This is a genomic window from Succinimonas amylolytica DSM 2873 (assembly GCF_000378405.1).
GTDB lineage: Bacteria > Pseudomonadota > Gammaproteobacteria > Enterobacterales > Succinivibrionaceae > Succinimonas > Succinimonas amylolytica.
In genome coordinates, this window is the sequence record NZ_KB899636.1 from 3,089 (window position 1) to 60,759 (window position 57,671).

At 49.0% G+C, this 57,671-nt stretch carries 46 protein-coding genes and 3 tRNA genes (1 of these 49 cut by a window edge); 26 read left to right on the forward strand and 23 right to left on the reverse strand.

Going from position 1 to position 57,671, the window contains the following annotated elements; genetic code table 11:
- Positions 1 to 327: 327 nt before the first annotated feature.
- The 3 genes from F557_RS0100015 to F557_RS0100025 form a co-directional block, all read right to left on the reverse strand.
- Entirely contained in the window at positions 328 to 996 is a 669-nt protein-coding gene (locus F557_RS0100015) for a hypothetical protein (RefSeq protein WP_019000221.1), read from the reverse strand.
- A 148-nt stretch (positions 997 to 1,144) separates the two neighbouring features.
- Positions 1,145 to 3,256: a transposase gene (locus tag F557_RS0100020; RefSeq protein WP_019000222.1), complete on the reverse strand. Its 2,112-nt coding sequence runs from the start codon at positions 3,254 to 3,256 to the stop codon at positions 1,145 to 1,147.
- Between the two features lie 437 nt (positions 3,257 to 3,693).
- Positions 3,694 to 4,140, reverse strand: a complete 447-nt coding sequence (locus tag F557_RS0100025; RefSeq protein ID WP_157617707.1) for a DUF412 family protein — start codon at positions 4,138 to 4,140, stop codon at positions 3,694 to 3,696.
- A 531-nt stretch (positions 4,141 to 4,671) separates the two neighbouring features.
- Here F557_RS0100025 and pta point away from each other — a divergent pair.
- Positions 4,672 to 6,750, forward strand: coding sequence for a phosphate acetyltransferase (gene pta / locus F557_RS0100040; protein WP_019000225.1), 2,079 nt, complete (start codon positions 4,672 to 4,674; stop codon positions 6,748 to 6,750).
- Positions 6,751 to 6,918: 168 nt separating this feature from the next.
- Positions 6,919 to 7,854: an NAD-dependent epimerase/dehydratase family protein gene (locus F557_RS0100045; RefSeq protein ID WP_019000226.1), complete on the forward strand. Its 936-nt coding sequence runs from the start codon at positions 6,919 to 6,921 to the stop codon at positions 7,852 to 7,854.
- 13 nt (positions 7,855 to 7,867) lie between these two features.
- On the opposite strand, the gene tsaA is transcribed toward F557_RS0100045, so the two are convergent.
- On the reverse strand, positions 7,868 to 8,575 hold the full coding sequence (tsaA, locus tag F557_RS0100050) for a tRNA (N6-threonylcarbamoyladenosine(37)-N6)-methyltransferase TrmO (RefSeq protein WP_019000227.1): 708 nt from the start codon (positions 8,573 to 8,575) through the stop codon (positions 7,868 to 7,870).
- A gap of 5 nt (positions 8,576 to 8,580) precedes the next feature.
- Positions 8,581 to 8,958 (reverse strand): Rcs stress response system protein RcsF, encoded by a 378-nt coding sequence (gene rcsF / locus F557_RS0100055; RefSeq protein ID WP_019000228.1) that lies wholly within the window; start codon positions 8,956 to 8,958, stop codon positions 8,581 to 8,583.
- Between the two features lie 575 nt (positions 8,959 to 9,533).
- On the opposite strand from rcsF, the gene F557_RS20820 reads away from it, so the two are divergent.
- Complete coding sequence (locus tag F557_RS20820; RefSeq protein WP_157617708.1) at positions 9,534 to 10,028, forward strand: type II toxin-antitoxin system HicB family antitoxin; 495 nt, start codon at positions 9,534 to 9,536, stop codon at positions 10,026 to 10,028.
- Between the two features lie 50 nt (positions 10,029 to 10,078).
- Here F557_RS20820 and F557_RS0100065 read toward each other — a convergent pair.
- Positions 10,079 to 10,152 (reverse strand) — tRNA-Gly (locus F557_RS0100065).
- 191 nt (positions 10,153 to 10,343) lie between these two features.
- Between F557_RS0100065 and gltX the strand changes: the two genes are divergently transcribed.
- The 4 genes from gltX (at position 10,344) to F557_RS0100085 (ending at position 14,281) form a co-directional block, all read left to right on the forward strand.
- On the forward strand, positions 10,344 to 11,759 hold the full coding sequence (gene gltX, locus F557_RS0100070; protein WP_019000230.1) for a glutamate--tRNA ligase: 1,416 nt from the start codon (positions 10,344 to 10,346) through the stop codon (positions 11,757 to 11,759).
- A 208-nt stretch (positions 11,760 to 11,967) separates the two neighbouring features.
- A tRNA-Ala gene (locus F557_RS0100075) sits at positions 11,968 to 12,043 on the forward strand.
- A 289-nt stretch (positions 12,044 to 12,332) separates the two neighbouring features.
- Positions 12,333 to 13,640, forward strand: a complete 1,308-nt coding sequence (gene tolC, locus F557_RS0100080; RefSeq protein WP_019000231.1) for an outer membrane channel protein TolC — start codon at positions 12,333 to 12,335, stop codon at positions 13,638 to 13,640.
- Between the two features lie 203 nt (positions 13,641 to 13,843).
- Positions 13,844 to 14,281: a hypothetical protein gene (locus tag F557_RS0100085; RefSeq protein ID WP_019000232.1), complete on the forward strand. Its 438-nt coding sequence runs from the start codon at positions 13,844 to 13,846 to the stop codon at positions 14,279 to 14,281.
- Between the two features lie 177 nt (positions 14,282 to 14,458).
- Here the strand turns inward: F557_RS0100085 and hldE are convergent, their stop codons facing one another.
- Positions 14,459 to 15,892 carry a bifunctional D-glycero-beta-D-manno-heptose-7-phosphate kinase/D-glycero-beta-D-manno-heptose 1-phosphate adenylyltransferase HldE gene (gene hldE / locus F557_RS0100095; protein ID WP_019000234.1) on the reverse strand — a complete coding sequence of 478 codons (1,434 nt, stop codon included), beginning with the start codon at positions 15,890 to 15,892 and terminating at the stop codon, positions 14,459 to 14,461.
- 411 nt (positions 15,893 to 16,303) lie between these two features.
- Between hldE and F557_RS0100100 the strand changes: the two genes are divergently transcribed.
- A complete protein-coding gene (locus F557_RS0100100) occupies positions 16,304 to 17,722 on the forward strand; it encodes a sugar porter family MFS transporter (protein WP_019000235.1) in 1,419 nt (472 codons plus the stop codon).
- A 75-nt stretch (positions 17,723 to 17,797) separates the two neighbouring features.
- On the opposite strand, the gene flhB is transcribed toward F557_RS0100100, so the two are convergent.
- From flhB to F557_RS0100125, 5 genes are all read right to left on the reverse strand, one after another.
- Entirely contained in the window at positions 17,798 to 18,928 is a 1,131-nt protein-coding gene (gene flhB / locus F557_RS0100105; RefSeq protein WP_019000236.1) for a flagellar biosynthesis protein FlhB, read from the reverse strand.
- A 13-nt stretch (positions 18,929 to 18,941) separates the two neighbouring features.
- Positions 18,942 to 20,846, reverse strand: coding sequence for a DNA topoisomerase IV subunit B (parE, locus tag F557_RS0100110; protein WP_019000237.1), 1,905 nt, complete (start codon positions 20,844 to 20,846; stop codon positions 18,942 to 18,944).
- Positions 20,847 to 21,010: 164 nt separating this feature from the next.
- Positions 21,011 to 21,598, reverse strand: a complete 588-nt coding sequence (locus F557_RS0100115; RefSeq protein WP_019000238.1) for a YqiA/YcfP family alpha/beta fold hydrolase — start codon at positions 21,596 to 21,598, stop codon at positions 21,011 to 21,013.
- 42 nt (positions 21,599 to 21,640) lie between these two features.
- On the reverse strand, positions 21,641 to 22,480 hold the full coding sequence (cpdA, locus tag F557_RS0100120) for a 3',5'-cyclic-AMP phosphodiesterase (RefSeq protein ID WP_019000239.1): 840 nt from the start codon (positions 22,478 to 22,480) through the stop codon (positions 21,641 to 21,643).
- 179 nt (positions 22,481 to 22,659) lie between these two features.
- On the reverse strand, positions 22,660 to 23,292 hold the full coding sequence (locus tag F557_RS0100125; RefSeq protein WP_019000240.1) for an NUDIX domain-containing protein: 633 nt from the start codon (positions 23,290 to 23,292) through the stop codon (positions 22,660 to 22,662).
- A gap of 288 nt (positions 23,293 to 23,580) precedes the next feature.
- Between F557_RS0100125 and F557_RS0100130 the strand changes: the two genes are divergently transcribed.
- From F557_RS0100130 to F557_RS0100140, 3 genes are all read left to right on the forward strand, one after another.
- Positions 23,581 to 23,802, forward strand: a complete 222-nt coding sequence (locus F557_RS0100130; protein WP_019000241.1) for a hypothetical protein — start codon at positions 23,581 to 23,583, stop codon at positions 23,800 to 23,802.
- Positions 23,803 to 24,038: 236 nt separating this feature from the next.
- Positions 24,039 to 25,385: a dihydroorotase gene (locus tag F557_RS0100135; RefSeq protein ID WP_019000242.1), complete on the forward strand. Its 1,347-nt coding sequence runs from the start codon at positions 24,039 to 24,041 to the stop codon at positions 25,383 to 25,385.
- A 277-nt stretch (positions 25,386 to 25,662) separates the two neighbouring features.
- Positions 25,663 to 26,400 carry a response regulator gene (locus F557_RS0100140; protein ID WP_019000243.1) on the forward strand — a complete coding sequence of 246 codons (738 nt, stop codon included), beginning with the start codon at positions 25,663 to 25,665 and terminating at the stop codon, positions 26,398 to 26,400.
- Between the two features lie 176 nt (positions 26,401 to 26,576).
- Here F557_RS0100140 and F557_RS0100145 read toward each other — a convergent pair whose 3' ends face one another.
- The 4 genes from F557_RS0100145 to mnmL all read right to left on the reverse strand — a co-directional run bounded on the left by F557_RS0100145 (position 26,577) and on the right by mnmL (position 31,563).
- Positions 26,577 to 26,936 carry an Hpt domain-containing protein gene (locus tag F557_RS0100145; protein ID WP_019000244.1) on the reverse strand — a complete coding sequence of 120 codons (360 nt, stop codon included), beginning with the start codon at positions 26,934 to 26,936 and terminating at the stop codon, positions 26,577 to 26,579.
- Between the two features lie 15 nt (positions 26,937 to 26,951).
- Positions 26,952 to 28,853 carry an ATP-binding protein gene (locus tag F557_RS0100150; RefSeq protein ID WP_019000245.1) on the reverse strand — a complete coding sequence of 634 codons (1,902 nt, stop codon included), beginning with the start codon at positions 28,851 to 28,853 and terminating at the stop codon, positions 26,952 to 26,954.
- 302 nt (positions 28,854 to 29,155) lie between these two features.
- On the reverse strand, positions 29,156 to 30,472 hold the full coding sequence (gene glgC, locus F557_RS0100160; RefSeq protein WP_019000247.1) for a glucose-1-phosphate adenylyltransferase: 1,317 nt from the start codon (positions 30,470 to 30,472) through the stop codon (positions 29,156 to 29,158).
- A gap of 170 nt (positions 30,473 to 30,642) precedes the next feature.
- Complete coding sequence (mnmL, locus tag F557_RS0100165; protein ID WP_019000248.1) at positions 30,643 to 31,563, reverse strand: tRNA modification radical SAM protein MnmL/YtqA; 921 nt, start codon at positions 31,561 to 31,563, stop codon at positions 30,643 to 30,645.
- Between the two features lie 376 nt (positions 31,564 to 31,939).
- On the opposite strand from mnmL, the gene F557_RS0100170 reads away from it, so the two are divergent.
- Genes F557_RS0100170 through smrA form a run of 4 tightly spaced genes read left to right on the forward strand, consistent with a single transcriptional unit; the run spans position 31,940 to position 35,274 of the window.
- Entirely contained in the window at positions 31,940 to 32,644 is a 705-nt protein-coding gene (locus tag F557_RS0100170) for a 5'-methylthioadenosine/adenosylhomocysteine nucleosidase (protein WP_019000249.1), read from the forward strand.
- Positions 32,641 to 33,633: a cobalamin biosynthesis protein gene (locus F557_RS0100175; RefSeq protein ID WP_019000250.1), complete on the forward strand. Its 993-nt coding sequence runs from the start codon at positions 32,641 to 32,643 to the stop codon at positions 33,631 to 33,633. Before F557_RS0100170 ends, F557_RS0100175 begins: the two co-directional genes overlap by 4 nt.
- Positions 33,608 to 34,480 (forward strand): helical backbone metal receptor, encoded by an 873-nt coding sequence (locus F557_RS0100180; RefSeq protein ID WP_084761303.1) that lies wholly within the window; start codon positions 33,608 to 33,610, stop codon positions 34,478 to 34,480. The genes F557_RS0100175 and F557_RS0100180 overlap by 26 nt, the downstream gene beginning before the upstream one ends.
- A gap of 26 nt (positions 34,481 to 34,506) precedes the next feature.
- The gene (gene smrA, locus F557_RS0100185; RefSeq protein ID WP_169335139.1) at positions 34,507 to 35,274 is read left to right on the forward strand and encodes a DNA endonuclease SmrA; all 768 of its coding nucleotides are present in this window, start codon (positions 34,507 to 34,509) and stop codon (positions 35,272 to 35,274) included.
- Positions 35,275 to 35,387: 113 nt separating this feature from the next.
- Here the strand turns inward: smrA and F557_RS0100190 are convergent, their stop codons facing one another.
- Positions 35,388 to 35,897, reverse strand: a complete 510-nt coding sequence (locus F557_RS0100190) for a VC2046/SO_2500 family protein (protein ID WP_019000253.1) — start codon at positions 35,895 to 35,897, stop codon at positions 35,388 to 35,390.
- 278 nt (positions 35,898 to 36,175) lie between these two features.
- On the opposite strand from F557_RS0100190, the gene F557_RS0100195 reads away from it, so the two are divergent.
- The 3 genes from F557_RS0100195 (at position 36,176) to F557_RS0100205 (ending at position 40,408) form a co-directional block, all read left to right on the forward strand.
- Positions 36,176 to 36,260 (forward strand) — tRNA-Tyr (locus tag F557_RS0100195).
- 325 nt (positions 36,261 to 36,585) lie between these two features.
- A complete protein-coding gene (locus F557_RS0100200; protein WP_019000254.1) occupies positions 36,586 to 38,331 on the forward strand; it encodes a response regulator in 1,746 nt (581 codons plus the stop codon).
- A gap of 340 nt (positions 38,332 to 38,671) precedes the next feature.
- Complete coding sequence (locus F557_RS0100205) at positions 38,672 to 40,408, forward strand: response regulator (protein WP_019000255.1); 1,737 nt, start codon at positions 38,672 to 38,674, stop codon at positions 40,406 to 40,408.
- Positions 40,409 to 40,485: 77 nt separating this feature from the next.
- Here F557_RS0100205 and asd read toward each other — a convergent pair whose 3' ends face one another.
- Positions 40,486 to 41,595, reverse strand: a complete 1,110-nt coding sequence (gene asd, locus F557_RS0100210) for an aspartate-semialdehyde dehydrogenase (protein WP_026297639.1) — start codon at positions 41,593 to 41,595, stop codon at positions 40,486 to 40,488.
- A 280-nt stretch (positions 41,596 to 41,875) separates the two neighbouring features.
- Positions 41,876 to 42,316, reverse strand: coding sequence for a hypothetical protein (locus tag F557_RS0100220; RefSeq protein ID WP_019000258.1), 441 nt, complete (start codon positions 42,314 to 42,316; stop codon positions 41,876 to 41,878).
- Positions 42,317 to 43,148: 832 nt separating this feature from the next.
- On the opposite strand from F557_RS0100220, the gene pflB reads away from it, so the two are divergent.
- The 4 genes from pflB (at position 43,149) to F557_RS0100245 (ending at position 48,117) form a co-directional block, all read left to right on the forward strand.
- Positions 43,149 to 45,455, forward strand: a complete 2,307-nt coding sequence (gene pflB / locus F557_RS0100230; protein ID WP_019000260.1) for a formate C-acetyltransferase — start codon at positions 43,149 to 43,151, stop codon at positions 45,453 to 45,455.
- Positions 45,456 to 45,696: 241 nt separating this feature from the next.
- Positions 45,697 to 46,272 carry a lipoprotein insertase outer membrane protein LolB gene (lolB, locus tag F557_RS0100235; protein WP_019000261.1) on the forward strand — a complete coding sequence of 192 codons (576 nt, stop codon included), beginning with the start codon at positions 45,697 to 45,699 and terminating at the stop codon, positions 46,270 to 46,272.
- Entirely contained in the window at positions 46,260 to 47,117 is an 858-nt protein-coding gene (gene ispE, locus F557_RS0100240; protein ID WP_019000262.1) for a 4-(cytidine 5'-diphospho)-2-C-methyl-D-erythritol kinase, read from the forward strand. The genes lolB and ispE overlap by 13 nt, the downstream gene beginning before the upstream one ends.
- A 52-nt stretch (positions 47,118 to 47,169) precedes the next feature.
- Positions 47,170 to 48,117: a ribose-phosphate pyrophosphokinase gene (locus tag F557_RS0100245; protein ID WP_026297640.1), complete on the forward strand. Its 948-nt coding sequence runs from the start codon at positions 47,170 to 47,172 to the stop codon at positions 48,115 to 48,117.
- Between the two features lie 192 nt (positions 48,118 to 48,309).
- Here F557_RS0100245 and mpl read toward each other — a convergent pair whose 3' ends face one another.
- From mpl to nqrM, 3 genes are all read right to left on the reverse strand, one after another.
- Positions 48,310 to 49,659 (reverse strand): UDP-N-acetylmuramate:L-alanyl-gamma-D-glutamyl-meso-diaminopimelate ligase, encoded by a 1,350-nt coding sequence (gene mpl / locus F557_RS0100250; RefSeq protein WP_019000264.1) that lies wholly within the window; start codon positions 49,657 to 49,659, stop codon positions 48,310 to 48,312.
- 220 nt (positions 49,660 to 49,879) lie between these two features.
- A complete protein-coding gene (locus F557_RS0100255) occupies positions 49,880 to 50,953 on the reverse strand; it encodes an FAD:protein FMN transferase ApbE (RefSeq protein WP_019000265.1) in 1,074 nt (357 codons plus the stop codon).
- A 126-nt stretch (positions 50,954 to 51,079) separates the two neighbouring features.
- Positions 51,080 to 51,313, reverse strand: coding sequence for a (Na+)-NQR maturation NqrM (nqrM, locus tag F557_RS0100260; protein ID WP_019000266.1), 234 nt, complete (start codon positions 51,311 to 51,313; stop codon positions 51,080 to 51,082).
- Between the two features lie 305 nt (positions 51,314 to 51,618).
- Between nqrM and F557_RS0100270 the strand changes: the two genes are divergently transcribed.
- Both F557_RS0100270 and F557_RS0100280 read left to right on the forward strand, forming a co-directional pair.
- The gene (locus F557_RS0100270) at positions 51,619 to 53,340 is read left to right on the forward strand and encodes a proline--tRNA ligase (RefSeq protein WP_019000268.1); all 1,722 of its coding nucleotides are present in this window, start codon (positions 51,619 to 51,621) and stop codon (positions 53,338 to 53,340) included.
- Positions 53,341 to 53,605: 265 nt separating this feature from the next.
- A complete protein-coding gene (locus F557_RS0100280; RefSeq protein ID WP_019000270.1) occupies positions 53,606 to 54,385 on the forward strand; it encodes a hypothetical protein in 780 nt (259 codons plus the stop codon).
- 145 nt (positions 54,386 to 54,530) lie between these two features.
- Here the strand turns inward: F557_RS0100280 and bioA are convergent, their stop codons facing one another.
- The gene (gene bioA / locus F557_RS0100285) at positions 54,531 to 55,835 is read right to left on the reverse strand and encodes an adenosylmethionine--8-amino-7-oxononanoate transaminase (RefSeq protein ID WP_019000271.1); all 1,305 of its coding nucleotides are present in this window, start codon (positions 55,833 to 55,835) and stop codon (positions 54,531 to 54,533) included.
- 206 nt (positions 55,836 to 56,041) lie between these two features.
- Here bioA and bioB point away from each other — a divergent pair, with 206 nt between their 5' ends.
- Together bioB and F557_RS18230 are read left to right on the forward strand one after the other, a co-directional pair.
- Positions 56,042 to 57,091, forward strand: a complete 1,050-nt coding sequence (gene bioB / locus F557_RS0100290; RefSeq protein WP_019000272.1) for a biotin synthase BioB — start codon at positions 56,042 to 56,044, stop codon at positions 57,089 to 57,091.
- Positions 57,088 to 57,671 carry the 5' portion of an aminotransferase class I/II-fold pyridoxal phosphate-dependent enzyme gene (locus F557_RS18230; protein ID WP_019000273.1) on the forward strand. Its footprint extends 652 nt past the window's final position, so 584 of the gene's 1,236 nt are visible here — the first part of the coding sequence; its start codon is at positions 57,088 to 57,090; the stop codon falls past the right edge of the window. The genes bioB and F557_RS18230 overlap by 4 nt, the downstream gene beginning before the upstream one ends.

Below are 57,671 nucleotides of genomic sequence, written 5' to 3' on the forward strand. Positions count from 1 at the left end.
TTAACACGCTTGCAGCCGACTCTTTGTCTGACAGCGTACTTATCTTTATTTACTCCGTAAACAATAACAACAGTATTTTTAGGTCTTTCTACATCAAGAATATCTCTAGGTATTGGCATATCAAACTCCGCAAACATATAGTCTAATTATAAGCTATAATTAGACTATACTCAAGAAAAATTTCACAATTTTGTCGATATTTTTTAATTTTTTTAGAGAGAAAACGGGATTTATGTCTATCTGAAAACTGAGGTAGTTATGTTGTTGATTGGTATATTGAGTAAATAATGAGATATTGAGACAAGATGTGCTCAATATTTGCACATCTTATATAGTATTACTAATTGGGAAATTTCTATTTAATGGGAGTCCAGCTGTAAAACCAAATGTTGCTCCAATGGTCCATGTGGTTCCGAATAAAGGGATTGAACCATTATGTTTATTGAGTTCCCCCCCAAATGACTCACCTTCTTCTGCTAATTCAGATAAGTGTGAAATTCTGCTTTGAGAAAAATACCCTCCGTTTTTTTTATCAGCAAAAGTTAACTCCATAGATTCCAGTACTAAAAATATTAAATTTTGTTTTTTTTGTGGAAAAGTTATAGACACAGATTTGGGATCTACATAATGATATTCTATAAACGTATTATCAATTATCAAATTTTTTATGTATTGATATAAGTCTAATTTTATAAATGCATATCCTAATGATAAAATTGTCCATGTGGATAAACAAAGTAAAGCGCGATTGTAAGATTTTAAGAAATACCAAATCAAACTAACAATAGAAACAATGGTAATCAGAGGTATACAAAAATTAACAATCGGTGAAGTAGTTTGATCAAATGTAAGATCACCTATAGGGGCCTGAATATGAAAAAGTATTTCTTCAGGCCGGGCATTAGGAAAAACAATAAACGTGTAAAACAAACAAGAACAAATTGCGGCCAAAAACAGTATAATTAATATTTTAAAAAATATAAATATCAATTTCATTTTTTAAGTTTCTCAAAAGGTTTTGAACTAAAGCTATGTACCAGCCACTCATCCTAAGATCAAAAGAAATTTGTGCATACAGCAACAACCACATGTGACTATGTGATTATTTAGGTGCACGACACCCCAATATCATCGATTCACAGAATTATGGCTGTTGTTCCAAAGACTTAATATTCTGTTCGTACTCAGCCAGTGCTTCACTCTTCGCCTTTTCTAGACTCTCTTTGGCCAGAGCCAGAGTTTCTTCGCAGGCTTTTTTGGCGGTGTCAATCATATCGGTTATCTTTGCCATTACACTGTCACAATCCTTGGTGTCGCATTCTTCACGTTTATAGCTCTTTCGCAGTTTTCCAAGCTTTTCTTTTGCTGTTTTCAGAGCATTATCACGAGCTTCAAGAGCCTTTTCTTTGGCTTTGAGATATTTCTTCTCCGCTCTTGCCACAGCCTTATCCTTCCTGTCTTCAGCGCGTTTCCTCAGAATGTCATTTTTTCCCTTTTCCTGAGCGGCGAGCTTTTCTTCAGGAGACAAAGGGGCGGTGTTATTTGCGGTATTACGTTTTGTGCGAAGCGTTACCGGAATTCGGCTCATGGGGATGCCTTCCAGTATCTCCCGGCGCAGGTCTTCTATTTCGAGATGGCCGGGAATGGAATATCCAAGTTTTTCAAGAGCTTCCCGCACATCAACATTCGGAGTTTTCAGTACCAGCAGGGTATCTGACCGGAAGCATTCCCAGCTGTCAAGGCAGACATTCAGCCCGGACATGGTCATATGGGCAGGCGCAACTCTCTTTCTGTAGGCACGGTATATTGTGGTTTCGATAATGTCATGAAAGATCTTGCCTGTCACTGTCTGCTTGTTCCATTTTGCCATAGGAAGTATTTTAAGATAAGCCTTTGCATCCCGGAAAAAGCTTTCTATGTGAGCTCGGCTGCGATAATCGATCAGCGCGTCTCTTGGAGTCTGCTCTTTGTTGCCGATCAGTATGAAGAATCCGTTTTTTACCTGATACCACTCCTTTTGAGATCTTGTTAAGCCGCACCATTCATCATAATTATCCTCCCTCCAGTTTCGAATCAGAGCCTCAGCCTGTGTTTTGTCGACATAAACGTAGGCAAATTCAGGCTGCTCAAACAGATTTACTTCAATGCGCCGCCCAAAAAATGTATGGTACTCATAGTCAAAAACGTAATCAACATTGTCGATATCAGGTTTGCAGGTTACATAGAGTTCATCGTGGGGATAACCGTTGGCAGCCGGCATTCTTACCAGAACAGATCTCTCATGGAGATTGCCGTTTTCATCCTCTGCCATGGAGTTATTCCGGTTAAATGCTTCAAACAGCTCCTTGCGGGCATATCCGGCATCGAGAGCAAACATGAATATGGTAACGCCCAGGGGTGCTTTAACATCGGCGCTGATGGACTGGAGAGTGCTCTTATCCAGAACATTGGCCGGTATTATTTCGAACCACATCGGAATATTTGTCTGAATATCAAGAACCAGCACAAGTCTTGACTGCATCTCCGCTCCTCCGGTTCCGTGATTGCTCAGGGCATTAAACGGGTTGTTCTCAGCTTCGCCGGGCAGGGGTGTGGAATCAACATAACATCCGCGGCCAAATTCCGGATTTTCCTTTCTCATTTCCGTCAGAAGCGTTTGGAAAAAGCGCACCTTGATGGTGTCATCGGACATCTTCTGATAATACAGAGAATCACAGTTCAGCGTGCTGTAACTGACATCAGAAAGAATGCAGGAAAGCACATCCCGCTTCAAAAAATCTCCGCATTTGATGGCGGCTCCGTTTCTGAGACAATCGTGAGCAACATGCGCCAGAACCTTCTGGTAAAGGCTGTTATTCTCGCCAAATGATTTGCGAAGCACTGACATGAAAGGTGTCTTGGATAGTTCGGAAAAGAAAAGGTAGGTGTTTCCGAAGTTGGTATGGATACTGGGTTCCTCTATGTGAAACTTTGTGCCGGCAAGCCTTTCATCAGACGGAGACACATCTGTGAAACGATCCAGGCTTAAATCATAGTGCACCAGCCCTCGTTTAGGAGAGTTAAAAATCCCCTTCATCCTGTCGTCCGGATCAATCCAGAGCACCTTGCCGAGACGTTCCACTACAACCCTTTTGGAGTGATTGCCTTTGTGATTGCCTTTCGGATTGGGCTTGTAGGCATTTTTAACCAAAGAGGCAGATCCAGAGATAATAACATTATCATCATTTCTCACAATATTACGATAATTGATTATCATGCCACCCCCCTAAAATCAGAAAAATCTACCGTTCGTTGAATGCTCATTTGAGCATTCAACAGTGTACAGCAAGAATAAATAAAGCGCAACAGAATTTTGCATTAAAATTTTATTATTTTTGTGAGAGAAGTACTTGACAAAATTAAAAGAATCAAACACGACTGAATAAATAATTTGCACGACGGCATTTTCGGCAATCACGAGAGTGGTGTGTGTAAAAGCCTTTACAGCTAAAGGTTTGCAGAGATTATGTGATTAATGGAGATGTTTTTATTATAAAAACATTGTAGGGAGCAGTAATATTATGAAAGAGTGTCGATCAAGGTAATGTCACTTTTATAATTGAAGAGAGGTTGCCTACATGTCAGCTGCACACATTCTCTCCTGAGATGGTATGTGTACCCAAAACTTTTTCGATCTTCGGTTTAAACGGCTCCTTAGATATCATCCAGAAACGGCTTAGGATTTGTTCCAGCATTATCAAGGGCCTTTCTGAGAGCCCGGGCCAGGAGAAGCACGTCCGGGGCGGAGTCCGGAATATCCCCTGCCGATCTGCAGATTCTGGCATACCAGGCAATCTCCCGGGAATTGAGCTTCCTTAACGAGCGTTTTCCCAGTGTACGGATTCCCCAGAGCGGAGCCAGAAACCCCAGCATCAGCATGAACACTGCAGAAGGCCAGAGATACGGCGGAAAACTTACTGCCGAAAAGCGGAGGAAGCAGAAATACCACACAATGAAAAAGCACAGCACTGGAGGCATCCATTTTGAGGCATATACCACCATGGAGGCAATCAGCCCCTCCCGGTACATGGCATTAATCACCTTAATATCCCGCGGCCAGATTCGTACCATTTCCTTACCGCGTCTGAATAGTTCCGACAATATTTTCCTCTCCGGCACACTGCTGTCATCCGAAAATTCGAATTGAGCATTTCTGATAACGTATTTGAACACAAAAATCGCGTCTTTCTATCTTACTCCAAAAATCGCTAAAACATCATATCCTGCCGTACTCCTGAAAAAATCCCCCCGCCAAAACCGCGGCATTTTTTCTGCCGGAAATCTCTCCCCCCCTCTCTCAGGAAATACCGAAATTTACCGTTTTTTTAACAGACAGGCAGCCCTGAAACCGGAAAGAGCTCAAAAATGAAGCTGTCTCTTATTTTTCATAATCAGAAAATTGCTCCCCTTTATGATATGGGCTATACTCTCTATTTAAGTTCTTAACTCACGGTGAGCAGTTTAAAAGCCTTGATTTATAAGGCTCTGCACTCATCAGATATGCAGGAAGAATATCCTGTTTCACCGTACAGGGGAATTCTTCTGACTTTTTGAAAAGCAGCGGAAAGCCAGTACAAACCGTATCTCCATATCCCGTATTCAAAAGAGGAAAAGCCTGTGGCACGTACAATTATGCTCTACCCGGTCAACAGCGAGGCCGGTGCAACTTCTGTAAGTTTAGGTCTTATCAAAGCCATGCAGGATGCCGGCGCAAAGGTAACGTTCATTAAACCGGTAGCCCAGCCAAAAACTTCGGATGTGGGTTCTGAAGCCAGCACCGCAACCATCAGAACCAGTACCGGACTCAGTCTTCCGGAGCCCATCAAGGCTTCCTGTATGGAAAGCATGATTTCCAGCAACAAGGAAGATGTTCTTCTCGAGGACATTATCGGGAAGTTCGAAACACACCGTGCAGAATCCCAGGCCGATATCATCCTGGTGGAAGGTCTGGCTCCTCAGGAAAGACATCCCTATGCCGTATCCCTGAATGCTAAAATCGCCAGCGGCATCGATGCCGATATCATTCTCCTGGCCAAGCCTCAGGGAGATGTGGAGCATCTTAAAAACACCATCAAAATCACTCTCAACAGCCTTTCCGAGATTCAGAGATCCCGGGTTATCGGAGTTGTTTTCAACAAAATCACCTCCGAGGCTGATCTCAAAGGGCTGGAGCTTACAGGTGTAACCAAAGCCCTGGCCGTAATTCCCCTGAACCGCAAGCTTAACGTCACCCGTCCCAGCGATCTGGCCAAATACCTCAGCGCTCATTTTATTAACGTTAAAATCCTGAATACCGGCGATATCAGAAACAGAAGACTGTCTGATGCCGTCTTCTGCGACTGCCAGGCAGAAAACGTAGTTGAGCTTCTTGAAGAGGATGCTCTGGTAGTAGTATCCAGCGACCGCACCGACGTTATCAAAGAGGTTGAAAAGGAAGCCTCCAAGGGAACTAAGCTCGGCGCACTCATTCTTACCGGTACCGCTCCCATCTCCGCTGATGCCGAAGCTGCCCTGGAAAGCATTTACAAAACCGGCCTCACTGTTATCCGTACAGAAAACCAGGCCTGGCAGACCGCTATTGACCTCAAGGATTTCAATAACGAAATTGGCATCCCTTCTGATGACGAGGATCGGGTGCATGCCATCTCCGACTTTATCGGCAGCTGCTTCAGCAAGGAGCTGATCAGGGAACTTGTACAGGATAATCCTCACGAAAGGCTCTACAGTCCGGCAGCATTCCGCTATAAGCTCACCGAAACCGCCAAGGCCGACAAAAAGAGAATCGTTCTCCCTGAAGGTGACGAACCCCGTACCGTAAAGGCAGCAGCCATCTGCGCCGAAAGAGGTATCGCCACTCCGGTGCTTCTGGGTAATCCCGATGAAATCAGAAAGGTTGCCGCAGAAAACGGCGTTACCCTGGGAGCAGGAGTTGAGATTATTGATGTGGAACAGAGCCGCAGCAAATATGTGGATCGCCTGGTAGCTCTCAGGCAGGCCAAGGGAATGACTCCTGAAAAGGCTATTAAGGAACTTCAGGACAATGTAATGCTCGGCACCATGATGATTGACAACAATGAAGCCGACGGACTGGTATCCGGCGCTGTCCATACCACCGCCAACACCATTCGTCCGGCTTTCCAGATCATCAAGACCGCGCCGGGAGCCAAGCAGGTATCCTCAATCTTCTTCATGCTGCTTCCGGATCAGGTTCTGGTCTACGGCGACTGTGCCGTTAACCCCAACCCTACCGCAGAGGAACTGGCTGGCATCGCCATTCAGTCTGCTGATACCGCCAAGGCATTCGGCATTGAGCCTCGGGTAGCCATGATTTCCTACTCCACCGGCAGCTCCGGCAAAGGCCCCGATGTTGATCTGGTAAAGACAGCCACCGCTGCTGTAAAAGCTCAGCGACCTGACCTTTCGGTTGACGGCCCTCTGCAGTACGATGCCGCCGTGGAAATGAGCGTAGCCCGCACCAAGGCCCCGGATTCTCCCGTTGCCGGCAAAGCCAACGTTTTCATATTCCCGAACCTGAGCTGCGGCAATCCTCTTTACAAGGCTGTACAGCGCACCGCCGGACTAATATCCATCGGTCCCATGCTGCAGGGATTGAAGCGTCCGGTTAACGACCTGTCTCGCGGCGCCCTTGTGGACGATATTGTATACACCATTGCCATTACGGCAATCCAGGCACAGCAGCAAAAGGCCTGACGTCTGACCTGACAGTCTCCCCCGAAATCGTTTCATCATGCTGCCGGGGGAAAACAGGGGCGGTTTTCGCAAGGAAGCCGCCCTTTTTGCAGCTTAGACGGATAATAAAACAAATCTCTCCCGGAGATTTAAATTTTCCACTCCCGGAGGGACACACAGGAAGATAGCATGAACATTCTCATTACCGGCGGCACCGGCTTTATCGGACGGCATCTCATATCCGATTTTTTATCACGGAGTCCGGATATTGACTTCACCGTACTCACCCGTAAAAAAGCTAAGCAGGTATCCTGGTTATTTCCGGGGATTCCTCCCGGGAAACTGCAAATCATCAATGATACCGGAGAACTTCATGACAGACATCCGGATATCATGATCCACCTGGCCGGAGCTCCGGTCTTCAGCATGCTCCCCTTTTTTGAAAACACTGCGGAACTGACAAACTCCCGAACGGGATACACCGCAAAACTATTAACCCGCCTGGCCGCAGCCGGAATACTGCCCGACACCATAATCATGGCCGGCAGCACGGGAATATATCCGCCGAATCAGATCCCCTGTCCGGAAGAAACCCCGTCAGGAAATTCCTTTCCGGCCATGCTCGCAAAAAACTGGGAAAATGCCGCCGCCGGAACCTTGGAAGAGCTTCGGCAATCCGGAATCATTTCCAAAATCCCCAGGCTGGTTACCATGAGATTCAGTACCGTTATGGGAAAAAGCGGCGGTTTTCTGAAACCTTTTCTGATAGCCAAAGGACAGCCGGTTATCATCCCCGGAAATGGAAATAACATGCTCTCCTGGATAAGCATCCCCGACACCATGGAAATCGCCTGGAATCTTGTCCGGGTATGGCGGAATTTTTCCGGAAGCATAAATTTAGCAGTTCCGGTTCCTCTGAGTCTTAACGAAATCTGCCACGATATTGCGGAGCTCAATCGGGCAATATGTACCGTTCATCTCCCGGAAACACCACTGAAAATAGTGAAACCGAAGACCGCAGCATTTCTGCTGCTCTCAAATACCGCCAGACCGGATGCCCTGACCAGGCTGGGATATTGCTTTCGTTATGAAAATTTCAGGGAATACCTGAAAACCATCATCTGAATGCCGAAATACTCTATAGCCGGTCAGCCGCCACCACCACTGCCCGGTTTCCGGAGACCCGCCATCTTATATTGTAGTTATAAAGCTGCACCCCGTAGCACCGGTCGTCATCAGATATTTCGTGCCGATAGGCCGGACGGGGATCCTGTCCCAGAACCTCTTCGATAAGTTCCCGGAACTCCGGAATTCCAGAAGCCAGAACGGTCTCCTCTGCCGCTTCCTCAAAAACTACCTCCATATTTGCCGGGGGCTCCTCTGCAAAACCGGAACGGGCTTCGGGAACGCTGTCCGTAAATCTGATATAGGGCTTCACATCAAGAACCGGAGTTCCTGATACCAGATCGGCTCCGGATATTCTGAGATAAGTTCCCTGATCATCCTCGGAAACCTCCAGGAGCTCTACTACCGAAAGTCCTATTCTGTTGGGCCTAAACGGAGATCTGGAGGCAAAAACCCCCACCGAACGGTTACCACCCAGCCGTGGCGGGCGCACTCTGGGCTGAAAATCCCGAAATTCCGGAACCATGCTGAAATTAAAGAGCACCCAGAGATGACTGAAGCCTTCAATTCCGGTAAAGGCATCCCGCACATTGTATGGCGGATAAAAACGAATTCTGAAACTGCCGTGTCTGACCAGAGCGCTTTGCCGGGGAACGGCAAACTTCTCGGCAAAAGGAGACTCAATCCACCCGACAGGAGCAATATTCAGATTCAGATTCATAGCCGTCAGTCTTCCTTTACATAAACGGCACGAGCATAGCAGGAAACACTGGTAAGGCATACCGGAGTGTTTTCGAGAGCCACGCAGGAGGTATAGACAATGCCGTTGGCTTTTCTCATATGTGCTTTTTCACGGGCATCCAGCCGGGCATCTCTCTCTGTAGCTTCTGGTTCATCTGCAGAAAGCTGACAAGACATCCCCTCAACAGTGCCAAGACTTTCATAATTAAGCTCCCGGAGCTCACTGTTCTTGTAGACCTTGATATTGGCTTTGGAAAAATAATCCTCAGCCTTTTCGGGACTAAGGTTCGTTTCAAAGGAAAAATAACTGCATCCTGTCATTGCCAGACCGGCAATAACGCCAAAAATATAAACAATTCTCATCTCTACCCCAAAATATAAGGCCAGCCTCGGACAGCAACCGCATTCCGGTCTGATGAGTATACATCACCGGCTGGTTATCAGTGAAGAGAATACAACACTTTCCTCAGAGTTACTGTTTATGAGCTGTATATGCAAAGTCCGCTAAATCATTCATTCCCCAAAGCTGGTGGCTATTTTAAAGGCTTCGTGGTATCTGATTTCAGTAGAACTCTGTGTTTACCCCGAAATCAGAACTCCTGAATTTATGGTCTTTGATTTCCCCTATATAATCACCAGTAAAATAATACTGTATGTAAATTTTACTTTATTTGCAAATAATTTTCTTTATAATGATAAAGAAACTAACAATGTTTTTGACAGCAAGAAAATATCAAAATGCAGTACATGAAAACAAAGTCAGACCTGCCAAAGACACAAGGCATGATTAACCGGAATTCAAGAACGGATGCATATTTACCATAATCCTGCACTATGAAATGACGAAAAACCAGCCACAGGAACTGTCAGATAATCCGGGATGTGGTCAGAGCAATCGTCGGAAACAGCCGGTTTTCCAGATAAGGTTATACAAAAATATGGACATTAACGACTATCTTAAGTATTCAGCCAGTATTAGAAAAGGGGATCGTTTTTTCATTATCAGCATTGATGGCAACGGATGGGAAGGGGCTTTAAGTCAGGGACGGGATATGGAAGAAGCCCGCATGATGGCCAAGGAAGCTATATATGACTATATTGAAGGTCTTGTAGAGTTTAAAAAAAGAGTCCCCGTTCCGACCGTAATTGACGACGGGAGCCGGTTTATTATTGATGTCGGCTATGATACAGCTTTGAAGATTATGCTCAGAAACACCATGATTGATATGATGGTAAGGCCTGCTGAACTTGCCAGAAGACTCAAAGTCAGCAATCAGAGGCTTAACAGCATCCTAAGCTTCAGAAAAACTACCGGGCTTAATGCTCTGGCAGACTGCTTCAATGCTCTTGGAAAACCGCTAAGCATTACTCTCTGGGATCAGAGGCAAATCAACTCCAATCTGTCTGAAATTACAAAAAAGGAATATTTTTAGCAGACTAAAGGCTTAAACGCAAAGAATCAGGAGAAACTGAAAAAAGAAAGTGGAGCGAGAGACGGGAATCGAACCCGCGTATAAAGCTTGGGAAGCTTTCATTCTGCCATTGAATTACTCTCGCAAAGACGTGCGTATGATACTTGATTAAAAACTGCGGCGCAAGGATTTTTTCATTTTTTTACGTACAGCCATCCATTCCACAACAGTTCATTAGTGATTCTGTATTTAAAGAATGCCTTTCACAGTGTTAAAATGACATGCTGTCAATTATCGTGATCAATTCACATCCACACACTTACGGAATTTTAAGAAATGGAAGTTAGAACCCGTTTTGCTCCAAGTCCTACCGGATATCTCCATGTCGGCGGCGCCAGAACCGCTCTCTACTCCTGGCTGTATGCCCACCACCACCACGGCAAATTCGTTCTCAGAATCGAAGACACCGACCGCGAACGTTCAACACAGCCGGCAATTGATGCCATTATCGAATCTATGAAATGGACCGGACTTACATGGGATGAGGGTCCTTTCTATCAGACCAAGCGCTTTGATCGCTATAATCAGGTTATTGACGAGCTTCTCGAAAAGGGCCTGGCCTACAAATGCTACTGTAACAAGGAGCGTTTGGACAAGGTGCGCGAGGAGCAGCTTGCAAATAATGAAAAGCCCCGTTATGACGGACACTGCCGCGAAGACCATTCCGAGCACACTCCCGACGAACCGTACTGCATCCGCTTCAAAAATCCCCGCGAAGGCAAGGTAAAATTCCATGATCTTATTCGCGGCGATATTGAATTTGACAACGCCGAGCTTGACGATCTGGTAATCCGCCGCACAGACGGCACTCCCACCTATAATTTCTGCGTCGTAATCGACGACTGGGATATGAAAATCACCCATGTTATCAGAGGGGAGGATCATATAAACAACACCCCGCGACAGATCAACATCTACAAGGCTCTCGGTGCTCCGGTTCCCGAATTCGCCCATGTATCTATGATTCTCGGTGATGACGGTGCCAAGCTTTCCAAAAGACATGGCGCGGTAAGCGTCATGCAATACCGCGACGACGGTTTTATGCCTGAAGCTCTTATCAACTATCTGGTACGGCTGGGCTGGGGACACGGAGATCAGGAAATTTTCTCCCTGGAGGAAATGATTAACCTGTTTGCTCTGGAAAATGTCTCAAAAAGCGCTTCGGCATTCAGCTCCGACAAGCTGAAATGGATGAACCAGCACTATATAAAGACCCTGCCTCCGGAAAGAGTTGCCGAGGAGCTGGTATGGCAGATGGAGCATCTCGGAATCAACTACAGCCAGGGCCCCAGTCTGACAGAAATCGTCAAGGCCCAGGCCGAAAGATGCAAGACTCTGAAGGAAATGGCTGAAAATTCCGTTTATTTCTATCAGGACTACACCGAATACGAACCCAAGGCCGCCAAAAAATGGTTTAAGGAAAACAGTGCTGAAGCTCTGGAGCGCTCCCTGGCAAAACTGGAGGCCGTAAGCGACTGGAAAGCCGAAAATATCGAGGAAGCTTTCAAAACTGTGGCCACTGACATGAATGTGGGACTTGGCAAGGTGGGGATGCCTCTCAGACTCGCAGTTACCGGCCGCGGCGTATCTCCGGAAATGGGCATCACCATGGAGCTCGTGGGCCGCGAAAAGACCTTTGAGAGAATCAGAAGAACTATCGCCTATCTCCGTAGCGGCGCCACGCAAAACTGATTCCGGAGTCTTTCCCCCGGAAACTCCTCCTCAAACACGGGAAAACAGCACCCTTTGTTTTCCCGTTTTTGTTTCGATAAAGATGAGGATATTTCTTGAAAAACGTCGAAAACCACCCCGAACCTAAACACTGCAAAGCCAAAATTTAAAAAATTTAAAAAAAATATTTGACACGGAATATCCGTTCATGTATCATAAGCGGCGTTGAGGGGTTATAGCTCAGTTGGGAGAGCGCTTGCATGGCATGCAAGAGGTCCGCGGTTCGATCCCGCGTAGCTCCACCATGAAATCCGATTCCGGTTCATGATCTTGGTTTTCTTCCGTTTTTAAAGCACTTATTCTTGTTCCTTTAATTGCACTTAATTGTTTTTTCATCACATATAGCTGTATTTCCAGATCAGGCAAAATTTGGCAATCAGTACCGTCACAATAGCGTAAATGAATGTAATTACCAGTGCTCCTGTGAGCAAGATTTAACAAACTCGAGTTTTTAAACAATCTCTGTACGCCATCAAATTCAGTTTGCGGATATAATAACCGCTGTTTTCTATAACTATGCCTACGAGGATTACTATGCGTCTCAATTTTTTTGCCGCGATACTGTTCTGTTCTGCAGCTTCCTGTGCCCTCGGAGATAATCTCATCGATGTTTACAACCTTGCTCAGACCAAAGATCCGGTTATTCTTAAGGCCAAAGCTCAGAGAGATGCTGCCTATGCTGCCATAAATGAAGCTGATGCTGCCAATCTGCCCCAGATCAATCTGTCAGGCAGCGCCTCATATACCAAGACAAATAAAAACGATGTCGGCACCGCATTCGTGGCAGGAGGGGCGATATCCCTGCAACAGGCCATCTGGAGACATTCAAATTTCATCCAGAGCAGCATTGCCCAGAAGACCGCCACCCAGATGGACCTTGCATACAACAATTCCAAACAGAATCTGATTCAGCGGGTGGCTGCCGCATATTTCAATGTGCTGAATGCCATGGATACTCTTGAATACGCCCTGGCGAATCAGAAGGCGCTGAAACGCCAGCTTGACGAATCAAACCAGAGATTCAAGGTCGGTCTTATTGCCAACACCGATGTGCAGGAAGCTCAGGCCGCCTATGACCAGTCTGCAGCAGCAGTAATAATTGCCGAAAACGATGTGGCAAACAGCTTCGAAAATCTGAGACAGATTACCGGCACCTCTCATAAAGAACTGGCGAAGCTGGATATCTCCAGATTTTCCGCACCAGGAGTAAACCGCAATGCTGATTTCTGGCTTAATGTCGCCGAGGAAAACAATCTCAGTCTGCAATTCCAGATGATAGCGAAGGAAATTGCCAAGGAACAGATATCACTGGCCCAGACCGGACACGAGCCGACTCTCGATCTCGTCGGTTCCCTGAACTCAGAATATACTGATTACAAGGAAAACTCGATTGCCCGCCAGGACGGTACCATTAATTCCGGCACTATTGGCCTGCAGTTCAACATGCCGCTGTATTCTGGCGGTGCAGTATCAAGCCGGGTGGAGCAGGCCAAAGCCAATTACATTGCAGCATCCGAGGAACTGGAAAACACTCACAGAACTGTGCAAAACAACCTTTACAGCAACTATAACAACATTACTGCCGCAGTCGGCACAGTAAAGGCCTACCAGCAGGGAGTTGTTTCGGCAGAGAGTGCCCTTAAGGCCACAGAAGCCGGCTACCAGGTGGGAACCCGTACCATCGTGGATGTCCTTGATGCCACCAAGAATCTCTACAATGCCAAAAGCAACCTGGCAAACGCCCGCTACAACTACATCATGAGCTGGGTGAACCTCAGATACACTGCGGGACTGCTGTCCGAGGAGGATATCAACATCATCAATGCCGGTCTCATGCGCTAGACAGAACCAGAAAACGGCATTTTAAGAAGACTGAACGCCGAAAATCGGAAAAAACGCCCGACGGATTATGAAAATCCGGACGGCGTTTTTTGCTATAACGAGTCCGGGCATATCGCTACTTCACAAAATTAACTCAAAAAATACCCTTCTCAGGCAATAACCTTTAATATAGCAACATACACAGACATAGGAGGAAACAGCAAATGGGCTTTTTTGACAAGATCAAAAGCGCAATCGGCGGCGGAGCCACCGAAGAAAAAGGGCTTATCAAAGTTACCGAAGAAGATCATAAGAATGCCATTATCAAGGAGCGTTCCGACCTGTGCAAAAAGATTTCTGATATTCCCGAGGATGAAATTGTAAAGCGCGACGGAAAGATCGATATCAATTTCAAGGGCTGGCAGATCTGCAATGTGGAAGAGCGGCAGAACAAGGATGACCGCCGTCTCGGATACCTGAAGCTTTTCAAGACCAAGAACGACAAGTTCGTATGTCAGCGCATGACCATGATCGACAGTGAGGAAAAGCACTATTACGCCGCTACTGTGGAAGATTTCCCCGCCATCAGAAACTTTTTCGGAGAAGATCGGCTGGCTCTGGCACTTTATGACATGCTGGATCGGGTATCCAAGTCCTGGTAGGAAAGCCTGTCCATTACGTTTCGGATATCACAAAACTCCCGTTGTTTTCAGCGGGAGTTTTCTTTCTGAAAAATTTATCTGAAAACAGGTTAAAAAACTCCCGGCAGGGAGTTCTTCTGGCCCCGCCCATGCTTCTTCTGAACGGGGGCAAAGCAGGACTGCAAACTCCGGCTATTATCAGTTAGTCTGCCGAATTCTGTTTATTATGGCGGTAGTGGAGCATCCTGGCTTAAAGGGAAGTATTCTGACCTCACCGCCATTAGCAATCACCTCGGCGCCTCCCGCCACATCCTCCGGCCGGTAATCTCCGCCCTTAACCAGCACATCAGGAAGCACATCAGATATCAGCTCCCGGGGAGTATCCTCTCCGAATGGAACCACCCAGTCCACTGCCTCCAGTGCTGCCAGCACCTCCATTCTGTTTTCCAGCGTGTTCACCGGACGGGATGGGCCTTTGAGTCTTCCTACTGATTCGTCGGTATTTACCGCAACAATCAGGCGGTCTCCCAGTTTTTTGGCCTCCTTGAGATAGGCTACATGACCGGCATGGATAATGTCAAAGCAACCGTTAGTCATCACTACCTTCTCACCGTGTGCCCGGGCCAGTCCCACCAGTTCCAGAAGCCGCTCCTTGGTAACCAGTCCCTCAATATGCTCTGAGGATTGTTCGTTCAGGGCATTTTTAAGCTCCTCAATACTGACAGTGGAGGTACCTATCTTGCCCACAACCACTCCGGCAGCCTTATTGGCCAAGGCACAGGCTTCAGGGAGCGAAGTTCCGGCAGCCAGACAGGCAGCCACCGTGGCTATCACCGTGTCTCCGGCACCAGTAACATCGTAGACCTCCTTGGCTGCAGTGGGAATAGTCAGCGGGGCGGCATCACGCCTGATCAGAGTCATGCCCTTTTCGGATCTGGTAATGAGCAGCGCCCCCAGGTCATACTGGTTTACCAGCTTAAATCCCTTGTCATAAAGATCCTGTTCGTTTTCCGCATGTCCGGCCACCGCTTCGAATTCCTTGGTATTCGGAGTAATGAGATAGGCTCCGCGATACCTCTCGAAATCGGTACCTTTGGGATCGATAAGCACCTTTGCTCCGGCCTCTCTGGCAATTTCAATCATCTTGCGAACCGATTCCAGGGCACCCTTGTCGTAGTCTGAAAAAATCACTACCGGATGCCCGGCAATTTCATCTCTTACACGGGAAAGAATCGGAGCCTGATCCGCACCCTGAAAGCCCTTTTCAAAATCCAGTCTCAAAAGCTGCTGCCCCACACTGAGAACCCGCATTTTTGTAATAGTCGGCAAGGTTCCGGAAACCACAAAGGAGGTACGGACTTTTGAATTTTCCAGTCTGTTTTTTAAAAGCCGTCCGTTTTCGTCATTTCCGACACATCCCACCAGAGTACATCCGGCTCCCAGAGAAGAGATATTGAGAGCCACATTGGCAGCACCTCCCGGACGATCCTCACGATCCACAATCCGAACTACCGGAACCGGAGCTTCGGGGGATATTCTGGTAGCCGGCCCCTTCCAGTATCGATCAACCATCACATCACCCACCACCAGAACGGAGGCTTTGCTAAAAAGAGGCAGCTTTAACTCACTCATAAATATTCAACCCGTAATCAAGCCCTACAACAATGATTCCGGCTATGGAATCACCTTTCTGCCATTATAGCCGAAAACGTTTTTGTATCTTTTAAATCCATAGCACTTTCACAACTGAAAAAGCCATGAAAGCCTTGCCCCTTCATAAAAACGGCAGCCGGCGGGATAAACACCTGATCCTGCAAAAATCACCTCCCGAAGAAACTGCTGTTTTCTGATATTTTCTGTAACAATTATGTAATCATCACGTAATTATGAAACACAGCTTTAGTTTTCATGACAAGTCTCATATAATCCATACATAAACTGTAACCTTTGGCAGTAACGGCAGTTTTGAACTCTGAATGTGTTTTTTCAGCGCAGAATACACCCCAACAATTCAACGAAGGATCTTTTTACAGGTAGTACAAAATGACTAATAGCAACTCCAAAACGGTATTTTTCGTGTGCTTTATGGCAGCACTGGCCGGCCTGCTGTTTGGCATAGACATCGGCGTCATTGCCCAGGCCAAGGATTTTATCAAGCAGGATCTTGGCGTCAGTGACAACGTCATATCATGGGTGGTAGGCTCCATGATGGGCGGGGCCACTGCCGGCGCCCTGGTATCAGGAAAGCTTACCAGACAGCTCGGCAGAAAATATTCACTTGTTATCAGCGCCACATGCTTTGTTCTGGGAGCTCTCGGATGTGCCCTGGCCTGGAACGGAACAGTACTTATAATTGCCAGAATCATCGTCGGAATCTCCATCGGGGTAGCCTCATTCACTGCTCCGCTTTACCTCTCGGAGGTCGCTCCCAAATCAATTCGTGGCACCATGATCACCATGTATCAGCTGCTTATCACCATCGGAATTCTGACCTCCTTTGTGGTCAACACCCTGATCAGGAATAACACCTTTACCGGCGCCGAAGGGCAGATTGCAGCGAATTTTCTGATACCGGATATCTCATTAAGCTGGAGAGCCATGCTGGGCGTCACCCTGATTCCGTCTCTGATTTTCCTGGCCGGAGTCTTCTTTCTTCCAAAATCTCCCCGCTGGCTGATTTCAAAGGGGAAAACCGAAGAGGCAAAGAAAATACTTCTGAAAATCCGTGCGTCCGAGGATGAAGCCGCCAGTGAAGCCCAGGAAATAATCAACACCGTATCTTCTCATACCGGAAGAAGCGGCTTTGCCATGTTCCGGGAAAAGCTCAATTTCAGAAAAACAGTCTATCTGGGCATCACTCTGCAGCTTCTGCAGCAGCTGTGCGGCATTAACATCATCATGTATTTCGGACCGGAGCTCATCAAGGCTGCCGGCTATACCTCCGAATTCGCCGCCAATGTCGGCACCATCGCCATCGGTCTTACCAATGTACTGGCAACCTTCATTGCCATCGCCTACATCGATAAATGGGGCCGGAAACCGATTCTCATAGCCGGTTATTCCATTATGGCCGTAGCTATGACGGGAGTTGCCGCCTTCATGCATTTCAATTACAGCATGGCAGCCATCATTTCGGTACTGGTATTCATCATCGCCTTCGCCTTCTCCGCAGGCCCTGTAGTATGGGTCCTCTGCTCCGAAATCCAGCCTCTTGAGGGGCGTGATTTCGGTATCACCTGTTCCACCGGTGCCAACTGGCTCTCCAATATGGCCATAGCGGCCACCTTCCTGCCGCTGCTGTCGCTGCTGGGAGCCGCTGCCACAATGCTCCTTTACGCCGTATGCTCAGTTCTGGCCATATTCCTTATCATCATGTATGTACCGGAAACCAAAGGCGTATCTCTGGAACACCTAGAGAAAAATCTTATGAACGGGGTTAAGCTGCGGGATCTGGGCAAATAGCAGCACAAGACCAGTGAATCCGATTCGGGCCCTGCCACAAAACGCCGGGCCCGTTTTTTTATGCCCGTTAAAATATCAGTGTCTTAAATCCTCAGGTATAGGCAAGTCTTCCGCAAGCTTGCGGGGACGCTGCCCCTTCCCTTTTCTGAAGTTCTGCATCTGATAAACATAGGCCAATACCTGTGCCACTGCGGCAAAAAGTCCCCGCGGAATCTCCTCATCAAAATCCGTAGTGTAATATAACGAACGGGCTAAAGGAGGCGCCGGCACAATCATCACGCTGTTTTCCCGGGCAATCTCCTTGATCTTTTCTGCAATTTCATCTACGCCCTTGGCCACAAGCACCGGGGCTCTTGACCCCTCCCGGTCGTACTTCAGAGCTACCGCATAATGAGTCGGGTTGGTAACCACCACATCAGCTTCCGGGACCTTCTTCATCATCTTGCGGTTTATTATCTGAAACATCATCTGCCGGAGATGGGCCTTCACTTCAGGATTACCTTCCTGATTCTTGAATTCCTCCTTGACTTCCTGCTTGGTCATCTTCAGCTCTTCCTTGTGATGCCAGAGCTGGTAAGGAGCGTCCAGAAGTGCCACAGGGATCATGGCGCATACAATAAAAAGCATAGTCCAGAACATAAGGCTGACAGCCTCCCGAACCGCATAGGAGATTTCCATGGTGGAGAAATTCAGAATGTGCTCCAGGCGACCGTGAATCAGAAAATAGCAGAATGAGGAAATAAGAAGAATCTTCAGGACTGACTTTACCAGCTCTACCACACTGTTTGAGCTGAACACTCTTTTGATGCCATTCAGGGGATTAAGCTTGCTGAATTTCGGAGCCATGGCCTCTGCTGAAAAATTCACCCCGCCCACGGCAATACTGCCAATAACGGCACAGACAAAAACAATGGCAAACATGGCAATTATGGGCAGAGCCAGCGAGGAAACATTTTCCAGGAGCTTCTTTTCCATAACAGCAACGTCAAAAAGCTCTGCTTTCCTGAGCACAAAACAGCGATGAATCACTTCCAATAGTGCACGGTAAAGCATCCCGGAAATCAGCCACAGGCCAACCACCCCCGACAGAAGCACAAAAAAAGTTCCCATCTCCCGGGAACGGGCAATCTGCCCCTTCTTGCGGGATTCCTCGATTCGTCGTTCGGTTGGTTGTTCGGTTTTCTCCTGCCCGTCGGCTTCAGCCATATTTTCTCCTCAGCTAATCGCTGATATCTGCCAGGTTTCCCTTAACCTCCAGCCATTCCCGGCGATCCTGAGCCCGATCCTTTGAAAGAAGCTTGTCCATAAGCGCCTTTACCTCTTCAAGGTTGTCATCACTCAAGGTCAGTCTGACAAGCCTTCTGGTAGCCGGAGCCATGGTGGTCTCCTTCAGCTGATCCTCGTTCATTTCGCCCAGCCCCTTAAAACGGGTTACCTCAATACGCCCCTTTTTCCTTTTCTCCAGCTTTACCAGCATGCTGTCCCGTTCCTGATCATCAAGAGCGTAGAATTTTTCATTTCCCACGTCAATACGGTATAACGGCGGCATAGCAACATAAAGATGCCCTTCTTCCACCGCCTTGCGGAAATGTTTCATAAACAGGGCACAGATCAGCGTCCCTATATGAAGTCCGTCAGAATCGGCATCTGCCAGGATGCACACCTTTCCGTATCGGAGTCCGGACAGGTCATCGCTTCCGGGATCCAGTCCCACCGCTACCGCAATGTCCTGAATTGCCTGGGAACTGAAAAGCTCATCACTGTCCTTTTCCCAGGTGTTTAAAATTTTCCCCCGGAGGGGCAGCACTGCCTGATATTCCCTGTCCCGGGCAATATTGGCAGATCCTCCTGCTGAATCCCCTTCCACCAGAAAAAGCTCACTCCTTGAGGGATCTGTGGTAGTGCAGTCCTTGAGCTTTCCGGGAAGTGCCGGTCCCGCAGCCGCCTTTTTACGAGTAACGGAACGGGAGGTTTTCTGCCGCTGCTGAGCTGAGCGGATACACATCTCGCTGATAGCCCTGGCTTCCTCGGTATTGGCATTAAGCCACAGGGAGAAGCTGTCCCTGACCACGTTGCTGACCAGCTGGGCACAGTCCCGAGAGGTCAGTCTCTCCTTGGTCTGACCGGAAAACTGCGGCTCCTGAATTTTTACGGACAGTACATAGGAACAGCGGCTCCAGACATCATCCGGCGTCAGACTGAGCCCCCGCGGCAGAAGATTCTGAATATTGCAGAAATCTCTGATGGCGTCTGTGAAAGCCTGTCTCATGCCGTTAACATGAGTTCCGCCCAGCGGGGTGGGAATCAGATTCACATATGATTCCGAAACCGAATCCTCTCCGTCATCACACCAGACCGCAGCCCAGGACACTTCCGAATCCGGGTTATTTACCTGAGATGCATAAGGCGTACCGGGAACAGTTTCCCGTCCGGACATTTCATTTGCGAGGTAGCCGGAAAGATCTCCCTTGAAGGACCATTGCTCCTTCTCCCCCGTAATTTCATTCCTGAAGACAATAGTAAGCCCCGGGCAAAGCACCGCCTTGGCCTTCAGCAGGGACTTCAGCGAATGGCAGCTGAAATGAGGGCTGTCAAAGTATTTCGGATCCGGCCAGAAATGAATCATGGTTCCGGTGTTGCGCTGTCCGACCGTGCCTTCCACATGGAGATCCTGGGTTTTTTCGCCATTATGATATTCAATGGCATATAACCGCCCGTCACGGCGCACCTCGGCCCGGAGCTTTTTAGAAAGAGCATTGACCACGCTAACTCCCACACCGTGCAACCCTCCGGAATAGGTGTAGTTCTTGGCCGAAAACTTACCGCCGGCATGAAGCCGTCCCAGAATCAGTTCAATACCAGGAACATTCTCCTGGGTATTGAGATCTACCGGCATCCCCCGTCCGTTATCCGTCACCGACAAAGATTCGTCAGCATGGAGAACTACCTCGATTTTGTCGGCATACCCGGCCAGAGCTTCATCGACACTGTTATCAATAACCTCCATGCCCAGATGATTCGGCCTTGTGGTATCCGTATACATTCCGGCTCTTCTTTTTACCGGCTCCAGCCCCTCAAGAACCTCGATGGAATCGCCGTTATAAACATCATTTTCCTGAACCATGCCAACACCAGAACAACAAAACAGACATAAAAACGAAAAAAAAGATGCCGACACCCCCAGGCACCGACATCAAAAACTAACCATAGCATATAACTGCCAATAATATCGCGCCCATTATAGATCAGACACGCGACGGTGTGCGTAAAAAAGCCTTAAAGCCCCTGTTATTTCAGCAAAAATCTGATAATCTCGGGAAGACAGAGCTCAAAGGACTGGAACCGATGATTGCCGCCATCCTCGATATGCACCAGAGCGGCATTTCCGAGATAGCCTGCAGCCTCTGCGGCATTCAGAACCTCATCACCACGTTCCAGATACAGTGCCAGTCTTTCCGGAACCGGCCTGATAAGATCCGCCATCCTTTTCACCTCCGCAATGGAGGCGTCATTAATCTCGAACTTTACTCCGGTATAAGGATTGGTGTGCTCCCCCTTCAGAGCCGGCATCAGTTTCCAGGGAAAAACACAGGGATTTATCAGAGCAGCTCTAAGATTGTACTTTCCAGACATTCCTATGGAATAAAAGCCCCCCATAGAGCTCCCGATCAGCGCTACCCGCCGATCCTCAGCTATAAGCCGGGAAATCAGGGAATCCACCGCCTCATAGGCCTCTCGGGGAGTATTGGGAAAATTTTCGGTAGCAAAATCGACCTGGGGATAATTCTGGCTGAGAAACTTTTCAGTCAGCAAAGCCTTTTCAGCTTTGGCTCCAGATAAAAAACCATGTATATAAACAACCGTATCCTTTGGCATATTCCACCTCTGTCGTTAATTAAAGGAGCTTTTTTTGAAAACTCAGTAGCCGCCCACCGTGAAATCGGGAAGAAACTCCCCCCCTGTCAGTCTGAAAACCGATGTTGAAATCCCGCCGTCAGGAGTAAATCTGAGATAGCGCCATCCCGGACCCAGAGTATCCAGAGTAAATCTGTCGCACAGCGGGGCAAACTGAATGCTGGTTGACGGCGACGAAATATAGCGCACCCCGTCGCTTATAAAATCATGCTCCTGATGCACATGGCCGCACAGAACCAGCCGTACCATTGGATAGTGCGATATCAGCCTTGCCAGATCGTCCCGGTTCTTCAGCACATGTGCATCCAGCCAGAGGCATTTCACCTCAAAGGGATTATGGTGCAGACAAACCACAGTATAAAGATCCGGATGCATCTCAAGACAGCCCCTGAGATACTCCAGCTGCTCCGGAACAATCCATCCCATGGGATTGTTGTAAACCTGGGTATTGAGAAGAACGAACTGCCACTTGCCAATAATTATGTTTCTGGCGACACTGATTCCCAGACCGGCCATCTCCCGGTACATCAGAGGACCGTCATCATGATTTCCGGGAAGCCAGAACAGCGGTTCCGGAAAAACACTCATGATGTCGCGAAAGGCCATGTAGGATTCCAAAGAATAATCCTGAGACAGATCTCCCGTGGTTACAATGAAATCAAAGGGAATACCCTGATCACGCACGGCAGCAACCACAGCCTCAAGACTGTTCCGGGTATCTATTCCGACAAGAGTGCTCCCCGCCTTCCCGAAAAGATGGGTATCCGTAATCTGCAAAACTGAAAAAGCCCCGTCTTCGCGGGCTGGCTTCAGTGACACTCTGTCAATGGTATAATGATGCATTTTATTAAAACAGAACCAATCCGGACATGTTATCTGTTACCGGGGACGGACAAATATAGTACCTGACAATAGAACAAACCTGCTGATTGTACTTAATAATTCACCAGGGGTTTGCATACTGCCCCACATTTTCGGGAAGAACCCCCGGCAAATATCAGATTCGTGACCAGTGCACTGTTTTACTGCTTAAGGCTTTTTAAAACACTGCTCTTATGCAGCGCCAGATACTGTAGCCCGACAATGGCGATGGAATTCCGGATTCTGCCGGTATCAATCAGGGCCAGAGCATCCTCAAAGGGAACGGACAAAACCCTGATATCCTCAGATTCCGACATAAGCCCATGATATCCGGCAGCCCGGGAGGAATCCACCAGTCCCACGTAAAGGAAAATCTTCTCCGTAGAACCTCCCGGAGTAGTCAGGAAGTCCAGAGCATGCACAGCCTTTTCAAGAGATATCCCAGTCTCCTCGACCATCTCTCTCATAACGGTATTCTCCGGAGTCTCCCCGGCATCAATTATTCCGGCCGGAAGCTCCAGAAGCCACGGCGATTCAGAATCTCGCGCCGCCCCCAGACGGAACTGCTCGATAAGAACTACTGCATCCCGGACTGGATCATATGGAACCACAGCTGCCGCATCCCCGCGCTCAAAAATCTCCCGGGTAATGACAGCGCTTTCCGTACCGTCAAATTTTCGATATCTGGCCTTATAGGCATCGATGGCAAAATACCCCTGAAACACCCGCTCTCGGGAAAGAATCTCAAAATCTTTTCGTTCGAAGGATGCTCCGTACTGTTTCAAATCATTCATAGCCGCCCCTTATCCGCTGTCATAACCGAACGTTCTCCGGAGAAATACGAAGAACAGCAACCATCCAGCGCCATGTCAAATTCTCCGTGATTATAGCACAGCCAAAAACCACCGAATCTGTCCACTGTGCCACTTCTGCCGAAATGACTTCAAAACGAAACTTAAACCGGTACTACATTTTTAGCATAAAATGCCATATTGATAACATATTTAACTGTATCAAATATAATTCATTTTTGAATGCAAATAGTTTGTTATATAATATATCAAAACCTGCAAGGAGCATCTATGAATCCCACAGAACTCAAAAAACATCTGGAAATTATTCAGACACTCATTGAGAACGGAAATTATCAGCACCTCACCACCGAACTCAGCATCGACAATCATCAGTTTCGGTATCATGTTTCATACGACGACAGAAGCGCATGCTACGAAGTAAAAGTGAGCTTCTGTGACGGCGGTACTGGTTTTATCGAAACGGTTCTTGAACTCGAGCTGGTACCATAATCATCGTGAATGACATAAAGTGAGAGAACCGCCAGTTCCCCTTCCGGCACCAAGTCAGGCCGCAGTCCCGCCCTGAAATCATATCCCGGATCCCTCGTAGTGTGCTAGAATCAGAGAGGGATTCCGGACGTGCGGAAAACAGCGGAAACACTTACCCCGCTAGCTCCGGCCATGTTCCTGTCATTATCAAAACCCCCTGTTCCTGACCACTGCAACCAGAATTTGAATACTAAAAAATGAACTCCGTATTATTGAAAAATGCCACCATGATAAATGAAGGCGCCACCCTTAAGGGAGACCTCCTTATCCGGGACGGCCGTATCGATCACATCGCCGCAGAAATCTCCGCGGATCAGGCCTCCGAAATTATCGACTGCGAAAACCTGACCGTCATTCCAGGATGCATTGACGATCAGGTTCATTTCAGAGAACCCGGCAACACCTGGAAGGCGGACATAGCCTCAGAAGCCAGAGCGGCGGTTCTGGGCGGGGTAACTTCCTTCATGGATATGCCAAACAACACGCCCCCGGCTACCACAAGAGAGGATATCGCCCGTAAAAAGGACATTGCCAGAAGATCCTCCCTGGCCAATTTCGGCTTCTATCTGGGGGCCACCCCCGACAATCTGGAGGAAATAAAGTCCCTGGATCCCCGGGATGTCTGCGGGGTGAAGGTATTCATGGGCTCCTCCACCGGGACTCTTCTGGTGGATGACGCGGACATCCTCAGAAGCATTTTCAGGTCCGCCGAGGTTCCGGTTGCCACGCACTGCGAGGATAATGAAATTATCAAAAACAACAGCAGAATCTTTCAGGAAAAGTACGGCGATGAAATGGATGCCTCCATACATCCCCTGATCCGCAGCCGGGAGGCCTGTCTGAAATCCTCTGCCCTGGCAGTGGATCTGGCCCGGGAAACCGGAGCCCGTCTTCACGTACTTCATCTTTCTACCGCCGAGGAGCTTTCGCTGTTCGAACCCTGGGCAGCACTTCCGGTTCCCCGGAGACAGGTTACCTGCGAGGTATGCGCTCATCACCTCTTCTTTAACGATACCTGGTACCAGAGGCTGGGGAACCGCCTGAAATGCAACCCGGCCGTAAAAACCGAGAAGGATCGCCAGGCTCTCCTTAAGGGAGTGCGCACCGGACTTATAACCTGCATTGCCACAGATCACGCCCCCCATACAGCAGAGGAAAAGAATGCTCCCTACAGCAAGGCCCCCGGAGGACTGCCTCTTATACAGTTTGCCCTGCCGGCACTCCTGGAACTGGTAAAACGAAACGAGCTTCAGATTGAGGACGTGGTCACCGGCTACTGCCATAATCCGGCAATCCGGTTCAATATCTCCCGGAGAGGCTTTATCAGAGAAGGCTACTGGGCGGATCTGACAGTTATCGACACCACAGCACCCAAGCGCGTTACCCCCAGTATCATCGCCTCTAAATGCGGCTGGTCTCCGTTTACGGGGATAACATTCGCGAACTCCGTAGTACACACCTTCGTAAACGGCAACCACATTGTGGATAACGGAGTCCTAAAGAACATCAACTGTTTCGGAACTCCGCTGCGTTTTGACAGGTAGCAGTTTCCGCTCTCACCAGCAGCAAAATTCTGTGAAGGCTACACAGGGGCGGATAATGTCCGCCCCGGAATCAGAAACCTGTCTCTGAACTCCTCCGAAAAATAACGAAATGACGGTCATTTTTTAATTCAATGCACAATAAACAAATTATTTACATTGTATTCCGCTCTCATTTTGAAATAAGGAATTGATTTCTGTTAAAATACCTTAACGGGATTTTAACTGGTACGACTCTGTAGACAGATCCATAACAACAAGTCATAGGATTCACTTCATCATGACAGCACCAACAGTTTTAATAGTAGACGATGAACCTGTAGCATGCAAGGTGGCGACTTCTATTTTCCAGGCCGAAGGCTACGAAACGCTTGTTGCCGGAGACGGTGATCAGATGAATAAAATTCTCCGTCAGAATCAGGTGGATCTCATCCTGCTGGATATTAATCTTCCCGGCAAAAACGGGCTTATTCTGGCCAGGGAGCTCCGGGAGAAGCGGGATATCGCATTGATTTTTGTTACCGGCAGAGACAATGAAATTGACAGAATTCTGGGACTGGAAATCGGTGCTGACGATTATGTCACCAAGCCTTTCAATCCCCGTGAACTGACTATCCGGGCCCGCAATCTGATAAACCGCACACGGAACAAGCAGCCCACGGCCCCCGCACCGGCCGAACAGAGTTCTTTTGTTCCCACTCCAAACGCCCGCTATGAATTCGCCGGCTGGAATCTGGACGCCAACAGCCATGAACTGCTTTCACCGTCAGGCCAGGTTGCCAGACTTCCAAAAGCAGAATTCAGGATGCTGCAGTACTTTTGCGAGCATTCCAAGCTTCTGGTAACCAGATCCGATCTTATGCTTTTTATGATGGGACGGGAGCTTAAGGAGCACGACCGCACCGTGGATGTAACCATAAGGAAGCTCCGGAAACATCTGGAAGAGGGTGAAGCGTACAATTTTATCGAGACTATTCACGGCGAAGGCTACCGTTTCGGAGTAGATGTAGAGTTCTGAACTTCTGTTCTCAGAAACATTTTTCCGTTTCGCTCCTTCATAGGAACATTCTGCCGTGCAGCATAATAATCTGACGAGTAGTCTCCGCCGGACATTGCTAAAACAAGGAGCCAGACTCCTGTTTTCAAATACGGCATGATATCCGAAAATTCAAATTCAGATACCATCCAACAGGATTACGCAGAGACCGGCAGAGACTTCAGATACTGCCCCAAAGTCGCTTCGTCTTCAGATACCATTTCGTTAAAAACAGCAATTTCAGCGTCAAAACCATACTGCCCACGAATTTTCAAAAGCTCCAGCTCCATCTTTTTGGCATTGTCAGCCAAACGGGAAAGCCCGATGGAACTTGCCGCTCCCTTGATTTTATGAAGCTCCTTCCCGGCATCCTCATATTCACCTTTTTCAAAATAGTCCCGGCAGTTTCCGATATACTCATTCACCTGGGTTCTGAAAAGACGAAGTGCGGCAATAAACGGATCCGGCCCGGTAATGCCCACAGTTTCATCGATATACTTCTTGTTAATGTTGTCCATATTTAACCGCTCTTGCTATTTATTTTCACGATATCTGTTAACCGCCTCCGCCAGCTTCGAAGCCGACAGAGGTTTTGATAAAACTCCGACAATCCCGTGGCTGGCATAAACATCCGGATCCCTCATGACATTGGCGGTCAGAGCTAGCATGGGAACCGTACTCCCGTAATCATTTATGAGGTGATCCGCCACATCAAGACCCGACATATCCGGAAGCTGCATATCCAAAAGCACCAGATCCGGCCTGCTCTTGCTAAAAAGCTCCAGAGCCTCGGTTCCGGTTTTGGCGGCAGTTACCCGGTTGCCCAGCTTCTCCAGGAGAGTCTTGCATACCAGAATATTCAGATCCACATCCTCCACCAGCAGGATATCCAGAGCGGTAAGCACTTCACTGACCGCATGCCCGGAGGAAAGACACTCCCTCTTCCGGACTTCAAAATCGAAATGCACGGTGAATGCTGTGCCCCGTCCCAGCTCACTCTCCAGCTCAATGACTCCGCCCAGAGCATGGGTGAGCTCGCGGGTTACATAAAGACCAATGCCGGTACCGGTAGACTGTTTGGTTCCCGGAACCTGATAGTAAAGAGCGAATATTTTCTCCTGTTCTTCAGGAGCTATCCCAATACCGGTATCTGCTATCTTAAAAGATACTCCCAATGTCCCGTCATCATTAGCTCCCTGGGAAACGGATATAGAAATGCTGCCCTGCTTCGTAAACTTAATGCCGTTGGCAATCAGGTTCCATAGTATCTGCCTTAGCCTGGTCTGATCAGAAACTACCAGATCGGGACTTTCTCCGGCTACCTTAAAACTGAAGCTGAGATTCTTCTGCTCAGTCATAAGACGGGACAGAGTTTCCAGATCCTCCAGAAAGCTTTTCCAGTCAAAAGGCTCCCGAACAATACCGAAGGTCTGTCTTTCAAACTTATTAAGATCAATAACGTCATTAAAAATATTGCCCAGGGTTACAGCACTGACATTTATCGCCTTGAGATTTCTTTCGTCTTCATCCCGGAAATGACCGGATTGCAAAAGAATATCACTCAGTCCGACAATTCCGTTAAGAGGAGTTCGGAGCTCATGGCTCAGCGTGGAAATAAAATTGCTCTTCTCCCGGGAGGTTCTTTCCAGAACATCCTGCTCATTCTTAAGCTTGGTAATGTCATGACCGTAAATCATGGTGCCGATAAGCTGCCCCTTGGGATTAATGGCCGGTCTTTTTCGAATCTGGTAGATAACACCATGAATGGTGCGTTCATACATCAAATCCTTTTTGGTCTTAATAACCTCGTCATCACCGTAGCAGAAATACTCATTAAGATCCGCATCCTTGGAAAGCAGATTTTTGAGCTCCGACTGGTTTTCCACGTGCAGGAGGTGCAGCAGATTGTCGCTGCAGCCCTTGATTTCTCCATTGAAGCTCCGGTACAGAATAATGTCCGGGGTAAGATCAAAAATCGCTGAAAAAAACACCAGCTGCTCGTCCAGAAGACTCTGAGCTTCCTGCCGGAGCGAAATCTCGTTATAAAAGGATCCCTGAAGCTTTTCATGCTCCCGAAACAGAGTATTGTTCTTTTCACGCTGATTGATCATCGCGATATAGGTTTTTGTAAGGGATGTTTTTAGCTGAGTTTCCTGCTTCTGCAGCTCCTCAACCTTGCTGCGGGCTCTCTCGACCTCCGAAAAGTATTTATTCAGCAGTAAAGCCAGAAGAGGAGTAATGATCGCCCCGTAGGCCAGGGGTTTCAGAACATCTTCGAATTTCAGATCGTTTTCGATGTAAAGTGTTACCACACAGTTTATAACGGTAATTACCAGGGTTACCGAAAAACCGAACAGCATGGTGATGCAGATAAGCGAGTGCTCATACAGCCCCATCTTCAGTCCGTTTCTGCCTAGTCTTTTGCGACTGCTCATAATGTAATGCCTGAATTCATACCGGTTATATCATAAAAAACGGAAACTCCCGGTGCAGTCTTTCCCGTACCGCCATCAGAGTACAGCATGGAAAATTCCGGACCTGCCACCGGGTTCCGCCCTGTCTTAAAGGATCTGTCATGGAGATGCCCGTACTCCAGATACCACCACATGCGGCCAGGAAGACACCTCTGCAAATCAGAATCCTGCCCAGGTCTGGTCACAATCCCTTCATATATCACAGGCTGCTTATACCCCTTCACTGAAAAGAGGCACCACCTCAGCCCGTTTCCTGTATCGCCTCATACCTTGCTGCAATACTCCTCAAACCCCTCAAAAAGCTCTGGTTCATTTTTCCTGAGCAATGCCAGCATAGCCCTGGTAATCAGTGTTACCCCGCCTTCGGAGCGATAAAACCTGGTACCGTCAAGCTCGGCATTTTCGCCCACCACCAGATTTCGGGGCAATTCACAGTGCCGATCCAGAATCACTCTGGTGAGGCGGCAGCCCCGGTGAATTATGCAGTCCGGAAAAGCCACCACCTCATTAATGAAGCAGAAGGAATGCACCCGGACATTATAAAAAAGCACCGATGACCAGATAGAGGAACCGCTGAGAATAACCCCTGCGGATATTACGGAGTTTCTCACAATAGATGAGGCTCCGTTCAGATCCTGCACATACTTGGCCGAAGGCAGATGCACCTGAGAGGTCCATATGGGCCAGTCCTGGTCATAAATGTCCAGATCCGGAGTAACGGAGGCCAGATCCATATTGGCCGCCCAGAAGGAATCCACAGTTCCCACATCACGCCAGTAAATCTGCTTTTTAGCCCGGTTTGTGACACAGGATTTGGCAAAATCATGCGCATGAGCCAGCCCCAGCTTTACCATCCGGGGAATAATATCCCGGCCGAAATCATGCTGGGAATCATCCATAAGCTCATCCTCTTCCAGCATCTGATACAGCACCCGGGCATCAAACACATAGATCCCCATGGAAATAAGTGTCATCTCCGGATTACCAATCATACCGCCGGGATTCTTCGGCTTTTCCTGAAAGGATACAATGGTACCTTCCTTGTCGGTCTCCATGACCCCGTAAGCGCTGGCCTCTTTTCTGGGCACCTGAATGCAGGCCACAGTGAGGGGCTTGCCGCTGGAAATATGATCCAAAAGCAGCTTTGCATAATCCATCTTGTAAATATGATCCCCGGCCAGAATCAGAATGTATTTCTGCTGGTGATCCTTGATTATGTCAACATTCTGGTATACCGCATCGGCCGTGCCGCGGTACCAGTGCACCTCGTCCATACGCTGCTGTGCCGGAAGAAGATCCAGATATTCATTAAACTGGTTTCTGAGAAAAGACCACCCCATCTGGAGATGTCTCAGAAGACTGTGGGATTTGTACTGAGTAACCACTCCGATACGGCGAATGCCCGAATTTATGCAGTTCGACAGCACAAAATCTATTATGCGGTACTTGCCGCCGAAATAAACAGCCGGCTTGGTTCTGGTATTGGTAAGCTGATGCAGCCGGCTGCCACGTCCCCCGGCAAGAATAAGAGCCATGGTTCTGTTAGTGGCCTCACGCGCTCTCAAAACCTCTTTTTCCATAATAATCCCGCCTCGTGTTATTCTCGAATTATTACCTGCCGAAATATCATTCACGCAGATATACAGATTATCACTTAACCGTTCTTTTAACATTGCGGGATTATTCAAAGTGCGAACTAGCCTATGGAAAATCAACAGTCTGGGATTTTTGCGAAAGCAAACATCCGGAATCAGGCATAGCGCACCCGGCTTCCCTGACCGCCCTCCCGCGCCAGAATTCCAGTAATGGCGTTTATCACGGGCCAGCGCTTGGAGGCCCATTCCGGAGCCACCAGCATGCTTCCCGCGGCGGAAGCCCCTACCCGTTCGTAAAGAACATTTTCAGGGGTATGCTGAATCATGAGGGCTGCGATTCCGGCATATTCTTCCAGAGACAGCACTGTTATCTCCCCTCTCGCATATTCCCGCTCCATCTGACTTCCCCGGACTATATGAAGCTGGTGCAGCTTCAGAGCATCAGTACCAATATCCAGAACCCGGCCCAGAGTGGTCAGACTGTGCATAAGCCCCTCCCCAGGCAATCCGACAATAAGATGAGTGCACACTCTGATCCCCCGGTTCCGGGCCCGGATCGCCGTAATCCGGTAGTCCTCAAAAGTATGATGACGATTAATTCTTTCCAGTGTGGTGTCAAAGGAGCTCTGAAGCCCGAGCTCCAGCCAGACGTCATACCCCTGTTTCCCGTAGCTTTCCAGCAGATCCAGAATGCTGTCGGAAACACAGTCCGGTCTGGTTCCCACACAGAGTCCGATAACCCGGGGAGAGGCCAGAGCCTCATCATAGCATCTTTTTAAAACCGTGAATTCCGCATAGGTGCTGGTATAGGCCTGAAAATAGGCCAGAAAAATCCTAGCGCGGGGATTCCGGTTTTCAAAAAGCTGTTCCCGGAGTGTCCCGGTTCCGTTATTTCCGGCAAAGGATGCCACACTGCAAAAAGTGCAGCCGCCCCTTCCCAGAGTGCCATCCCGGTTAGGACAGGTAAAGTTCCCGGAAAGAGAAATCTTGTAGACATTTTCCCCGTATTTCTCACGCAGACTGTCGCCGAAGGTGTGAACGTACCGGTTCAGAGAAAGATTTTCAGAGTTGTTCATGTGCTCCTCCGCGGTAATTCTACAGCCTTGCGGGAATTAAATGAACCAGTAGCGGAACAAAGAAAACGGAACTGCCGAAACTATGATTCCGGTTGAGGAATTACGAAGTGTCATCGAAGCAGAAGCAATGCATTAACACCACTGCACACTAAACTTCCGCATTTAAAGAAACGAGACCGGTTTCCGGACACCGGCAGTTAGCACAAGGAGCAATTTTATGCAGTTTCACCCTGTTACTGTTTAGCGCCCACTCTTTAGCAACGGATAATTATGCTGTTAAAGCACATCAAAAACGCCTCTGACATGATCATCATGAACATGACCGCAATGTGTTAAAATTGCGGCGTTTTGTTCTGATATTAAGGAAACACACAGCATGAAATACGGAATTATCGGCGCCATGCCGGAAGAGGTAGCCGCACTCAGGGAAAAAATCACCTCCCCGGACACCGTCACCTTCGGCAGTCATGAATACATCTCCGGAACTCTGGGCGGAAAGGACATTGTCCTGACCTGCTCCGGTATCGGCAAGGTTTCCGCAGGATCCGCGGCCGCCGTGCTTCTCAGTTTCTTTAACTGCGACATCATCATTAACACCGGAGTCGGCGGCGGTCTTAACCCGGCACTGAAGACGCTGGACATGGTTATCTCTTCTGGTGCCGCACAGCACGATTTTGATCTGACAATATTCAATTATCAAAAGGGCCAGGTTCCCGGTTTTCCCAGAATCATTCCCGCCGACAGTATTATTACCGCAAAGGCCATGTCCATAGCCAGGGAGACAGGTGCCGCATACGGTTTTGCGGTATATTCCGGAGTCATTGTCAGCGGGGATCAGTTTATCGCCGGAAAGGACGGCAGAAAAAACATCGACGAAAACTTTCCTGAAGCCTGGGTTACCGAAATGGAAGGGGCTGCCATCGCCCAGGTTGCCGCGGAATTTCGGAAACCATTTCTGATAATCAGATCAATTTCGGACAAGGCTAACGGCGAAGCTGACATGACCTTTAACGAAATGCTCCCGCTGGCCGCCCGCAACAGTCAGGAAGTGCTTATCAGAATCCTTGAGAACGGCCTATGATCACTGAAATATTCGGAACGGAAATAACCCCGCTGCCGCTGGACACCAGAACCGGGTTTCTGTTTCTGGCTCTGCTCATCGAATGGTTTATGCCCTTTCCTTTTTTTGTAAGACTTAACAGACTGGTTCCGGGACTGGCAGCACTGGGCCGGAGGGTCAACCGGCAGGGCAGCAGCACAGGACAGCAGAAGCTGGCCGGAGTACTCCTGCCGCTCCTGATTCTGCTCCCTGTTTTTGCCTTTATCATCGCCTTCAAGGAAATTCTGAACGGCGTAGATTATGCACATGGCATCATTGATTTTTTCCTCCTTCTTCTGATTCTGGAATCACGTCCGGAAAGAGCCATGGTAAAAGCAGTGGCCCGAAACATTAATAGCGGCCGGAAAAAGGAAGCCCGGGAAATCCTGGGCCGTTTCACGCTGAGAGTAACCTCCCGGCTGAGTCCCATGGGCATGTACAAGGCTGCGGCCGAATCAGCCGCCCTGAGACTTATTAACAGCTTTTATGTTCCGGCCTTTGCCTATCTCGTGCTGGGAATATACGGAGCCCTGGCGGTAAAGCTGATTATTGTCATGAGCATGGCCTTTAATCTGAAGCTGCCGGTAAATCAGTATTTCGGTCGGCTATGCTATTTTGCAGAACAGCTGTGCTTTCTTCTGCCGGCACTCTGGCTGATCCCTTTTATCATCATGCTTCCTGGAGGAGCTCCTGCGGATCCCCGGGCTCTGGCGGCAGCAATTCAGAGCTGGCCCTCAAAAACCACGGCCATGGCCCTGGCGCTTCTGGCCTCCAAGGAAAACATCAGACTCGGAGGTCCCCGCTATTATATGCTGGGTCTCTATCGTTTCCCGGAAATCGGCGGCACTGAGGAGCCGACTGAAAAAACAGTAAAGGACATGATAGGCGATACGGGCAAGGCGGTATGGTTTGCCCTCATGACCCTGATTATCGCCGGAATTGGCTATGAGTACTATGCGTTCTATCATTAGAACTTTGCTTCTTCTGATTGCCGCATTCAGCATTCAGGAAACCTTAGCCCGTGATTCCGGAAGCTGTCCTTCCGGATTTCCGCGGGTGGTATCACTCTCCCCCGACAGCACGGAAATTCTGGCCGAATTCATTCCCCCGGCATGCTTTATCGGGGTGGATGCCAACAGCAACTATCCTTCAGAAATCGCCGCCGTTCCCCGTATCGGAGATTTTTACAGTGTCAATCTGGAATATCTGCACAGTCTGGATTTCGATATCATTTCCGCAGGCAACTCCTTTAACGGAATATTTCTGGAAAAGCTTAAAAAAAGCTATCCGGACATCCTGATACTGAAGCTTGACACCCTGAACAGCGTGCTTTCCAGCATTGAGAACGCGGGGATGCGTCTCGGCATGGAAAACCGCGCTCAGAGCCGTTCTGAAGAGCTCCGGAAGATTATTCAGGACACGGAGGCCCGTTTCAGAAATTCCTCCCGAATCAGAGTACTGCCCGTAATCTGGCAGAAACCTCTTATTGCAGCTGCCGCCGGAACCTACATAAATGAGCTCATGAGCCTCTGCGGCGCAGAAAACATCATTACCGGAACCCCGGTGAAATATCCCGAGGTAGGCATCGAAGATCTGATAGCCGGAAATGCCGATATAGTCATCAATTTCGCCGGAGCAGGCATGCACATACCTCCGGGCCTTAACATTAAGGAATATACCTTTCCCGATCAGGATCTGGTAATGCGATCCACCCCCAGATCCATTACCGAGGGCCTTACAGAACTCTGTCGCATTATCGAAACCGCCAGAACGGAAAAGGAAAACAAGATCAGCCGGCCTCGGGAAAGCGGCCGGTGACAGCAAATATGCGAGGTACCGAAAATATGGCCAAAACCTTTAGTCTCACCGATTTAAAAAAAGTAACCTCCGCCCTGAAGCAGGAGGAACTTAAAAAGGAAGCCGAACTAAAAAGGCAGGAAATCGCCCGTAACCGGCAGAAGCTAAAAGAGCAGGAACAGCTTGAAAAAGCCCGGAAACGCCTGGAGGAATTTGAAAGCGGCCTTTTGAAGTCCGAAACCGCCCCGGAGGAGATCTCCTTTGAAGCGCAGATGAAAGGGGTAAAAAAATTAACCCAGGACAAAATTCCCACCACCACGAAAATAATGGATCGGGACGCCGCCCTGAAGCTCCGCGAAATGGCCGAAGACGAGAAGAAAGAGGATGACATGTCCTTCTTCTCCACCGCCGGAATGATCTTTGTGGAACCGGCCGGAATGATCAGCTACCGCACTCCGGGACTGCAGTACGGGGTATTCAGAAAACTCAAGGCAGGGGAATACAGTCCGGAAACCTGGGTGGATCTGCATAATCACACTGTGGAGAACGCCTATAAGGATGTCAGAAAAACCATCGTCAGGGCTATCCGTAAAAACATGCGATGCATTCTGATAATTCACGGCAAGGGAGAATTCTCAGAACCGAAAGCCCTTCTTAAGAGCTATGTGGCTCACTGGCTGCGCCGCATGCCGGAGGTACTGGGATATCACACCGCCATGCCATACCACGGCGGCGCCGGTTCTACATACGTGCTGCTTAAAAAGGGCATTGAAGCCCGACAGGAAACCCGGGAAGAAATCGCCGCCCGAAGATAGCAGAATCCGGAAAGCACCGGCACGTAGAGGCATTCGAAGTACAGCACGCAGTAACAGCCATAGACGCATAGACGGGGGGCAAAAAAAGAACCCGGGGAAACACGGGCCTTCTTTCAGAGTTTATCAAGGATGCTTCGGGATTCCGTTACGGCATCTACTATCGCCAGAGTACGGAGATCATAGGGAACCCGCGCGACAGCGGTTCCCGCAAGAGCGCTGTCGGCTTTGGCCTGTGCCAGGGGAGACATATTGGAACGCACGTCATGACCTATGCTGTCTTCTTTCAGCGCAAGAGGCTCGCCTCTTGCGGCAAGAAGGAGCTGAACTGCCGATGCCGCCCCGCTTGCAACACACTCGCCAATGTGATCCTCCATACTGAAGTCCTGCGCCTCGGCGTAGAAGCTTCTTTCGGGAAGGAGGGAAAACACCTTTCTGAGATCGTCGGCAGCGGGTTTGGTCTTCACAGGATCAACAACTGACGCATCATCTGTAACATCCTCTGAAATCATGGCCAGCATCAGTGCGAAGTCTGCGCGGTTTCCGGAAGAAACAGCCTCATTAAGACGAGTTCCCAGCTGAAGTTCGTCTACAAGATAGTTGTTTCTGATTTCCAGATCCAGCATAACATGCTCCTCAATATCTGCTTCACATACCTTATCGGCATCCGGAGATGGTTCTTTAGACTACGTCAGACAATTTTGGGAGCAGGTTCACAGATTCCTCCCCAAAAAAATTACCCGTAGCAGATGCAAGATACCCTTGTTATACTCCCGAAATACCAAACATCCGGGAAAAATGTCAAAAATGGTCAATAACTAACCATTTTTAACCGGTTTCGCGCAAAAATCGCAAAAAATCTTTATTTTTAAAATTTTTCTGCTATCATGTGCCTCGTCTTCACGGAGGGGTTCCAGAGCGGTCAAATGGAACAGACTGTAAATCTGTCGCCTATGGCTTCGATGGTTCGAATCCATCCCCCTCCACCAAATATCTTCTTTCTCTGTTCTGCTTCTTTTTAGGCTTTTTTCCACTCTACTCTTTCTACGGATTTTTTTTCTCAGCGCCTTGCCTTTTTCGGTGCCTGCAGCATTTTCATGACATCCCGGGCTTCCGGATAAAATTTTATGACAAAGGCTGTTAAATTCGTTTAACGCTATTGAAATTCTCCGTCATTGGCATACACTGAGACCGGGCTATTGTCTTTACAGCTCTCTCTTTCAGTAATTCCATTTGTACCAGGAATCAGAATTGTGAAGTGAAACAGGACCTGCAATCCTTAACGCTTTTCATAAAACTTCTCCGGACAAAATAATGAACGCCAAAAACAATACAGATGCCAAAAATAATGAAGAGGAACAGCAGGAAGAATCCTTTTCCTCCCAGAAGTACAGTAATCTGCGGGTAATCATCGCAGACGAACAGCATCATTTCGCCTCCATCCTGAAGACACTGCTGCAATCCATGGGGTTCACCCGCATAACACTGGCGGTGAACGGGGATGATGCCCTGAAAAGATGCACCAGCAGCAAATACGACATCTATCTCTTTGACTACAACTTCACTAGCGGGATTTCCGGACTGGATCTGGTAAAAAAGCTGCGCCGGGAACACCTGGCTCCCTGCATGTCCCTGATGTTCATTGTCACCGGAGACTCTTCCCGGTCTAAGGTTCTGTGCGCCATAGAACATGAGCCTGACGATTATGTTATAAAGCCCTTTTCTCAGAAGCAGTTTGCCAGACGGCTGAAAAACGCCATGACCAAAAAGATCGCCCTCCGGGAGGTCTACACCTGTCTCCATCATGATGACAGAGCAGGAGCCATTCAGGCACTGGAAAAGGCCCTGAACAATGAAACCCCCTATGATATCTACTGCCGCTGTCTTCTGGCCGAGCTCTATGGGCAAGACGGTCAGCTGGATCTGGCTCAAACGGTAGTTCAGGACGGCATGGCATATTCAGATTCGGACTATCTCAAGTTTGCCATGGGTAAAATCCTATACAGAATGAGTCTTTACGAAGAATCGATCAACATCATCAAAGACGTGCTGACCCGCCAGCCCCTGATGACGGATGCCATTGAGTATGTCACCAGAAACTACGTTTCCATGGGACAGAATGATCTGGCCATTCAGAACATAAAACACGCGGTGGAGCTTTCTCCTTTATCGGAAAAGCTTCTGAACACCCAGGTAACCACAGCCCTTAACGCCGGAGATTTTATGACCGCCAGGGATGGTGTAGCCTCCCTTCTGAACATCAAAAGGAACTCTCCGGACGACATGAATAATCTTTTGGAAAGCTATGTGGAATGCGAATTCCTGTTTGTGGAACAGTCGCGCGATCCCTTCCATATTTCAAATATGGAAAAAGTCATGGGAAACATGGTAGGACGCTATCTTAACTTCACGAACAGACAGACATTTCCGGTAGAAACCTTCAAAACCGTCTGCGATTCCCGGGTGGCACTGATCCGCGGCGATATCCGGAAAAGCAAAAAGAAAATCTACCAGGCCCTGGAACTTCTGAATAAATCGGAAAACCCCTCCGACAGCATCAGAAAGGGAATGTATCTCGGTTTCATGGCCCTGGGGGAATATGAAATGGCCGAACATATCTCCCAGCAGATAAACACGGATGACTCCCGGAACAGTTCCGAGGACATTTACACCAATATTCTCAATGTCTGCATAGCCCAGAAAAATTCGGAACAGTCAGATCGCAAAAGCAAATACCAGGAGCTCAACTCCCAGGGAATCGGAAAATACAAGGACGGCAAGCTTGACGAAGCCCTGAACCTTTTCAAGGAGGCTATTCGCAAAGTACCTGGAAATTCCAACGCCATCCTGAACAAAATCCAGGTACTAATAGACATGGCGGAAATTCAGCTGAAAGACAGTCTGGCAAATGCAAAAAAAATGGCACAGGGGCTGGTACAGGAATGCTCCTCGGATTTATCGCTTCTTGACGGAATCCCGCTATCGGACGTGCTTTCCGAAAGGGTTCAACTTTTGCGGGAGGATTTCTCCATAATCCAGAAAAAAATTTCCGGGAAATAAAAGCGGTGGTCTGACATTATTTTCAGACCTTATTATTGCCAGACCGGATCCCTTTCACGGCAGGTGTATCCCGATAACGGAAAGAAGTACGGGTACAGGCAAACATGACAGAGTCCGTTAATTTTTCCTTATATCGTTGAGTTTAGCGGATAATGACATAAACTATGCTGTGCATATTGCTGAATAAACAGCATTATGCAGTTCAGACTCCAGAAGTTTGCTATATTCCGGCTTTTAGCGGAGAGTCCGGTATTTCCGCTTCCCGAGAGTCCCGAAACCGGGGCCGGCAACACTGATAGCAGCCGTCAGAACAGTTTTAATAAAAAGCTCCGGGGAATAAATGAACGCCTCCAACGCCTCAAATACAGATGTCAAAGATGAAGAGCAGCAGGAACAGACGTTTGCAGCTCTGAAATACAATGATTTCAGGGTTATCATAGCTGATGATCAGCACACCTTTGCCTCTCTCATGAGAACTATTTTGCAGTCTCTCGGCTTTTCCAGCATTACTGTGGCACTGAACGGAGACGATGCCCTTAAAATCTGCTCCCACAGCAAATTTGACATTTATCTGTTTGATTATTCCTTCAATAGCGGCATCTCCGGACTGGAGCTGGTGAAAAAACTCCGTACGGAACATCTGGCCCCCTGCATGTCACTTATGTTCATCATCACGGGAGACCCTTCCCGTTCCAAGGTTCTCTGCGCAGTGGAGCACGAACCGGACGATTACATAATAAAACCGTTTTCCCAGCAGCAGTTTGCTGAAAGAATAAAAAAGGCCATCACCAAGAAAATCGCCCTGCAGGATGTTTACAAATGCATGCATAATGATGATATCTGCGGGGCTGTAAAGGCCCTGGAAAAGGCCATTTCCGATGGTACCCCCTATGATGTCTACTGCCGCTGTCTTCTGGCTGATTTCTACGTAAAGACAGATCAGATGAATCTGGCCCAGGCAGTAATTCAAGAAGGGATGATTGCGTCAAACTCAGACTATCTGAAATTCGCCATGGGAAAAATTCTCTACAAGATGAAACGGCACGAGGAATCCGTGGAAATCATCAAGGATGTTCTGACCCGCCGTCCGCTTATGACGGATGCCATTGAATATGTCACCAAAAACTATGTTTCCATGGGCATGCACAGCGAGGCCATTCAGAACATCAGGCACGCCGTGGAATTGTCTCCCCTGTCGGAAAAGCTGCTTTCAGTTCAGGTCACCACCGCTCTCTCTGCCGGCGATTACATGACTGCCAGGGACGGAGTAACCTCCCTGCTGAATATCAAGAAGAATTCTCCGGACGATGTGGATAATCTCCTGGAAAGCTTCGTGGAATGCGAATTCATGTTTGTAGAAAAGTCCCGAGATCCCTTCCACATTTCCACCATGGAAAAGGTTATGGGAAACATTATCAGCCGCTATCTCGATCGTACAAACAAACAGATGTTCTCCCCGGAGGCCTTTAAGACGGTATGCGATGCCCGGGTAGCCCTGATCCGCGGAGAAATAAACAAGGGCAAAAAGAAACTCTATCAGGTGCTGACACAAATCAATGACGATACCAAGGAGATCTCGGGAAGCATCAAAATGGGGGTATATTCCGGTCTCATATCCCTGGGAGAGTACGAGGTAGCGGATCAGGTCGCAAAAACTATGAATAGACCGGAGGCAAATGACATTTCCGGGCTCATTCTCGGTTCCTGCATCGCTCAGAACAATACGGAAGAGACCGAACGCCGCACCAAATACCAGGAGCTGAACTCTCAGGGGATCAGCAAATATACCGAAGGCAATCTGGAGGAGGCTCTGAGTCTCTTTAAGGAAGCCATTCGCAAGGTACCGGGAAACTCCAATGCCCTCCTGAACAAAATCCAGGTACTGATAGACATGACGGAATTTCAGCTAAAAAAAGGTATTCCGGATGCCAAAAAAAAGGCCCGCAGTCTTGTTATGGAATGTTCCTCGGATCTGGATCTTCTGGACGGCATTCGTCTTTCAGATGTTCAGGCGGAACGTGCCCAGCAGCTGCGAAAGGATTTTTTCACACTTCAGAAAAAAGCCACCGGAAAATAAAAAAATCCGGAGCATGAACTCCGGATCCTTTCTCATCGTCTCGTCTTTCTTCCCTTGCGGGAAGATTTCAGCAGAAATCAGGCAATGAACTTAAGCATGCGACGCAGCGGTTCAGCAGCACCCCAAAGGAGCTGATCGCCTACAGAGAATGCTGACAGGAAGCCCTTGCCGAAATTGGTGGTACGGATACGCCCCACAGGAACATTAAGGGTTCCGGTAACAGCAGCCGGAGAAAGTTCCTTAATGGTTACTTCCTTATCATTGGGAACCACCCGAGCCCACTGATTGTGAGCGGCAATCATTTCTTCAGCATCCTTAACGGTGATATCCTTCTTCAGCTTGATAAGGAAGGACTGGCTGTGGCAGCGAAGCGCACTGATTCTCACGCAGTTGCCGTCAACCGGAATGGTAGCCGGAGCCAGCCCCAGGATCTTATTGGTCTCAGCCATGCCCTTCCATTCCTCACGGCTCTGACCGTTAGGAAGCTGTACATCAATCCACGGAATAACGGAACCGGCCAGCGGAACCAGAAATTCCTTTGTCGGGAATTCCGGAGCACGCATCACGTCTCTGACAGTCTTTTCGATTTCAAGAATTGCAGAAGCAGGATCCTTCAGCTTATCGGCTACCGCATCATGGAGCACTCCCATCTGGGAAAGAAGCTCGCGCATGTTCTTGGCACCGGCGCCGGAGGCAGCCTGATAGGTTGAGGACTGAATCCATTCCACGCAGTCGTTCTTGAACAGACCGCCCAGTCCCATCAGCATCAGGCTTACAGTGCAGTTACCGCCAATAAATGTTTTAAGTCCGCGGTTAAGGGCATCATCAATAACGCTTCTGTTAACGGGATCGAGGATGATGATGGCATTATCTTCCATTCTCAGGGTAGACGCCGCATCAACCCAGTAACCGCTCCAGCCGGCAGCCTGAAGCTTCGGATAGATATCCTTGGTATAGGCACCGCCCTGGCAGGTAACAATGATGTCCATGGCCTTGAGGGCTTCAAGATCGTTTGCGTCCAAAAGAACACCAGCGTCCTTTCCGCCGAATGACGGAGCCTGCTGACCAGCCTGGGAGGTGCTGAAAAATACAGGATCAATACCTGCGAAATCGCCTTCCTCTTCCATGCGGTTCATAAGAACGGAACCCACCATGCCACGCCAGCCGACAAAACCAACTTTCTTCATAATAGCAATATCCACAAAAATGAAAAACTAACAGCTTTTCAACACCGGCTACGGATACTACTTTTCCGGAAGGCTGAAAAAACTGTGACGAAAATCTCTGATGGAATTATAGCGGATCTCGTCATGGTCTGTGATGTTTTTGTGCCATGCCGGCAAAAAACACCCGAAATGGTGCAATTCAGAAACCCTGGCAACCTTTCCTGCCCTGTTCCGGGGAATCTACCATTAAAAACAGCAAAAAATATTCTCAGAACGACCCCAAAGAGTGCATATCCGGCCATCATTTTTCGCAGGAAAGACGGAACTGTCGTTTTCTGTCTGTTCCGGCCAGTGCCAGGTTCACCGTTATGGTGCCCCCAGCTCTGAAAATCTTCTTTACGGCAGCGTTGCTGCAAAGACTGTTATCCATTTTCATGGCATTAAAAAGCTCCTCCGGGGTTTTGCCGTTATCTGCAGGATCTTCCGGCTTAAGTCCCCGGGGATCCGCCACAATATCGAAAACCACCTGATAGCTCTCGTCAAATGTCAGGGCTTCCACCGATATAAAACCGTCCGCACTCCGGGCCGGAAGCTGATCTCTGATGGCCGCCAGCTCATCCGCAAGATTTCCCGAAATTGCGGGAAGCACCATGGTACGGAAAATATAGTAAAGAACAAAACCTACCAATGCCGCAGCAATATACCCGGCATAGAACATAATTTTCTGTTTGCTTATCTTCATATTAAAGCACCGATTGTCATATGGCGCAGGGGAGGCCAGAGGCCGGAGTACGTTCAGAGAATCCGGATCCTGAAAAGAGGAATGATTCTGTATTCCGGAAAATACTGTGCATTATGCCATCAGTATCCGCATTATTATGCAAAATTTTTTATCACGGCATATCTGACAGATTTGTCCTGTTCCTGGCTTCCCGCTTCACAAAATGAAATTTGGAAGTTTCAAGGTATCAAAATTTCATAATCCCCGCAAAAACTGAAATTGCGAAACCCGGGGAATTCACAATGTCAAAACAGGATAAAAGGCCTGATTTTTCAGCATTCCGGTGATTTTTGCCCCAAAAATTCCCGAAAACTGAAGAAAACGGGCGAAAAATATCAAAAAGGTGACGGTATCCACATTTTATACGATAAAAAACAGCGTCTTTTTGATAGAAAGTTTTCTATCATCAGTAAAATAAACCGCTATTTTGATATAAATTGTAAAAAACTTTCATTAAAAAACTGTATTTTATGTGATGTAGTTCACAATTTTTACAAATTGTGCCGGATATAATATAAAACATGAAGTTTCCAATGCGGCGACTGCAGTTTTAGCACTGAATTGTTAAAAGACTGTAAACACTGTATCATAGTGAAACCAATCAATACATCAGCTTCGGCTGGTCAGTTCCGGGACAATTCAGAACATTAGGAATCTACCGGAATGCGAATCACGACCACCGCATACCGAAAACGGTAACGACGGAGTCGCGCGGTAACAGCAGTAACAAATGTCGCGCCGGCCTCACAAAGGCATCAGGCGTTTTATCTACCTAAACCAACAGAGGTAAAAAATGGCAGAACTCAATGAGCTTCAGAAGCAGGCATGGGCCGGATTTGCAGCAGGTGCCTGGCAGGATTCTATCGATACCCGTGATTTCATTCAGAAGAATTACACTCCTTATGAAGGGGATGATTCCTTCCTTGAAGGTCCTACCGAAGCTACAACCACCCTGTGGAATCAGGTAATGGAAGGTATCAAGGTCGAAAACAAGACTCATGCTCCTCTTGATTTTGATCCTGACACTCCTTCTACCATTACTTCCCACAAGCCCGGTTACATTAACAAGGATCTTGAGCAGATTGTAGGACTCCAGACCGATGCTCCTCTCAAGAGAGCCATCATGCCTTTCGGCGGCATTCGCATGATCCAGACTTCATGCGAAACCTACGGCAAGCCTTTCAATAAGGACGTAGAGAAGATTTTCACTGAATACAGAAAGACCCACAACCAGGGCGTGTTTGACGTTTACACCAAGGGAATCAGAGACTGCCGCAAGAGCAAGGTATTAACCGGGCTTCCTGATGCCTACGGCCGCGGCCGCATCATCGGCGACTATCGCCGTGTTGCCCTCTACGGCATTGACGCTCTCATGGCAGACAAGGCCAGACAGTTCGATTCCTACCAGGCTCAGCTCGAAAATCCTAAGGATGAGAGAGAGCTTGAAGACACCATCCGCTCCCGCGAGGAAATTAAGGAACAGTGGAAGGCTCTGGGTGAACTGAAGCAGATGGCTGCCTCCTACGGCTGCGATATCTCCGCCCCTGCCAAAACTGCCAAGGAAGCCATGCAGGCCACCTATTTCGGCTATCTGGCCGCTGTGAAGTCTCAGAACGGTGCCGCAATGTCCTACGGCCGTACCGCCACCTTCCACGACATCTACATTGAGCGTGACATCAAAAACGGCGTACTGACCGAGAAGCAGGCTCAGGAGCTGGTTGATCACATGATCATGAAGCTCCGCATGGTGCGTTTCCTCCGTACACCGGAATATGATTCTCTGTTCTCCGGAGATCCTATCTGGGCTACCGAATCCCTCGGCGGCATGGGCCTTGACGGCAGAACTCTGGTAACCAAGACCTGCTTCCGTTACCTCCAGACCCTTTACAACATGGGCACCTCTCCGGAGCCTAACATGACCATTCTCTGGTCCGAGAAGCTCCCTGATGCCTGGAAGAAATTCACCACCAAGGTTTCTATCGACACCTCTTCCATTCAGTATGAAAATGATGACCTCATGCGTCCGGATTTCAACAGCGATGACTATGCCATTGCCTGCTGTGTGTCCCCGATGGTTATCGGCAAGAGAATGCAGTTCTTCGGCGCCCGTGCCAACCTGGCCAAGACTCTCCTGTACTCCATCAACGGCGGTAAGGACGAGCTCATTGTCAAAGATGGCAAGCACATGCAGGTAGGCCCCAAGACCGATATTCCTTCCGGCGAATACCTGGAATTCGACGACGTAATGCAGCGCGTTGACAAGTTCATGGACTGGCTGGCTACCCAGTATGTAACAGCTCTTAATGTCATTCACTACATGCATGACAAGTATGCCTATGAAGCTGTCCAGATGGCACTCCATGACCGCGACGTATTCCGTACTATGGCCTGTGGCGTTGCCGGCCTTTCCGTTGCCGCCGACTCCCTGTCAGCCATCAAGTACGCCAAGGTTAAGCCTATTCGCGATGAAGACGGCGTTGCCACCAAGTTCGACATCCAGGGAGACTTCCCGAAGTTCGGCAACAATGACGAACGCGTAGACTCCATTGCCTGCGACCTCGTTGAGCGCTTCATGAAAAAGATCAAGGAACGCGTAACTTACAGAAACGCTCTTCCTACCCAGTCAATTCTTACCATTACCTCCAACGTAGTATATGGCAAGAACACCGGAGATACTCCTTGCGGACGTGAAGCTCACAAGCCGTTCGGCCCTGGTGCCAACCCGATGCACGGCCGTGATGTAAAGGGTGCCGTAGCTTCTCTGTCTTCTGTAGCCAAGCTTCCGTTTGATTACGCAAAGGACGGTATTTCCTATACCTTCTCCATTGTTCCGGCAGCACTCGGCAATGACAAGGATACCCAGAACAAGAACCTTATCGGTCTTCTGGACGGTTACTTCCACCATTCTCCGGATCACGAAGGCGGTCAGCATCTGAATGTCAATGTTCTGAACAGAGACACTCTGATCGACGCTCAGAATAATCCTGAGAAGTATCCGATGCTCACCATCCGTGTTTCCGGATATGCCGTACGTTTCAACTCCCTCACCAGAGAGCAGCAGAACGACGTCATTACCCGTACCTTCACCAGTTCTCTCTAATGAGATCTGCCTGAAGGCTCACAACTGACACACTGGCCCCGGATTTATCCGGGGCTTTTTTGTATCGGGTATTCAGGTGCCGCGTTGATCAATGGCATCAATAATGATACCATTTACCCGTTTTCCTCATGCGGGAAAACAACCGCTGCGGAAAACTCCAAGGCGCAGAGAGGAATTCTTCAGAAACCCGCACCCCGTAAACTGTGCGGCATCCGCATTTCTCCTACGGACACTATTTCACATGAACTCAGGAATATTCATTACTGCCCTCGCCGGCATCATACTGTTTACCGCCGGGTGCAACTCCATACCGGAACAATCCCTGGAATTTTATGAAAATCAGAATATAGAGCTTTCGGGAATTAAAACCTTCGCTACTTCCGGAAAAATCGCTATTATCGAAAAAAATACCAGAATGTCCTCATTCCTTAACTTTTCTGTAAGGGATGACTCCTACATCCTGGAACTGACGGCGCTTACCGGATCCACCGTCTTCAGACTGGAAAACACCTCGGGGAGAGCCGTTATAACCGACAGCGACGGAAATAAATACACCGGAACTGCGGATGAGCTCATCAAGAGACTTACCGGGCTCAGCATCCCCGCAGACCGGCTGCCGGATATTGTCCGGGCAATCCCGGGTGATCTCCCCTGCACCAGGAATGAAAACCATACTATCAGGGAAATTACTCATAACAAATTCACTGCAACCTATGATCGCTACGGCACCACCGGAAAGTACGTTCTTCCGGAATTTATTACGATTAAAGGGCAGGATCTCATAATCAGAATCAGGATAAACAAGTGGGAAATATAACAGTTTGGCCGGCTCCGGCAAAAATTAATCTGTCCCTGCGCATCAACGGCAGGCGCGAAGATGGCTATCATGAACTTCAGACGGTGTTTGCCATCCTTGACCGGGGAGACACCCTCACCATCGAACCCCGTAGCGACGGGGTGATAAATATTTATCCGGACATGGGATTCCCCCTGGAGCATAACATCATCTATAAGGCCATAAAGCTTCTTTGCGGGATTTCCGGACGTTCCCTTGGAGGCGATATCCGGGTGGACAAGAAAATCCCCATGGGCGGCGGCCTTGGCGGCGGTTCCAGCGATGCCGCCACCGCTCTTCTTGCCTTTAACCATATTTTCAGTCTGGGACTTTCAGAGGAAGATCTGGCCCGGGCCGGAAGAACGCTGGGAGCAGATGTCCCGGTATTCGTCAGAGGCCGCAGTGCCTTTGCTGAAGGCGTCGGAGAAAAGCTCACCCCGGTCGTCATCCCCGAAAAATGGTATCTCGTTGCTACTCCAAAGAATGTGCACATTTCCACAAAGGAAATATTCACACACCCGGATCTTCCTCGCAGCACGCCTAAAATGAGCATCTCGGAAATCATGGCCGCTCCCCTGGTGAACGACTGTCAGGAGCTGGTAAAAAAGATCTATCCGGAGGTTGCAACCACACTATCATGGTTGTTAAAATACGCACCATCAGGAATGACCGGAACCGGAGCTTCATGCTTCGCGGAATTTTCTGATGAAAACACCGCTGTTCAGGCATATAAAAGTCTTCCGGACAGTATTTGCGGCTTTGTAGCCAAAGCCTGCAACTTTTCACCTCTCGGGCAGCTGCTCGAAAAGCTGAAAAGCCCGGAATGAACAGTCCTAAAAAATCAAATCAGTCACTAAAAGATCATCTGAGGTTAATACCGTGCCGGATATGAAGATTTTTGCAGGGAACGGAACTCCTGACCTTGCTCAGAAAATTGCCGAAAAACTGTTTACCAGATTAGGCAATGCAACCGTCGATCGTTTCAGCGATGGCGAAATCCATGTGCAAATCAATGAAAATGTGCGCGGCGGCGACATTTTCATCATCCAGTCCACCTGCGCCCCCACTAACGACAACCTCATGGAACTCATTGTGATGATTGACGCCATGAGACGTGCTTCTGCCGGCCGTATCACTGCCGTGGTTCCGTATTTCGGATATGCCCGCCAGGACAGAAGACTTCGTTCTGCCCGTGTGCCCATCACCGCCAAGGTGGTTGCCGACCTGCTTTCCAGTGTCGGAGTTGACCGCGTGCTTACTGTGGATCTGCATGCCGAGCAGATTCAGGGCTTCTTCGATGTTCCGGTGGACAATGTTTTCGGAAGCCCGATTCTGGTGGATGACATGAAAAACCACAGCTTCGAAAATCCGGTAATCGTTTCTCCGGATATCGGAGGTGTCGTACGCGCCCGCGCTATTGCCAAGCTTCTTAACGATACTGATATCGCCATTATCGACAAGCGCCGTCCCCGTCCCAATGTCTCCGAAGTGATGCATCTTATCGGAGAAGTCAAGGATCGCGATGCTATCATCATTGATGACATGATTGATACCGGCGGGACTCTCTGCAAGGCTGCCGATGCCCTGAAGGCCAGAGGCGCAAAGAGAGTGTTTGCCTATGCCACCCATCCGGTACTCTCCGGCCCGGCTCTCAGAAACATCTCCGAATCCAGCCTGGACGAGGTTATCGTTACCGACTCCATCCCGCTGTCCGAGGAAATGAAAGCCACCGGCAAGGTAAAGGTGCTGACTCTGGCTCCGATGCTGGCTGAAGCTATTCGCCGCATTTCCAATGAAGAATCCATTTCCGCAATGTTTGAAGCCTAAAAGCGGGATTCGGAACAAAAAAATGCTAAAAGGCAGTCATTCCGCAATGACTGCCTTTTGTTTTTTCAAAAAGTGCTGTTAATAGCTTTCCAGTTCCTTGTAGAAACAGTCACCGAGAGCTTTATTGTTCCGTAAGAGAATCATTCATCCCGTCTACGGAACAGGTCCCGATGACTGCCTGTAGCCCCTAATTCAAAGCCGCTCCAGAAGTTTCCCCTGAATACCGTTGAAGCCGCCATTACTCATAACCAGAATCACATCCCCGGACTTTGCTTCTCTTTTAATATCCTCAAGCATGGCATCAAAATCATGACAGACATTGAACTTATGGCCGTCCGCCAGTTCGTCCGTATTCCATTTCAGGCCGTCAGGGGCATACATATAAATTGTATCGGCAATGGCCAGAGCATCCTGAAGCTGCTCATGATTGACCCCCAGCTTCATGGTATTGGAACGGGGCTCAAAAACCGCGATAATCTTCTTTTCAGATCCCACCTTCTTTCTAAGGCCGTCCAGAGTGGTTCTGATGGCCGTGGGATGATGAGCAAAGTCATCGTAAAGCGAAATGCCGTTCTTTTCTCCCTTGAATTCCATTCTTCTCTTTGGCATTTTGAATTCACACAGTGCAGCTACAGATATTTCCGGGGAAATGCCGATAAATCTGGCGGCCTCAATAGCCATAAGAGCGTTCCTGACATTATGGATACCAATGCCTTCCCACGAAACCTCGCCAATCCTGGTGCCGTCCTTTTCATAAACCGCAAAGACACTGCCGTCATCTTTTTTGAGCTCGGCATAAATACCGGCACCGGGAGCTCCGGTTCTGACCAGATTGGACCAGCATCCCATATCAATAACCTCATCCAGAGTCCGGGAATCACAGGGCACAATAACCTCACCCTTGCCCGGAATAATACGCACCAGATGATGGAACTGCTTCTGAATCGCCCTGATATCCTCAAAAATATCGGCGTGATCATATTCCAGATTATTCAGAATCTGCACGAAGGGCCGATAATGCACAAACTTGGATCTTTTATCAAAGAAGGCACAGTCGTATTCGTCGGACTCAATTACAAAATAAGGAGAATCCCCTACCCGAGCAGAGGTATCAAAATTCCCCGGCACCCCGCCGATAAGAAAGCCTGGCTTATATCCGGCACACTCCAGAACCCAGGCGCACATGGCAGACGTGGAAGTTTTTCCATGAGTTCCGGCAACTCCGATTACTTTCCTGGTATTCAGCACGTAGTGCTCCAGCCACTCCGGCCCAGACACGAAAGGCAGCCCTTCGTTAAGCATATATTCCACACAGGGATTACCTCTTTTCATGGCGTTCCCGACAATAATCAGATCCGGAGCCGGGGACAGCTGAGCCGGATCATACCCTTCCGTAATCTCGATCCCTTTGTCTCTGAGCATGGTGCTCATCGGAGGATATACATTGGCGTCCGAACCGGATACCCGATACCCCAGCTCCTTTGCAATAACTGCGACCCCGCCCATGAAGGTGCCGCAGATCCCTAAAATATGAACATGCATATAAATCTCTGTCCGTCTTTTCAGTAAAAAACAGTCAAAACCACATTACATTGCAGGCTTTGCCGCAAAAAACAATTTCTCTGAATTCACGATTATAACCGCTGGAAAAAGAAACTGTCAGATATCGCCTGATAACGCCGGCTTATTCACAGTTTCGGAAACAAAAAAACAAAAGGGGCTTCTTCCCAAGCCCCCCGTAAATCTGATCTTCAGAACAGCATCAGTCGCATACCAGATATTTCTGCATCGCCCTGCTGTAGTGAGCCTTGAATTCGTTGCCTTCCTTCACAATGGTATAGATAGCCATATTTCTTTCATTGGCAAACCGGATCGCCGCTTCGGATCCCATAACCATCAGTCCGGTGTCAATGGCATCCGTCCAGAGAGCGGTGGCGCCAACTACCGAAACCGAAACCGTATGATGGGTTATAGGCTTCCCGGTAGCCGGATCTATGATATGACTGAGACGCTGTCCGGTCTTTTCGTCAATCTTGTAGTTCCGATAGCTTCCGGAAGTGGAGATAGCCTGGCCCATGGTGCACACTGGCACTTCAAGCCGCTGTCCCACATTCTGCTCGGCAGTGGGATGCTCGATGGCAATAACCCAGTCCTTGCCTCTGCTGTTCAGACCTTTGGTACGTATGGCCCCGGCCACAGAAACCATGTAGTTCTGAATACCCCGGAGCTCCATAAGTTCCGCCAGCTTGTCAGCCCCGAACCCTTCTCCCACGGTTGAAAGATCTACCTCAAGATTGGGAATGTCCTTTTTCAGCTCCGCAAAGCTGTAGCCCACTGAAACATGCAGCTTGTCCAGACCAATGCGCTTTCTGGCAGCCTTGATGGCACTGTCATCAGGTGTTGGTGGCAATGTTTCCGTTTTAACGTGTCCGAACCCCCAGAGATTAACCAGAGGTCCTACAGTTACATCCACGGCGCCATCCAGCTCCTTCCCGGCCCGGAGGCTCGCAATAACCACATCGGCCACATCCTGAGACACCCGGAACGGCTCGGTGGATTTGTGCTGGTTGAATTTGGACAGCTCGCTGTTTTTATCAAAGAAGGATATCTCCCGGTTCACCCGATCCAGCACCTCCTCCGCTTCATGGCGAAGCTGCTCCTGCCCTCCGGGATAATCTCCGATAACGATAATGTTGTAGAAAGTGCCCATGGTCTTGCCGCCGATCTTGAGCTCACTCCGGGATACCGAGGAACTCCCCACGTCACAACCCGAAAGTCCGGTGGAAAAACCGGTCAGAAGCGCAAGTGCCAAGCAGCCGAATATTATTTTTTTCATCAAATTGAAGAATCCTGAATCATTGCCAATGAAATAAGATACCTCCCGAAGGTGTTCGGGAAGAACATACGGCAGGCGTAAAAGATGCCGGCCCTCGCATATCGCAGGGACGGCCAGCCCCGGAATTCAGCTATTGTCAGCGGATTCCGCCTCGGCTCTGCCGGCAAGCTTTTTGATTTTGGTGACCACCACTCTTTTGAAACAGGGCTTTTCACAGGAGCAGGCCTTTTCAACTCCGATATTGGCAAGTCCGCCGCAGGAGCCGTGAATCATCTTGTGCTGAATGATATACCCGATGGCAGCCAGCAGAAAAAACAGCACAAAGCCTGCAAAGGTATAGAAAAATATGCTGAAATCCATGAATCCCCCTGGAAAAGCATGAAACAAGTCCCGGCATCACCGAACCGGCCATGATTTTAACATTAATGCGGCTTTCTGAGTTTTGAATTTGCACACTTCTCCAGAGCCTTTTCCCTCCCCGGACGTGACGCTCCCGGATTCTGAGGCATTTCTTCATGGCATTTCCGAAATGAAAGCCTGATGGCATAGAAAAAATACCGCAGCTTCTTTATCTTATCAAACCTCTCCAAACCTCACTGTTTTTGCTAAAATAGCGGTCAGTTTTTTCAACCTGTCAAACAGGGATAAATACTTAAAGGCCCAACATGCGCACCAGTAAATTTCTATTGTCAACTCTGAAAGAGGTTCCTGCCGAAGCCTCTGTGGCCAGCCACCAGCTTATGCTGCGTGCCGGTCTTATCCGTCAGCTCGCTTCCGGACTTTACGTCTGGCTTCCCACGGGACTTCGTGTCTTAAACAAGGTGGAAAACATCATCCGCGAGGAAATGGACAAATCCGGAGCCCTGGAAATCAACATGCCGGTGGTACAGCCTGCCGAACTCTGGCAGGAATCCGGAAGGTGGGAAAAGTACGGTCCGGAGCTCTGCCGCTTCAAGGACAGAAAGGAAAACTGCTTTGTTCTCGGTCCAACCCACGAAGAGGTGGTTACCTGGCTGGCCTCCTACGAAGTTAAAAGCTACAAGCAGCTCCCGCTGAACCTGTACCAGATTCAGACCAAGTTCCGTGACGAGGTGCGCCCCCGTTTCGGCGTAATGCGCGGCAGAGAATTTGTTATGAAGGATGCCTATTCCTTCCATACTTCTCTGGACAGTCTCCATGAAACCTATCAGGTCATGTATGATACCTACACCAGCATTTTCAGCAGACTGGGACTGTTCTTCAGGCCGGTGGAAGCCGACACCGGATCCATCGGCGGCAATCATTCTCATGAATTCCAGGTGCTTGCCGATGCCGGCGAGGATATTATCGTCTTCTCCAACGAATCGGATTATGCTGCCAATATTGAAATGGCCGAAGCCCCCATGCCGGCCGAGGAAAGAAAGGCTCCGTCCCAGGAACTAACCAAAGTGGCCACTCCGGATGCCCATAGCGTGGAGGAGGTAGCCGCCTTCCTGAACAGAGATATCAGAACCGTAGCCAAAACTCTGGTAGTACACGGCACCGACAAGGACGGCGGAGAATGCCTGGTAATGCTGGTACTCCGGGGGGATCACGAGCTTAATGAAGTCAAGGCTGAAAAGATCTCCGGCATCTCTGCACCGCTGACATTCGCCTCCGAGCAGGAGATCAAAACTGCTTTGGGCGCTCTTCCGGGCTCCCTGGGACCGGTAGGCTTCAGAGGGCGCATCATTATTGACAGAGCTGCCTCGGTAATGTCCGATTTCTGCACCGGCGCAAACGAAACCGGATTCCACTATACCGGAGCAAATCTGGTCAGAGACATTCCGGATTTCGAAATTCAGGATCTCCGCAACATCGTGGAGGGAGACCCGAGCCCTGACGGCAAGGGAACCGTTATCCTGAAGCACGGCATCGAAGTAGGACAGGTATTTGAACTCGGTACCAAATATTCAGCCGCCATGGGAGCCACGGTTCTGGACGAAAACGGCAAGAACATTCCCATGGAAATGGGATGCTACGGTATCGGTGTAACCCGGGTAATCGCTGCCGCCATTGAACAGAACCATGATGACAAGGGCATTGTCTGGCCGGCCTCCATGGCACCGTTCCAGGTTGCTGTTGTACCACTCAATTACGGCAAGAGCACTCTGGTGACCGAAACCGCAGACAGGCTGTATGCGGAACTGGAAAAGGCCGGTGTCGAAGTTCTTCTTGATGATCGGAACGAAAGACCGGGCGTCAAGTTCGCCGACATGGAGCTTATCGGTATCCCGCATCTGGTAATAATAGGAGAAAAAACTCTCGCCGAAGGCAACGTGGAATACGAGGAAAGAAAGGATCTCTCCAAGAATAAAATTCCCGCTGACGCTATTCTGAAGCATCTTCTGGAAAAACTCAGGAATTAACAGGGGTTTCCGGATACGGCCGTTTCCGATAATCCTGAGAGGCACCACCCCGGACCGGGGCGGTGCCTCTTTCTTTCACAACCTCGCACCTTATCCTGGGGGCCGCCTGGTTTCAGAGAAAATCCCCCGCATAAAGCCAGGAAAAATCCTGAAATCAGATTTTCCGCAAGTCCCAGCCTATGTCAAAATACCGGAATCCGCAGTATGATAAGATGTGACAGAGAAGGTTCGCGCTTCCCGTAATCAACGACGGAGGGATCAGAAAATGCTGAAATATCTGACACTGGCCGGAATAACCGCCATGCTGCTCGGAGGATGCTCTCCTGCCGAGGACCAAAGTGCTCTTATGCAGGATCTTGTCAAAATTCTTCCTGCTGACCCGCAGAACCAGACCGAGGTTTCTCCGCTTTCCGACGGCAAGGGAATAAAGGTAACCGTCCGTAAAAACAACCTTAGTCTCCGGGATCGCAAAGAAAGTTCCCAGGATTTTGTAAACGCCCTGCCGGATTTTCTGACGGGATTTTTCTGCCAGGGCTCCATTATCTCCGGACAGTTTTCCAGATACATCAACAAAAACAGCTATCTGGATCTGGTATACCTCGACCAGTCAGGACAGAAACTCTCCGAACATATCATCAACAGCGATTTCTGCAAAAACAACGGCAAAAACAGCTATAACACCACCAAGGCTCTGATGAAGCAGGAAAAACAGGGGTTCTACGACGAGGAATTTCTGAACAGGGTCTACCGCCCTCTTCTGGAAAAGAATCTGCCCCGCAGACTGGCCCCGAATCTTGTCATGGAACGGGCAGCCATAGGCCCCGGTTCCGAGGTCCATTTCTATGTGATTTACACCCGGGCCCCCGGAGAGGATAAACGACATTCCGTTGAAATCCTGGACGGCTATCTGGAACAGATGTACCGTGAAGCCTGCAAAAACAAAAGCTCACGGCATCTGATTTCAATGCTGGACAAAATGAAGTGGCACGGCCTTATAAATAATCGCGAGGTTACCAATCTTGTAGCCGGAAAGCACTGCAACTGAGGAAGCGAATCCGGACTGCACAGCAATGTTGTGCTGTCAGGAAACGCCCTTTTTTAGACAGAAACGCAATAAAATCGCTACACCGTCTCGTCTCCTCCGGTTTCATAATGCCGGATAGAGGATACTCCGTAAATCCGGGCACTGACTACGCCCGGAACCCGGCAATCTCCCCCCGTTCCATTCCGGAAACCAGCTTCCGGACACTGCGGGTGCACTTCAGAAGATTCTCGTCAGAAATTACAAATGGCGGATAAATGTAAATGATGTTTCCAAAAGGCCGCAGCCACACGCCCTCAGAAGTCAGAAACCGCTGCATGCTCACCGTATCCACCGGCTGTTTCATCTCCACAACTCCTACCGCCCCCAGCACTCGCACCTCCCGAACCAGGGGAGACTCTGCCAGACTGCAGAGCTCCTGACGCAGCAGATCCTCTATATGATGCACCCGGGACTGCCAGTCATAACTCTCAAATACCCTGAGACTTCCCAGAGCTGCGCTTAGTGCCAGAGGATTCGCCATAAACGTAGGACCGTGCATCATTACCCTCGCCGAGGAATAGCCGATGGCTTCTCGGATTTTCTGCCCTGTCATGACAGCGCTCAATGAAATCATCCCCCCGGTAAGCCCCTTTCCAAGAGTCATAATATCCGGTGAAATTCCGGCAAAGCTACAGGCAAACATTTCGCCCGTGCGCCCAAAGCCGGTGGCAATCTCGTCGCAGATAAGGAGTATGTCATATTCTGCGGTAAGTTTTCTGGCCGCCTTCAGAAATTCCGGATGGTAAAAATACATACCCCCGGCCCCCTGCATCACGGGTTCCAGAATAAATCCGGCAATTTCGTCCTGGTATCTTTCCAGAGTGTCCCGCAGCTCCAGAATCGCGCCGGAATCCCATTTCTCACCAAATTTTATCCCGGGTCTGGAGATAAAGAACTGCTCCGGAACATATCCGGCATAGGGACTGGAAAACCCGCTTCCGGGATCGGTCACTGCCATGGCCCCCAGGGTATCACCATGATACCCGCCCTGAAGGGCCAGGAATCTCTTGCGGGAAGGATTCCTGACACTCTGATACTGCACGGCCATTTTCAGAGCGATCTCCACGGCCACGGATCCCGAATCCGCATAAAAAACATCGGAAAGCCCCGGAGGGGTAATTTTGGAAAGATTCCGGGCCAGCTCCGCCGCCGGCTCGTGAATGATTCCGGCAAACATGACATGAGACATGATGCCTAGCTGCTGTTCCATTTCGGCAACAATGAGCGGGTGTCCATGCCCGTGGCATGCAGACCACCAGCTGGACACGCCGTCAATCAGCTCTCTTCCGTCACTGAGATAAAGAGTAGTACCTGAAGCCCGGACCACATCCAGCACCGGAATCGGGTTTTCAAGAGAATCATAGGGATGCCACACATGATCCCGGGCAAAAACCTGTAAATTATTGTTCATAATATATACTTCTGTAAACTATAAAACACAAAATACATTGACAGTATACTCCCCTAGATTAAACTCAAGAACAATTTTCAGGAAGAGAGTCATTTGTTCGCAGCGTCTTTTCTCCGGAACTAAGCGGCAGTCCTGTTTTTAACAGGCTCTAGGGCTATTACGGCAGAAAGATTCAGCCGCATTATCAATCCCGGAGTAAATCAAGCATGAATGAAATAAGACACAACTGGACACAGCGCGAGGTTAAGGAAATTCTGACCTCGCCTTTTCTGGAACTGGTTATGAGGGCAAATCAGGTACACCGGGAATATTTTCCCGGGGGGACTGTGCAGATAAGCTCGCTTCTTTCGATAAAAACCGGAAACTGCCCCGAGGACTGCAAATACTGTCCGCAGAGCATTCATAACCATACCGGCCTTAGATCCGAAAAACTTCTGGATAAGAACACCGTTCTTGAAAAAGCCAAGAAGGCCCGGGATGCCGGAGCTACCCGCTTCTGCATGGGAGCGGCCTGGCGGGATCCCCGGGACCGGGATATGTCCTATATCGTCGAAATTATCAGGATGGTAAAATCCCTGGGGCTGGAAACCTGCATGACGCTGGGAATGCTTACAGAAAACCAGGCCCGGGAACTTAAAAATGCAGGACTGGACTACTACAATCACAATCTGGACACCTCCCCGGAGTATTACCGCGAAATCATCACCACAAGAACCTACGAGGAGCGCCTGAAAACCCTGGAAATCGTCCGCCGGGCCGGCATAAAAATCTGTTCCGGCGGCATTATCGGCATGGGAGAATCAAATGATGATCGGGCCAGCTTTCTGAGAACTCTTGCCAATCTGAATCCTCATCCGGAATCGGTTCCCATAAACATCCTGGTAAAGGTGCCGGGACTTCCCCTGGAACACCAGCCGGACGTTGATCCTCTGGAGTTCGTAAGAATGATTGCCACCGCCAGAATTATCATGCCGGCATCATATGTCAGAATGTCTGCCGGGCGAAAATCACTTAGTGCCGAAGCCCAGGCACTGGCTTTTCTGGCCGGGGCCAATTCCGTTTTCTACGGCTGCCGGCTTCTCACCACCCCGAATGCGGAGGAGGACACGGATCTGCTCCTGCTGAAAAAGCTGGGGGTAAAAACCACCCTGACAGGACCGCAAAGCACCCCGGAAGAGGATCATCAAAAAATCTGCGACAGTATTCACGACATAATCAGCGATCATAGCTGCTACAGTCTGGAGAAAAATCTGTGAACCTTATAAACCAGGTATTCGGCATCGGGAAACTTCTACAGGAAAGAAAAATCAGGGGACTTTTTCGGGAATGCCGGACATACGACAGAGGTCCGGTTCGGGGTCATGGCAGCCGCCAGATCCGCATCTCCGCCAGAACCTTTCTTAACTTCGCATCCAATGATTATCTGGGGCTCTCGGATCACCCGGAAATCCGCAGGGCTCTTCATGAAGGCATTGACCGGTACGGAGGCGGAACCGGATCAAGCCCTTTGGTAACCGGACTGACTCCGGCCCATCAGGAACTCTCGGAAAGACTTCGGGACATCACGGGAAAGGAAGACATACTGCTTTTCAGCACCGGATTTGCTGCAAACCAGGCACTGATAAAGGCCTTCATTTCCCTGAACGCTGAAATCTATCTCGACCGTCTGTCTCACGCCTCCATGCAGGACATGGCCTTTCATACCCGCAAGATTTTCCGGTTCCGGCACAATGATGCCGGCCACCTGGAACAGCGTCTCGCCACCGGGAACACCCCGGGAATCATAGGCACCGAAGGGGTCTTCAGCATGGACGGAGACCTAGCCCCCCTGAAGAA

Excerpts from the sequence above, each read along its gene's own strand:
- pflB (WP_019000260.1), top strand. The coding sequence starts at position 43,149 with ATGGCAGAACTCAATGAGCTTCAGAAGCAGGCATGGGCCGGATTTGCA.
- F557_RS0100270 (WP_019000268.1), top strand. The coding sequence starts at position 51,619 with ATGCGCACCAGTAAATTTCTATTGTCAACTCTGAAAGAGGTTCCTGCC.
- F557_RS0100190 (WP_019000253.1), bottom strand. The coding sequence starts at position 35,897 with ATGCTGGATCTGGAAATCAGAAACAACTATCTTGTAGACGAACTTCAG.
- F557_RS0100220 (WP_019000258.1), bottom strand. The coding sequence starts at position 42,316 with ATGAAGATAAGCAAACAGAAAATTATGTTCTATGCCGGGTATATTGCT.
- bioB (WP_019000272.1), top strand. The coding sequence starts at position 56,042 with ATGAATGAAATAAGACACAACTGGACACAGCGCGAGGTTAAGGAAATT.
- F557_RS0100200 (WP_019000254.1), top strand. The coding sequence starts at position 36,586 with ATGAACGCCAAAAACAATACAGATGCCAAAAATAATGAAGAGGAACAG.
- F557_RS0100175 (WP_019000250.1), top strand. The coding sequence starts at position 32,641 with ATGATCACTGAAATATTCGGAACGGAAATAACCCCGCTGCCGCTGGAC.
- F557_RS0100125 (WP_019000240.1), bottom strand. The coding sequence starts at position 23,292 with ATGAATGATTTGAAACAGTACGGAGCATCCTTCGAACGAAAAGATTTT.
- F557_RS0100280 (WP_019000270.1), top strand. The coding sequence starts at position 53,606 with ATGCTGAAATATCTGACACTGGCCGGAATAACCGCCATGCTGCTCGGA.
- tolC (WP_019000231.1), top strand. The coding sequence starts at position 12,333 with ATGCGTCTCAATTTTTTTGCCGCGATACTGTTCTGTTCTGCAGCTTCC.
- F557_RS0100130 (WP_019000241.1), top strand. The coding sequence starts at position 23,581 with ATGAATCCCACAGAACTCAAAAAACATCTGGAAATTATTCAGACACTC.
- F557_RS0100150 (WP_019000245.1), bottom strand. The coding sequence starts at position 28,853 with ATGAGCAGTCGCAAAAGACTAGGCAGAAACGGACTGAAGATGGGGCTG.
- F557_RS0100145 (WP_019000244.1), bottom strand. The coding sequence starts at position 26,936 with ATGGACAACATTAACAAGAAGTATATCGATGAAACTGTGGGCATTACC.
- nqrM (WP_019000266.1), bottom strand. The coding sequence starts at position 51,313 with ATGGATTTCAGCATATTTTTCTATACCTTTGCAGGCTTTGTGCTGTTT.
- F557_RS0100135 (WP_019000242.1), top strand. The coding sequence starts at position 24,039 with ATGAACTCCGTATTATTGAAAAATGCCACCATGATAAATGAAGGCGCC.
- mpl (WP_019000264.1), bottom strand. The coding sequence starts at position 49,659 with ATGCATGTTCATATTTTAGGGATCTGCGGCACCTTCATGGGCGGGGTC.
- gltX (WP_019000230.1), top strand. The coding sequence starts at position 10,344 with ATGGAAGTTAGAACCCGTTTTGCTCCAAGTCCTACCGGATATCTCCAT.
- tsaA (WP_019000227.1), bottom strand. The coding sequence starts at position 8,575 with ATGAATCTGAATCTGAATATTGCTCCTGTCGGGTGGATTGAGTCTCCT.
- F557_RS0100045 (WP_019000226.1), top strand. The coding sequence starts at position 6,919 with ATGAACATTCTCATTACCGGCGGCACCGGCTTTATCGGACGGCATCTC.
- mnmL (WP_019000248.1), bottom strand. The coding sequence starts at position 31,563 with ATGAACAACTCTGAAAATCTTTCTCTGAACCGGTACGTTCACACCTTC.
- parE (WP_019000237.1), bottom strand. The coding sequence starts at position 20,846 with ATGGTTCAGGAAAATGATGTTTATAACGGCGATTCCATCGAGGTTCTT.
- F557_RS0100140 (WP_019000243.1), top strand. The coding sequence starts at position 25,663 with ATGACAGCACCAACAGTTTTAATAGTAGACGATGAACCTGTAGCATGC.
- lolB (WP_019000261.1), top strand. The coding sequence starts at position 45,697 with ATGAACTCAGGAATATTCATTACTGCCCTCGCCGGCATCATACTGTTT.
- glgC (WP_019000247.1), bottom strand. The coding sequence starts at position 30,472 with ATGGAAAAAGAGGTTTTGAGAGCGCGTGAGGCCACTAACAGAACCATG.
- F557_RS0100115 (WP_019000238.1), bottom strand. The coding sequence starts at position 21,598 with ATGCCAAAGGATACGGTTGTTTATATACATGGTTTTTTATCTGGAGCC.
- asd (WP_026297639.1), bottom strand. The coding sequence starts at position 41,595 with ATGAAGAAAGTTGGTTTTGTCGGCTGGCGTGGCATGGTGGGTTCCGTT.
- flhB (WP_019000236.1), bottom strand. The coding sequence starts at position 18,928 with ATGGCTGAAGCCGACGGGCAGGAGAAAACCGAACAACCAACCGAACGA.
- F557_RS0100085 (WP_019000232.1), top strand. The coding sequence starts at position 13,844 with ATGGGCTTTTTTGACAAGATCAAAAGCGCAATCGGCGGCGGAGCCACC.
- hldE (WP_019000234.1), bottom strand. The coding sequence starts at position 15,892 with ATGAGTGAGTTAAAGCTGCCTCTTTTTAGCAAAGCCTCCGTTCTGGTG.
- F557_RS0100020 (WP_019000222.1), bottom strand. The coding sequence starts at position 3,256 with ATGATAATCAATTATCGTAATATTGTGAGAAATGATGATAATGTTATT.
- F557_RS0100015 (WP_019000221.1), bottom strand. The coding sequence starts at position 996 with ATGAAATTGATATTTATATTTTTTAAAATATTAATTATACTGTTTTTG.
- F557_RS0100205 (WP_019000255.1), top strand. The coding sequence starts at position 38,672 with ATGAACGCCTCCAACGCCTCAAATACAGATGTCAAAGATGAAGAGCAG.
- F557_RS0100170 (WP_019000249.1), top strand. The coding sequence starts at position 31,940 with ATGAAATACGGAATTATCGGCGCCATGCCGGAAGAGGTAGCCGCACTC.
- smrA (WP_169335139.1), top strand. The coding sequence starts at position 34,507 with ATGGCCAAAACCTTTAGTCTCACCGATTTAAAAAAAGTAACCTCCGCC.
- rcsF (WP_019000228.1), bottom strand. The coding sequence starts at position 8,958 with ATGAGAATTGTTTATATTTTTGGCGTTATTGCCGGTCTGGCAATGACA.
- F557_RS0100180 (WP_084761303.1), top strand. The coding sequence starts at position 33,608 with ATGAGTACTATGCGTTCTATCATTAGAACTTTGCTTCTTCTGATTGCC.
- F557_RS0100255 (WP_019000265.1), bottom strand. The coding sequence starts at position 50,953 with ATGAAAAAAATAATATTCGGCTGCTTGGCACTTGCGCTTCTGACCGGT.
- cpdA (WP_019000239.1), bottom strand. The coding sequence starts at position 22,480 with ATGCATCATTATACCATTGACAGAGTGTCACTGAAGCCAGCCCGCGAA.
- F557_RS20820 (WP_157617708.1), top strand. The coding sequence starts at position 9,534 with ATGGACATTAACGACTATCTTAAGTATTCAGCCAGTATTAGAAAAGGG.
- pta (WP_019000225.1), top strand. The coding sequence starts at position 4,672 with ATGCTCTACCCGGTCAACAGCGAGGCCGGTGCAACTTCTGTAAGTTTA.
- bioA (WP_019000271.1), bottom strand. The coding sequence starts at position 55,835 with ATGAACAATAATTTACAGGTTTTTGCCCGGGATCATGTGTGGCATCCC.
- F557_RS0100100 (WP_019000235.1), top strand. The coding sequence starts at position 16,304 with ATGACTAATAGCAACTCCAAAACGGTATTTTTCGTGTGCTTTATGGCA.